The organism is Pseudomonas orientalis, assembly GCF_022807995.1.
Taxonomy (GTDB): domain Bacteria; phylum Pseudomonadota; class Gammaproteobacteria; order Pseudomonadales; family Pseudomonadaceae; genus Aquipseudomonas; species Aquipseudomonas orientalis_B.
Genome location: NZ_CP094351.1, coordinates 237,843 through 294,536, shown reverse-complemented (window position 1 = coordinate 294,536; position 56,694 = coordinate 237,843). Strand labels below are relative to the sequence as shown.

The window sequence follows — 56,694 nt, the reverse complement described above, 5'->3', positions numbered from 1 at the left end:
ACTCAGCAAAGGTAAGCCTCCTGTTGTGAGCGGGCAGCGAACCACCGGTTTAACTTGAACGAACGTTCAAGTTAAACATGAATGGGCGGTCTGGGACTAATTTCGGGGCTGAGTGGTAGACAATTCCTACACTAGCTCAGGGACTGGTATGACGGGTTACGGGGGCAAATCGTTCAGCGACGTGAAGGTGAAATGCATTCAAATGTGGGAGGGGGCTTGCTCCTCGTTGGGTCAGGCAGCCTGTGACTATCTTACTGATACCCCACAGATCCAAATGTGGGAGGGGGCTTGCCCCCGATGGCGTCCTCAGGGCCGACCAGGATGTTGGATCAGACCGAGTACATATCCGTTTCTGCGGTCACGGCTGCTAATGGTTCCGCTTTTACAGCGGCTCACTTTTGAAAAGCGCAAAAGTAAGCAAAACGCTCTTGCCCCACCACTCGGCACCTCGCCTGGGCTCGGTGTGCCCTCTCTCCGGCTTGAATCCGTGGGCCGCCGCAATGGGCCATCCATGGCCCAGTGCGGCTAACCCGGCGTCCTGCCGGGTTACCCACGGATTCAAGCCTGCGTTCGGCCAGCGTGGTTTAACGGGGCGCCTGAGATCAAAAGCAGATCAAGATCAAGAGCGGCTCGCTTCGCATCGTGGTTACGGTGGGGTGGGTGCTACGCAGTTGTGTAGATACCTATGCCCCGATAGCGGTGGGTCAGTTCCAGTTATATCAACTGACAGACTGCTATCGGGGGCAAGCCCCCTCCCACATGGGATTAGCGTGCAGACTCTTTATTTCTGCGCCCCATCATCATGCTGCAAATTCGCCTGGGTAATATTCGCCCCGGCCGGCACGCTGCGGGTCAGCCAGACATTGCCGCCGATGGTCGACCCCTTGCCGATGGTAATCCGCCCCAGGATCGTGGCGCCGGCGTAGATCACCACGTCATCCTCAACGATAGGATGGCGCGGATGGCCTTTTTGCAACTGCCCATCCTCATCCGCCGGAAAGCGCTTGGCACCCAGCGTCACCGCCTGGTAGATGCGCACCCGCTCACCAATGATCGCCGTCTCGCCAATTACCACACCGGTCCCGTGATCGATAAAGAAACTCGGGCCGATCTGCGCGCCGGGGTGGATATCGATACCGGTGGCCGAGTGGGCGATTTCCGCACTGATCCGCGCCAACAGCGGCAAACCGGCGCGGTACAGATGATGGGCCAGGCGGTGGTGAATCACCGCCAGGATGCCTGGGTAGCACAGCAAGACCTCATCCACGCTGCGCGCGGCCGGGTCGCCGTGGTAGGCGGCCAATACGTCGGTGTCGAGCAGGCTGCGCAAAGCCGGCAAGGCCAGGGCGAAATCCTGGATCAGGCGAATGGCATGGGCGTCGATGTCACTGTCATCCTGGCCACCCTGACGCGCGGCGTAGCGCAATTCCAGGCGGGCCTGGGCCAGCAAGGCGTTGAGCGCGACGTCGAGGGTATGCCCGACGTAGAAGTCTTCACTTTCTTCGCGCAGGTCAACCGGGCCCAGACGCATCGGGAACAGTGCGCCGCACAACGCTTCGAGAATCTGCGCCACCGCTTCGCGGGACGGTAACTCGCGACCACCGTGCTCGCCGCTCAAGCGACCGTTGCGCGTTCGCCACTGGTCCCGGGCGCTGCGCAGTTGGCTGACGATGGTCTGCAATTGCCAATGGCTGGAACGCTCACTCACGGTTTTTTCACTCCTGACGAAATGGCCATCACTTTACGGTATGCACCCAGGCAACCCTTAAGAACCAATGGTGTGAGGCTAAGAACCATCCGACATAAGCGATTGGCCGTTGCCCGATGAAAAGTGCCTGCCTATAGTCGTCCAATCACTCAGTCACCGTGCGCAGCCATGATCAAACAACAACTCGACCGTTTTGACCGCCTGGACCTGCTGGGCGGCGCCACCGCCCTGGAAAAACTCGAGCGGCTCTCGGCCTGGCTCGGCAGGGACATCTACGTCAAGCGCGACGACACCACCCCGCTGGCCATGGGTGGCAACAAATTGCGCAAACTTGAATACCTGGCCGCCGACGCCCTCGCCCAGGGCGCCGACACGCTGGTCACCGCCGGCGCTATCCAGTCCAATCATGTGCGCCAGACCGCCGCACTGGCCGCCAGGCTTGGCCTGGGTTGCGTCGCCCTGCTGGAAAACCCTACCGGCACCGACGACCCCAACTACCTGGGCAACGGCAACCGTTTGTTGCTCGAACTGTTCGACGCCAAGGTGGAACTGGTCGAGAACCTCGACCATGCCGACGACCAGCTCAAGGCCCTCGCCGACCGCCTGCGCAGCAACGGCAAGAAGCCCTATCTGGTGCCCATCGGCGGCTCGAATGCCCTCGGCGCGTTGGGGTATGTGCGTGCCGGCCTGGAGCTGGCGGCGCAGATCGAAGACAGCGGCCTCGACTTTGCAGCGGTGGTGCTGGCCTCCGGCAGCGCAGGCACCCACAGCGGCCTGGCGCTGGCGCTGAGCGAAGCGCTGCCGAACCTGCCCGTGGTTGGCGTTACCGTGTCGCGCACCGACGAGGCCCAGCGCCCGAAAGTACAGGGCCTGGCCGAGCGTACCGCCGAGCTGCTCGGTGTAGAGCTGCCCGAAGCCTTCAAGGTGATCCTGTGGGACGAATACTTCGGCCCGCGTTATGGCGAGCCGAACGCGGGCACGCTGTCGGCGATCAAACTTTTGGCCAGCCAGGAAGGTCTGTTGCTCGACCCGGTCTACACCGGCAAGGCGATGGCCGGATTGCTCGATGGCATCGGTCGTCAGCGGTTCGGCGACGGACCGATTATTTTCCTGCACACCGGCGGCGCGCCGGCCTTGTTTGCCTATGACTCAGTATTCAACTGAATAAACGCGGACTGAATGTGGGAGGGGCTTGCCCCCGATAGCGGTGGGTCAGTCAACTTATCTGTAGCTGAACCACTGTCATCGGGGGCAAGCCCCCTCCCACACTTTGAACCCCTTCATATTCAAAATATGAATATGAATTTGGATTTTTATTATTTTCAAGTCTTAAAAACCCGCTTTATCATCGCGCCGAAGGCGAAGACGCGCACCGCGCTTTAAGGCAGGATACGGCTACTGCGTCACCGGCTTCGCTCACCATAAAAAACCATAGGGGCTCTTCATGACTATTTCTGTATTGCGTCGCACATTGCTGGTCGGCACATTGGGCCTGGCGCTCGGCGCAGGCATGCTCGGCCAGGCGGTTGCCGGCGAGCAGTTGAACACCATCAAGAAGGCCGGCGAGATCAAGTTCGGCCTGGAAGGCACCTACCCACCGTTCAGCTTCGTCGATGAAAGCGGCAAGCTCAGCGGCTTCGAGGTGGAGCTGTCCGAAGCGCTGGCCAAGGAACTGGGCGTCAAGGTCAAACTGCAGGCCATGCCATGGGACGGCATCCTCGCCGCCCTGGACTCCAAGCGCCTGGACGCGGTGGTCAATCAGGTGACCATCTCTGAAGAGCGCAAGAAAAAGTACGATTTCTCCAAGCCTTACACCGTCTCCGGCATTCAAGCGCTGGTGCTGAAAAAGAACGTCGACACCATCAAGACCGCCAGCGACCTGGCCGGCAAGAAAGTCGGTGTAGGCCTGGGCACCAACTACGAACAATGGCTCAAGGACAACCAGCCTAAAGCCATCATCAAGACCTACAACGACGACCCGACCAAGTTCCAGGACCTGCGCATCGGCCGTATCGACGCCATCCTGATCGACCGCCTGGCCGCCCTGGAATACGCCAAGAAAGCCCCGGACACTGCCGCGGCAGGCGACGCCTTCTCTCGCCAGGAATCGGGGATTGCCCTGCGCAAAGGCGAACCCGAGCTGCTCGACGCAGTGAACAAGGCCCTCGACAAGCTGCGCGCCGACGGCACCTTGAAGACGCTGTCCGAGAAGTACTTCAACGCTGACGTCACTCAATAATGGAAGCAGGTTTGCAACTCGCGCTGGACTCCGCGCCCTTTCTGCTCAAGGGCGCGTATTACACGGTGATCCTCAGCCTGGGCGGGATGTTCTTCGGCCTGCTCCTGGGCTTTGGCCTGGCCCTGATGCGCCTGTCGCGCTTCAAGCTGCTGAGTTGGACGGCGCGGGTCTACGTGTCGTTCTTTCGCGGCACGCCGTTACTGGTGCAACTGTTCCTGATCTATTACGGCTTGCCGCAAGTGGGGATCGAGCTGGACCCGATCCCGGCCGCCATGATCGGCTTTTCGCTGAACATGGCCGCCTACGCCTGTGAAATCCTGAGGGCCGCCATCGCCTCCATCGAGCGTGGCCAGTGGGAAGCCGCCGCGAGTATCGGCATGACCCGCGCGCAGACGCTGCGCCGGGCCATCCTGCCGCAGGCAATGCGCACGGCCCTGCCGCCGTTGGGCAACAGTTTTATTTCGCTGGTCAAGGACACGGCGCTGGCCGCCACTATCCAGGTGCCCGAGCTGTTCCGGCAGGCGCAACTGGTGTCGGCGCGCACCTTTGAAATTTTCACCATGTATCTGTCCGCAGCCCTGATCTACTGGATCCTGGCGAGCATCCTGGCGCATCTGCAACATCGTCTGGAAGACCGGGTCAACCGGCATGACCTGGAGTCCTGAAACATGATCGTGGTTGAAAAACTGACCAAACAATTCAACGGTCAGGTGGTGCTCAACGGTATCGACCTTGAGGTCAAGGCCGGCGAAGTCGTGGCCATCATCGGCCCCAGCGGCTCCGGCAAGACCACCTTCCTGCGCTGCCTGAATTTTCTCGAAGAACCCACCAGCGGCCGTATCAAGGTGGGCGATATTGAGATCGACAGCAACAGGCCGCTCAACCAGCAACAGGGCCTGGTGCGGCGTCTGCGCCAGCATGTGGGTTTCGTATTCCAGAACTTCAACCTGTTCCCCCACCGCACCGCACTGGAAAACGTCATCGAAGGCCCGATCGTGGTCAAGAAGATGCCGCGCGATGCGGCGGCCGAGTTGGGTCGCAAGCTACTGACCAAGGTCGGCCTGGCGGGCAAGGAAGCGGCTTATCCACGGCGCTTGTCCGGTGGCCAGCAACAGCGTGTGGCGATCGCCCGGGCGCTGGCCATGGAGCCCGAGGTGATTCTGTTCGACGAACCCACCTCGGCCCTCGACCCGGAACTGGTCGGTGAAGTACTGGCGACCATCCGCAGCCTGGCCGAGGAAAACCGCACCATGGTGATCGTCACCCACGAGATGAGCTTTGCCCGGGATGTGGCCAACCGCGTGATCTTTTTCGACAAGGGTGTGATCGTCGAACAGGGCGAAGCCAAGGCGCTGTTCGCCAACCCCAGGGAAGAGCGCACCCGGCAGTTCCTGAGCAAATTTCTCGCCCACTGACGCCCCCTCTGTAGGAGCGAGCTTGCTCGCGAAAAACGCCCAGGCAACTCGGTCAATCTGATTCACCGCGTTATCGTTAACGTTCTTCGCGAGCAAGCTCGCTCCTACAACGGGTTACCCTCCCATCGCGTAAAACCCCCCGTCATAAGCGCCTTTAAATCCCCCGCTCCGTCAGACCCTTCTGAATATCGCCAAACCCGCCGTTTAGCCTTTTGCCTCCATTGACCCTCCTCCAACAACCCTCTTATCTAGCGCCTTGAGGATTGGATCCTATCCCGGCTACTCACTGAATCGTTCTTTCGGCCCCTTTGCGCACCCGCGCCCAAGGCCCGGAACGATTGCTGCTGGCTGCATCAAGGAGATCACTTATGACGCACACTACAATCCCAGCCATGCTGACCGCACCCACCCTGCCCCAGGCCGTTCGAAACGGCATCAGTGCCCACGCGGCCACTCAACTGCAGGTCGATATCGCCCCGTACCCCGGCATGGAGGAAGGCGACTTGATCGAGCTGTTCTGGAACAACTGCTTTGCCGCTTCGCGCCGGGTGACGGCCGGCAAAATCGGCACCCCGACCCACCTGCGTGTGCCGGAAAGCTTCGTACAAGATGGCGCGGCCCGGGTTCACTACCAGATCATGCAGATCGGTCACGGCCCGGCGCGCTCGGCCACCACCCAGGTACGGGTCAAGACCAACTACCCGGGCGGCCACCCTTCGAACCTGTACAGCGACGAAAACCAGAACCTGGCGCCTGTCAGCCTGCCCGAAACCATCCGCCGCCAGGGGGTCAACAGTCGCCAGGTGCAACGCGGCATTCCGCTGTGCATCGAGCCTTACGCGAACATGGCCAGCGGCGATGCGATCACGCTGCGCTGGGGTGACGTGCGCATGGATCTGCCAAAAATCCAGGCCAGGGACGTCGGGCTGGCGGTTCAGGTCTGGGTGCCTTCAGCGATCATTATCGAAGGCGGTGACGACTGCCGCCTGGAGGTGACGTACTGCATCCTGGATCGTGTCGGCAACAATTCACGCTGGGCGCCGGCCCGCACCTTGCGCATTGCCGCGTGGGTTCCCATGGGCCCGGACGCGGACAAGGCCGTGTATCAACCTCGCCCTTTTGGCTCTCCCTGCGAACCGGGGTGAAGCCCCTTCTATGCATATTCCTAAAAGTTAGTTTATTTAAAAAATAAACACGCTTAGGGTATATGCACCGGACCACCGGACATTCCTGATTTTTCTGTTTTATTTCATTGAATGCGAGGTCGGTATGGTCAGAATTACCCCGGTGCATAACGCCAGGGCATTACGTGCAGCCAAGGAGCGGCGCTGATGTCTAACTTGGCTCTAACACCCCCCCAGAGTGATCTGGACGCAGCCCCCCTGTTGTTGCCGGCCACCGTGCTGCGCAACGACGCCCAGGCGCTGATCGCCGCCCATGAACTGGCCGACGCCGCGCGCCTGCAAGCCGCCAGGCGCGACCAGCAACGCCAATTGCCATGGGCGCAGATCGAACAGTTCACCCGCAGCGGGTTGGGCAGTATTTCCATTCCCCGCGAATACGGCGGGCCGCAAGTTTCATTCGTGACCCTGGCCGAGGTCTTCGCCATCATCAGCGCGGCCGACCCGGCTCTGGGGCAAATCCCGCAGAACCATTTCGGCATCCTGCACCTGCTGCAGAGCACCGCCAGCGAGCGCCAGAAAAAGCAGCTGTTCCAAAGCGTGCTTGACGGTTGGCGCATCGGCAATGGCGGCCCGGAACGCGGCACGAAAAACACCCTGGAGCTCAAGGCACGCATCACTGCCGAGGGCGACGGCTATGTGGTCAGCGGCCAGAAGTTCTACTCCACCGGCGCACTGTTCGCCCACTGGGTAGCCATCAAGGCCCTCAACGATGACGGCAAGCAAGTCATGGCGTTTGTGCGCCGTGGCAGCGACGGGCTGCGCATCGTGGACGACTGGTCGGGCTTCGGCCAACGCACCACCGCCAGCGGCACCGTACTGCTTGACCGGGTGCCGGTGGACGCGGAGCTGGTGGTGGACAACTGGCGCCTGGGCGAAAGCCCAAATATCCAGGGCGCCGTCTCGCAGCTGATCCAGGCCGCCATCGACGCCGGCATCGCCCAGGGCGCCCTGGAAGACACCATCGCCTTTGTGCGGGAACGTTCACGCCCATGGATCGACGCCAACGTCGAACGGGCCAGCGACGACCTGTATGTGATCGCCGATATCGGCAAGTTGAAGATCGAGCTGCATGCCGCGCAGGCGTTGCTGCGCAAGGCCGGCCAGGTGCTGGACCAAGTCAGCGCTGCGCCGATCACCGCGCAATCCGCCGCACGCGCGTCTATTGCAGTCGCCGAGGCCAAGGTGCTCACCACCGAGGTGTCATTGCTGGTCAGCGAAAAGCTCTTCGAACTGGCCGGCAGCCGCGCCACCCTCGCCGAATTCAACCTTGACCGGCACTGGCGCAATGCGCGGGTACACACGCTGCATGACCCGGTGCGCTGGAAGTATCACGCCATCGGTGCCTACCGCTTGAACGGCACGTTGCCGGCTCGGCATTCCTGGATCTGACCGCCCAGAACACTTTTTCCACGCGCTTCTGGAGAACACATGACGCTTTCCAATCACGTCGCGGTCATTACCAGCGATGAACAAGCCCTTATTGTCGCCAGCGACCTGGCCGAAGACCTGCGCCGCGACAGCGCCCAGCGCGACCGCGAACGTCGCCTGCCGTTGCCCGAGCTGGATATATTTTCGCGCTCCGGCCTGTGGGGCATCAGCGTGCCCAAGGCCTACGGCGGCGCCGGCGTGTCCAACGTCACCCTGGCCAAGGTCATTGCGCTGATTGCCCAGGCCGATGCCTCCCTGGGCCAGATCCCGCAAAACCATTTCTATGCCCTTGAAGTGCTGCGGGTCAACGGCAGCCCCGACCAGCAGCAGCGCCTGTACGCCGAGGTACTGGCCGGCCAGCGCTTCGGCAACGCTCTGGCGGAACTGGGCACCAAGACCGCCCATGACCGCGTGACCCGCCTCATCCGCGACGGCGAAGGTTTTCGCATCAGCGGGCGCAAGTTCTACGCCACCGGCGCGCTCTACGCGCAACGCATCCCCACCTCGGTGGTGGATGAAAACGGTGTCCAGCAACTGGCCTTCGTGCCCCGCGGCAGCGCCGGCCTGACGGTGATCGACGACTGGAGCGGCTTCGGCCAGCGCACCACCGGCAGCGGCTCTGTGGTGTTCGACAACGTGTGGGTGGACGCCCGGGACGTGGTCCCGTTCCAGAGCGCCTTCGAACGCCCGACCACCGTCGGCCCGCTGGCGCAGATTCTGCACGCCGCCATCGACACCGGCATCGCCCGCGCCGCCTTCGAAGATGCGCTGCATTTTGTGCGCACCAAGACCCGTCCGTGGATCGACGCAGGCAGCGACAAGGCCACCGAGGACCCGCTGACGTTGAAAAGCTTCGGCCACCTGAGCATTCGCCTGCACGCCGCCGAGGCGCTGCTGGAACGCTCGGGCGAATTCCTCGACCGCGCCCAGGCCGACAGCAACGCCCAGACCGTCGCGGCCGCCTCCATCGCTGTCGCCGAGGTGCGCGCCTTGAGCACTGAAATCTCCCTGGCCGCCGGCAGCACGCTGTTCGAGCTGGCCGGCAGCCAGGCGACCCTGGCCGAACATGGTCTGGACCGTCACTGGCGCAACGCACGGGTTCACACCCTGCACGACCCGGTGCGCTGGAAATATCACGCGGTGGGCAATTACTACCTCAACGCCGAAAACCCGCCGCTGCGGGGGACGATCTGATGAGCAAGAAAAAGATCCTGCTCAATGCCTTCAACATGAACTGCATCGGGCATATCAACCACGGCTTGTGGACCCATCCACGGGACACGTCCTCCCGGTACAAGAGCCTCGAGTACTGGACCGAACTGGCGCAAACCCTGGAGCGCGGGCTGTTCGACGGCTTGTTTATCGCCGATATCGTCGGCGTGTATGACGTGTACCAGAAATCCATCGACGTGCCGCTCAAGGAATCGATCCAGTTGCCGGTCAACGACCCGCTGCTGCTGGTCTCGGCCATGGCGGCCGTTACCCGCAACCTCGGCTTCGGTCTTACCGCCAACCTGACCTACGAGCCGCCCTATCTGTTCGCCCGGCGCATGTCCACCCTCGACCACCTGAGCCGTGGCCGCGTGGGCTGGAACATCGTCACCGGCTACCTCGACAGCGCCGCCAAGGCCATGGGCCTGACCGAGCAAGTCGAGCATGACCGCCGCTACGACCAGGCCGATGAATACCTGCAGGTGCTGTACAAACTCTGGGAAGGCAGCTGGGAGGATGACGCGGTGGTCAACGATCCCATGGCACGGGTGTATGCGCAGCCGGGCAAGGTGCACAAGGTCGAGCATCACGGCGAGTTCTACCAGGTGGAGGGTTATCACCTGTGCGAGCCCTCGCCGCAGCGCACGCCGGTGCTGTTCCAGGCCGGCAGTTCGGAGCGAGGCCTGCAGTTTGCCGGGCGTCATGCCGAGTGCGTGTTCATCAGCGGGCAGAACAAGGCCTCGACCAGAGTCCAGGTGGACAAGGTGCGCGCCAGCGCGGTGGCGGCCGGGCGCAATCCGGATGACATCAAGGTGTTCATGGGCCTCAACGTGATCGTCGGCGCGACCGAAGAACTCGCCTGGGCCAAGCACGCCGAGTACCTGAGCTATGCCAGCGCGGAAGCCGGAGTGGCGCACTTTTCGGCGTCCACGGCGATCGATTTTTCCGAGTACGAACTCGATGAACCCATCCAATACGTGAAAAGTAATGCGATCCAGTCGGCCACCACGGCCCTGCAGAACAACGACTGGACCCGGCGCAAATTGCTCGAGCAGCACGCCCTCGGCGGGCGCTATATCACGCTGGTGGGCTCGCCTGAGCAGGTCGCGGATGAACTGGAATCGTGGATCAGCGAGACCGGGCTGGATGGCTTCAACCTCACCCGCATTGTGACGCCGGAAAGCTATGTGGATTTCATCGATCTTGTAGTGCCGGAGCTGCAAAAGCGCGGGTCGTACAAAACCGAATATGAGCAGGGCACGCTGCGCGAAAAAGTCTTCCACGGCACTGCTCGCTTACCCGAACAACACACCGGCTCTACCTACCGCCACTAACCCCTGTAGGAGCGAGCTTGCTCGCGAAGACCGTTAACGATAACGCGGTGCATCTGGTTTACCGATGCGTCCTCAAGCTTTTCGCGAGCAAGCTCGCTCCTACAATTGGAAACTCATATGAAAAAAATAGTGCTCTCCCTGGCCTTCGGACTGTTCAGCACAGCCGTATTCGCCGCCGACGCGCCGCTGAAAGTCGGCACCACCGCCGCCTTCGCCATCCCGCTGGAAGCCGCCGTGGAAGAAGCCGGCAAACAAGGCCTGAAGGTCGAACTGGTGGAATTCAGCGACTGGATCGCCCCCAACGTCAGCCTCGCCGCCGGCGATATCGACGTGAACTACTTCCAGCACATTCCCTTCCTGGAAAACGCCAAGGCCGCCGCCGGGTTTGACCTGGTGCCTTATGCGCCGGGCATCATCAACAACGTCGGGCTGTATTCGAAAAAGTACAAGAGCTTCAACGACCTGCCCGAAGGCGCCAGCGTGGCCATCGCCAACGACCCGATCAACAGCGGGCGCGGCCTGCAGTTGCTGGCCAAGGCCGGGCTGATCAGCCTCAAGCCGGGCGTGGGCTACAAGGCCACCGAAGAAGACATCGTCGCCAACCCTAAAAAGCTCAAGATCCTGCAAGTGGAAGCCGTGCAACTGGTGCGCGCCTATGACGACGCCGACCTGGTGCAGGGCTACCCCGCGTATATCCGCCTGTCCAAGACCTTCGATGCAGAATCGGCGCTGCTGTTCGACGGCCTGGACCACCCGGAATACGTGATCCAGTTCGTGATCCAGCCCAAGAGCAAGACCGACCCACGGGTGATCAAGTTCGTCGACATCTACCAGCACTCGCCGGTGGTACGCGCCGCCCTGGATAAATCCCTGGGCAAGCTCTACCAGGTTGGCTGGGAAGCTAAAAAATGACCGCAGCCAATGCCCAACTGCGCGACCTGGGGCATGCACCCAGAGACGCCGAGCAGACTGAATTGCACCCGGACCTCAATAGCGCCCACGTGCGCTTTATCAACCTGGGTAAGACCTACGACGGCACCGTGCACGCCCTGCAAGGCATCGACCTGGCGATCCAGCGTGGCGAAGTGTTCGGCATCATTGGCCGCAGCGGCGCCGGCAAGTCGTCGCTGATCCGCACCATCAATCGCCTGGAACAACCCAGCAGTGGGCGGGTGCTGATCGATCAGGTGGATATCGGCGGCTTCGACGAAGACCACCTCGTCGCGTTGCGTCGGCGCATCGGCATGATCTTCCAGCACTTCAACCTGATGTCGGCCAAGACCGTGTGGCAGAACGTCGAGTTGCCGCTCAGAGTCGCCGGCGTGCCCAAGCCGCAGCGTGAGCAAAAGGTGCGTGAGCTGCTGGAGCTGGTGGGTTTGCAGGACAAGCACAAGGCGTATCCGGCGCAGCTCTCGGGCGGGCAGAAACAGCGCGTGGGCATCGCCCGTTCGCTGGTGCACGACCCCGAGATCCTGCTCTGCGACGAGGCCACCTCGGCGCTGGACCCGGAGACCACCCAATCGATCCTCGGCCTGCTGCGCGAGATCAACCAGCGCCTGGGCCTGACCATCGTGTTGATCACCCATGAGATGGCGGTGATTCGCGACATCTGCGACCGCGTGGTGGTGCTGGAGCATGGCCGTATCGTCGAGCAAGGCCCGGTGTGGCAAGTGTTCGGCAATCCGCAGCATGAGGTCAGCAAAACCCTGCTCGCCCCGTTGCAACACGGCTTGCCGCCCGAACTGCAAAACCGTCTGCAACCCGCCCCCACGTCGGCCGACGCCGCGCTGGTGCTGCGCTTGCAGTTCACCGGCAGCGATACCGATGAGCCCGACCTGGCCGCCCTGTTCAACGCCCTCGGCGGCCGTGTGCGTTTGCTGCAAGGCGGTGTGGAGCGCATCCAGGGGCACGCCCTGGGACAATTATTGCTGGCGGTGAATGGATCGCCGCACAGCGCCGAAGAACTGCGCAACCGCGCGGCGAACTGGGCGCAACAGGTGGAGGTGCTGGGCCATGTGGTTTGATCGTTTGGTACAGGGCGCCCTCGACACCTTGTTGATGGTGGGCGTGTCGTCGTTGATCGCCCTGCTGGTGGGGATTCCGCTGGCCGTGTTTCTGGTCACCAGCGACAAGGGCGGCATCTACCAGGCACCGGCGCTGAATCGGGTGCTGGGCGCCTTCGTCAATCTGTTTCGCTCCATCCCCTTCCTGATCCTGATGGTGGCGCTGATCCCGTTCACCCGCCTGATCGTCGGCACCACCTACGGCGTGTGGGCGGCGGTGGTGCCGCTGACGATCGCCGCCACGCCGTTCTTTGCGCGCATCGCCGAAGTCAGCCTGCGCGAGGTCGACCACGGCCTGATCGAAGCGGCGCAGGCCATGGGCTGCCGCCGTTGGCACATCATCTGGCATGTGCTGTTGCCGGAAGCCCTGCCGGGAATCGTCGGCGGGTTCACCATCACCCTGGTGACCATGATCAACTCATCGGCCATGGCCGGGGCGATTGGCGCCGGTGGATTGGGTGACATTGCGTACCGCTATGGCTACCAGCGTTTTGACACGCAGATCATGCTGACGGTGATTGTGCTGCTGGTGGTGCTGGTGGCGGTGATTCAGCTGGGCGGCGATCGACTGGCGCGGATACTGAACAAGCGCTGAGGTATAGTCCGGGAATCCAAGCACCCGGTATTGCCTGCCATGACCCTCAAGCCCGACGACCTCAACCAGATCACCGCCACCACCCTCGGCCACTACAACACAGTGGCCGAAGATTTCCGCGAAGGCACCCGCGATCACGATGTGAGCCAGAACATCGATGCGCTGCTGCGGCATATCCAGGGCACTGCGCCGTTTACCGTGCTGGATTTCGGCTGCGGGCCGGGGCGGGATTTGCAGACGTTTACGCGCCTGGGGCATATCGCCGTGGGGCTCGACGGCTCCGAGCGGTTTGCGCAGATGGCGCGGGAAGACAGCGGTTGCGAGGTGTTGCAGCAAGACTTCCTGAAACTGGATCTGCCTGCCGAGCGCTTTGATGGGATCTTTGCCAATGCGGTGCTGTTTCACATACCCAAGCAGGAACTGCCACGGGTGCTCAAAGAACTGCATGGCGCGCTGAAACCTGGTGGGGTGCTGTTCAGCTCCAATCCTCGGGGTGACAACCGGGAAGGTTGGAACGGGCCGCGGTATGGGTCTTATCACGACCTGGAGGCGTGGCGGGGATTGCTGACCGAGGCAGGGTTTGAAGAGCTGGAGCATTATTATCGGCCTGCGGGTTTGCCCAGGGAGCAGCAGCCTTGGTTGGCCAGTGTGTGGCGTCGGGTTTAAGTGGTTTATTGCCTGGGCTAATGCTATCGGGGGCAAGCCCCCTCCCACAGGAGAACGCATTCCAAATGTGGGGGGGGCTTGCCCCCGATGATCTTAATGGCGCCGAGAATCCACCTGATACACCACCGGTTTTTCACCCTCCACCAGCGCCGTCACACTGCGCCCGGCATACCCTTCTTTCTGCGCATCCGAAAAATTCGCCACCAACCGCGTCCCATCGGCGAACGTCGTTTGCTGCAACAGCTTGTCCACTGTCAACCAGCGAAAATCAATCATCGCCTGAGTCCCCAGCCGCTCATGCAGCGGGCGGAAAAACCGGTCCTGGCGCTGAATCACCGGCAGTCGCTCCTTGAGCGTCGACGCACTCAAATGGTAAAGCGGCGGTACGTTGTAGAGCAGTTGGGTCAGCTCGTTTTCAGCCCGTACGTTGCTCAGCTTGAGGCTGTCGAACAGCCAGTGATGGGTGGTGATCACCGAGCCATGGAACACTGCCTGATACAACGGCAAACGCATCGTCGGATCGAAATGCACCGTGCGCAGCGTCGTCCTCAACGGCACTGGCTTGAAGAACACCGCCGGCTGCTCCGGCGGGTACCAGTTGCCGACGTAATAGGGCGACTGTGGGTCCCTGGTCATCTCCCGATCACCCCAGCCGATGACCGGTGTTTGCATGCCATGGGCAAACAGGATGCCCTGGGCGGTGATGGCGTTGCCGTCTTCAGAACCTGCGGGCAATTTGAGCGAGGTGTTGATCCAGCGCGAGGCGTCGATATTGCCCTGGGCATTCTGCGCCTGGGTCATGGGAGCGCCGTCGCGGTAGCTGTCAAACAGCATGCTGGTGGCGTAGGCATCGAGGAACCAGGCGTTGAAGCCGGCTGCGGCCTGCACCGCTTTTACCCGTGCTTCCAGCAGCGGTCGCACACAGCGCGGATCGGTGTAGTGACCGGACTGCTGGAAGCCGGTTTTCAATTTGCCGTCTTTCAACATGATTGCGCAGTCGCGGTAAGCCTTGCCGCCCAGATGGGCGGTGGACCAATCGGGGTTTTCAGTAGCCGACAGCGCCGTTTCATAGGAATCGTAGGGCGCTACCAGGTAACCGGCCTCCACGCCCGCGCGAATCGCTTCGGGATGCCACAGGCCGCCTTCCCAGCCTTCGCCCAGTGTCAGCAGCAGACGCTTGAGCCCGGCATCGCGCAAGGACTGGATGGTCGAATTGCCCCAGGTTTCGGGGCGGTCATTCAAGGCTCCGGCGAAATCCAGTGCCAGTTCGTTGCGCAACTCGCCGTAGCGAGTGGCAAGGCGATTCATATCAGGCGCTTCCACTTGCCAAGCCTGCCGAGCCTTCTTGTTGATGGCCGCATTGAAGCCGCGCAACAGCAGGGTTTGCTCATAGCGATTCAATGCGCTTGTCTGCGCGAGGACCTGCGCAGGTTCCTTGTCCATCAGCCCACTGAGCTCGTGCGTGCGCAGCCGTTTGATCAACGCGGGCCAATCACCTACATCGTCGAGCGTCAGCAAGTCGTTGCCCCAGAGGTAAACGTGACTGGCGCCGAGCAGTTTTACCGCCTCGGGGGTTTGCCGCAGCTTGTCCGCCAGTGACTCGTAACGGCCCTGCTCGACCAGCCACTGACGATAGCGCCTGGCGCCGGCCAGCGGGTCGGCCTCGCCCAGATACAGGCGCAGCGTCATCGGCTGCTGTGGCTCAAGCGAAGTGAATTCATGGGCCACGGACAGCGCCACGCCCTGGCCGTCCGCTTGCCATTGGAGGCGATTGTTATAGGGGTTGGTCAGCAGCCAGTTGAGCGTGAAACGCCCGTGATCCAGGCCCCATAACGGCAAGCTGAGGTCCTGGGTGGTATTGAGTTCGCCACGCTCGATCAAAAAATCTTTCCACACGGCATTATCGGCCGGCACGTAATGCCCCTCGGCCAACGGCCAGATCAGCCCTTGGCCCATGGCCCCGGCCGGCTGGCGCAACAGGGCCAGCTCACCCGCTTCACGGGCATTGATTGTCAGGCTCAATTCGCGCTGTTCAAGCCGGGCCGTCAGGCGATAGGCGCCGCTGTCCCACTGCCAGGAGACCTGTTTGGCGTTGGCTTGCAGCGCGTTGACCGCATGCGCAGCGACACCGCTGGACGCTTGTACCGAGGCATCGCCGGCAGGGGCAACGCGCAACGCCAGGGTGGCGGGGTCGAGATCAACGCGCCACAAGGCGTTTTCCAGCACGGTGGAGGCGAAGGCTGACGGCGCGAGAAGAAGCGTGCAGAACAGAAAAAGTGGGCGCAGGCACTGCATGGGAATCGACCTGGATAAGAAGAAGGCCGAAAGAGTAAAACAGGCTCAGGCTCGCCGGGACGGCAAGCGGCGGTTTCAGAAGCTTCCCACAGCCTCAAGCGAGATGAAATGCCAAATGTGGGAGGGGGCTTGCCCCCGATGGCGGTGGTTCAGTCACCTGATGCTTGGCTGACATACCGCTATCGGGGGCAAGCCCCCTCCCACAGTTTTTAACTGCGTTGTTCCTGTTGTTCCTGCTTGGGCTCGCGGATTTTGTACCAGGCCACATAGAGGGCCGGCAGGAACAACAGCGTCAGCAACGTGGCGATAATAATCCCGCCAATCATCGCGTAGGCCATCGGCCCCCAGAACACTTCCCGCGCAATCGGGATCATCCCCAGGCTGGCCGCCGCGGCTGTGAGCAGGATCGGCCGGCGCCGATGCTCGGTGGCTTCGACCACCGCGTCCCAAGGCGAATAGCCGGCCACTTCGTACTCATGAATCTGCGTCACCAGGATCACCGAGTTGCGGATGATGATGCCGATCAGCGCCAGGATGCCCAGGATCGCCACAAAGCCCATGGGCGTGCCGGTGGGAATCAGCGCCAGCACCACGCCGATCAGCCCCAGCGGCGCGACACTCGCCACCAGGAACATTTTCTGCACGCTGTGCAACTGGATCATCAGGAAGGTCGCCATCAGGAACAGCATCAACGGCACCACGCTGGCAATCGGACCCTGGGCCTTGCCGCTTTCTTCCACGGTACCGCCGGTGGCGACCTTGTAACCTACCGGCAGGCCGTCGCTGAACTTCTGGATGGTCGGTGCCAACTGCTTGACCAGGTCGGTGGGCTGCATCTCGTCGCGCACCGCGGCCTTGATGGTAATCGTCGGCTTGCGGTCGCGACGCCACACCAGCGGCTGCTCCAGTCCGTAGCGCACGGTGGCGAAGGCCAGCAACGGAATCGAGGTGCCGTTGGGCGTGACGATCTGCAGGTTCTGCAGGGTTTCCGGCGTACCGCGCTCGGCGTCTTCGGCGCGGCCGACCACGTTGATCAGGTAGATATCGTCATGCACCTGGGTGACCGACGCCCCGCTGACCACGCTGTTCATCAACTGCGCCACGTCTTCGGACGACAGCCCCAGTTGCCGCGCCTTGTCCTGGGCGATGTCGACGCGCAAGACTTTGCCGGGCTCGTTCCAGTCGTAGATGATTTCGCCCAGGTGGGTGTTCTGATCGAGCAAGGTCGCCAGTTCGATGGCGTGCTTGCGCACCTGGTCGGTGTCCTTGCCGGACACGCGGTACTGGATCGGCCGGCCTACCGGCGGGCCCATTTCCAGCGGCTGCACGAAGCTGCCGATACCGACGAAATCATCGCGCAGGCGCTTCTGCAGACGCGTAATCAACTCGCCGCGCTCTTCCAGGCCTTTGCTGACGATCACCAGCTGCGCGTAGTAGGGGTTCTCCAACTGCTGGTCCAGCGGCAGGTAGAAACGGATCGCGCCCTGACCGATGTAGGTGCTCCAGCGAGAAATGTCCGGGTCGTCCTTGATGATGGCTTCGAGGCGATCGACCGCCTTGCGCGTCTCGTTGATCGAGGCGTTCTGCGGCAGGTTCAGGTCAACCAGGATTTCCGGACGGTCCGACGACGGGAAGAACTGGTTCTGCACGAACTGCATGGAAAACACCGAGGCCACGAACAACGCCACGGTGATGCCAATCGCCCACCAGCGGTTGCGCATGGCCCAGAGCATGCCGCCGTTGAAGGCGCGGCCAATACGCCCAGGCTCGGCATTGTGCGGTTTCACCTTGGCGCTGAGGATATGCACGCCAATCACCGGCGCAAACAGCACCGCGACCACCCACGACACCAGCATGGCCACGGCGATCACCGCGAACAGCGTGAAGGTGTACTCGCCCGCCGAACTGGCGTTAAGACCAATCGGCACAAAACCGGCCACGGTCACCAGCGTACCGGTGAGCATCGGGAACGCCGTGGAGGTGTAGGCGTAGGTCGCGGCCTGCTCCTTGGTTTCGCCCTTTTCCAGGCGTGTGATCATCATCTCCACGGTGATCATCGCATCGTCCACCAACAGGCCGAGGGCAATGATCAAGGCGCCCAACGACACCCGCTGCATGGTGATGCCGCTGTATTCCATGAACACGAACACCAACGCCAGCACCAGCGGAATCGAGCACGCCACCACCAGCCCGGCGCGCATGCCCAGGCTGATAAAGCTCACCACCAGCACGATGATCACCGCTTCGAACAGTGCACTGGTGAAGCCGCCGACGGCCTCTTCCACCACTTCGGCCTGGTCCGAGACTTTGTGCACGCCGACGCCCACCGGCAGGTCGGCGGTCAGCTCATCCATGCGCCCGTGCAACGCTTTGCCGAACGACTGGATATTGCCGCCTTTCTGCATCGCAATCGCCAGGCCGATGGCCGGCTTGCCATTGAAACGGAACATCGGCCGCGCCGGGTCGACGTAGCCACGGCTGATCTCGGCAATGTCGGCCAGGCGATAGAAGCGGTCATTCAGGCGCAGGTTGACGTTGGCCAGGTCCTTCTCCGAAGCGAATTGCCCGGAGGTACGCACGGAAATCCGCTCCGGTCCGGCCTCGATCACCCCGGCGGGCGTGACCGCGTTCTGCGATTGCAGGCTTTGCACGACCTGGCGCTGGTCGACCCCCAGCGCCGCCAGTTTGCGCGTGGAAAAATTCAGGTAAATCACTTCGTCCTGCTGGCCGATCATCTCGACCTTGCCCAGCCCCGGCACCGAACGGATCTCGGCGCGCACCTGCTCCACGTAGTCGCGCAACTGGCGCATCGACAGGCCGTCGCCGGTAAAGGCGTATACCGAGCCGAACACATCACCGAACTCGTCGTTGAACGACGGCCCCTGCAGGCCCTGGGGGAAGGTGCCGCGAATATCGTCGATCTTCTTGCGAACCTGGTACCAGATCTCCGGGATGGCCTTGGCACTGGTGGTGTCCTTGAGGAACACGAACACCGTGGACTCGCCCGGCCGGGTGTAGCTTTTCACGTAATCGAGGGAGTCGAGCTCTTCGAGTTTTTTCTCGATGCGGTCAGTGACCTGCTTGAGGGTTTCTTCCTGGGTCGCGCCCGGCCAGCGGGTCTGGATCACCATGGTCTTGATGGTGAACGAGGGGTCTTCCTCGCGGCCCAGGTTCATGTACGAAAACACGCCCATCAGCAGCGCGACGAACATCAGGTACCACACGAAGGACTGATGCTTGAGGGCCCAGTCGGATAAGTTGAAGCTCCCTTTCATCGCGGGCTGTCCTCGTCGATTTTGACTTTCTGCCCGGGTTTCAGGCTGTTCACGCCGGCGGTAACGATGCGTTCGCCGGGTTTGACGCTGCCGTTGAGCAAGACGCTGTCGGCATCCCGGCTGACGACCGTGACGTCACGCGGCTGCACCGTCTGGCTCTGGGTGTCGAGCAGCCAGATGCGGGTCTTGCCGTCGACCTCCTGCACGGCGCTCAGGGGCACCTCGATACGCGGCGCGATGGCGCTGCTCAGGGTCACGCTGATGGCGGTGCCCAGGCGGAACGCGGCGGGGGTTTCGGTCAGGCTCAGGCGTGCGCGGCGGGTGCGCGTGGCGCTTTGGGCCTGGGGCTCGATCTCGCGCACGATGGCGGTGGTGTGCACGCTGGGGTCCAGTTGCCCGGCCACCAGGAACACCACATCCGCAGGCAGGCGCTCGGCCAGGCCGGCGGGCAGGTCGATCACCGCTTCCTTGATGTCCGGGCGGGCCAGGGTCACCACTTGTTGACCGGCGCTGACCACCTGGCCGGCCTCGGCATTCCAGGCGGTGACGATGCCGGCGTGGTCGGTGCGCAGTTCGGCGTAGTTGAGCTGGTCCCTGGCCTGGTTGACCGAAGCACGGGCCTGGTCGAGGGTGGCCTGGGTGGTTTTCAGGTCGGTCTGGGCCACGTCGAGCTGGGCCTGGGCGCCAACGCCACGGTTGAACAGTTCCTGTTGGCGGCGGGCATTGGCCTGGGCATTGATGAACTGCGCCTGCACGCGCGCCAGGTCGCTCTGGGCGGCGCGCAATTGGTTCTGCTGGTCGGTGGGGTCGAGCACGGCAAGCAAGGCGCCCTTCTCCACCTCAGCGCCCACGTCCACGGCGCGACGGGCAATACGCCCGGGGACACGGAAACCCAGGTTACTTTCGTAGCGCGCCTGAATGGTGCCGGCAAAGCGACCGAGGTTTTCCTGGTCTTCGGCCTTCACCTCCATGGACAACACCGGGCGCACCGGTTCGGGCGGCGCCTCTTCTTTGGAGCAGGCCATCAGCAACAGGCTGGCGGCGACGATTACCGTCAGTTGCCTCATGGCTGGGCTCCTTGCCGGGCGATTTCAACCGGCATGCCGGGGTGCAGCAATTGCCCACCGGCCACCACGACTTTTTCGCCGCCTTTAAGGCCATCGCCGATGATCACTTTGCCGGTGAGGTAACGCGCCACCGTGACCTTATGCAATTGCGCCTTGCCGTCACCGTCCACCAGCCACACGGCGGGTTCGCTGAGATCCTTGGTCAAGGCCGACCACGGCAACTCGATGCTGGGCTTGGCCGGGCCATTGGCGGTGGCGCTGACCACCGAACCCAGTTCCATGCCCTTGGGCAGGCTTTGCAGGGCGATCTTCACTTGCACGGTGCCGGTATTGGCGGCCACCGCCGGGGTGACTTCGCGAACCTTGCCCACGGCCTTGATGTCCGGGTTGTCCAGCAGGCTGACGGTAATCGGCGCATCCGGCGGCGGCTCCACCAGCAGGGACTCGTAGACGTTGAACACCGCGTCGCGCTCGCCATCACGGGCCAGGCTGAAGATCGGCACGGTGGCTTGCACCACCTGGCCGACTTCGGCCTGGCGCGCGGTGATAATGCCCGGCGCGTCGGCGATCAGCGCCGTGTAGCCAAGTTGCTCACGGGCGTTGGCCAACTGGGCCTGGGCGGCGGCGAGGGCGCTCTGGCTGCTGCGCAGCGCGGCCTGGGCGGAATCATATTCGCTGCGGCTGGTGTAGCCCTTGGGCAGGAGTTTTTCCTGGCGCACGAAGGCCGCGGCCGTCTGCTTGACCCGCGCCTGCTCGGCCACGACCTGGGCCTGGGCGGAGTCGACATTGGTTTGCAGGTCCTTGGGGTCGAGTTTGGCCAGCACTTGCCTGGCCGTCACCCGGTCGCCCACATCGACCATGCGCTGGATAATCTTGCCACCCACACGGAAGGACAAATCGGTTTGCACCCGCGCCTGGATATCCCCGGTCAGCGTCACCGCCGCAGCGAAATCCGCCGGCTGCACGGTTTGCACGAATACCCGGGAATGGGCTTTGGGTTCGGTCTTTTCCTGACCACAGCCGCCGAGCAGCGTCAGTAAGCCAAATCCGAGTAAAAATGTCGAAATGCGACCGCCCATGCAGGCTCCTTTTGCGTGATGCCGACTTGCCAGTGTGTATGCGACTGTGAGCTTAGTTCAGGGTTCCTTAACTGCATGGAGGATCCCATACTCCAATGGAGGCCGCCATCGGGGGCAAGCCCCCTCCCACATTTGATTGTATTCACACGCCAGAACGTGTGAACCCAATCCAGTGTGGGAGGGGGCTTGCCCCCGATAGGGCCGGTACAGTCAGCACAAAAGCCAGGCATCAGCCCTGCCACTTCCCACCTTCAACAATCACACTCTCAGGCTGGGTGTCATCGCTCAGCTCTTTACGCACATACTGGTCATACAACTTGAGCAAAAACTTCTCTTCGCCCAATTTCGCCAGTTCCGCATTCACCCAGTCGCGCAGTTCGATATTGCCTTTCTTCACCGCTGGAGCAATCGGCGCTTCATCACCGAGTTTCTGTTCCAGCACACGGTAGCCGGGGTTCTGCTTGGCCCAGCTGAACAGCACCAGGTTGTCCTGCGCGTAGGCATCGCCACGCCCGGCCGACAGTGCTTGCAGCGACTCGGAGTTTTTCTCGAACTTGAGCAGTTTCCAGTCCGGGTGGTTCTTGGTCAGCCAGATATCGGCAGTGGTGCCGGTGGTGACGATGGTGGTGCGGCTCGCCAGGTCATCCAGGCTTTTGACCGCGCTGTCGTTCGGCACCAGGGCCTGTACCGCAACTTTCAGGTTGGGGTTGGTGAAGTCCACCGCTTCCTTGCGCTCCGGCGTGACCGTCATGTTGGCCAGGATCAGGTCGACCTTGTCGCTCTGCAGGAACGGTATACGGCTGGCGGGCTCCACGGCGACAAATTCGACTTTGTTTTCATCGCCCAGCAGGTCCTTGGCGAATTGGCGGCCGATGTCGGTATCGAAGCCGACGTAGCGGCCGGCCTCGTCGACGAAACCGAACGGTGGCTTGTCGGTGAAGACGCCGACGATCAGCTTGTCCCGCGCCTTGATTTTGTCGATGTAGCTGACAGCCGCAGGTTTTAACGGTTCTTCGGCTTTCTTATCGCAGCCGGCCAGTAACGCGACGGCCAGCAGTGGCAGCAGTAACTTTTTCATATCAGTTCCGGTTCCTTGCGCTTTTTGGGCAGTGTTGAAACAAAGGAGAACTTCTCCAGGAACTGCTGCGCGCGTGCGGTCTGCGGGTTCGTAAAGAATGCCTCGGGGGTGTTGTGTTCGAGGATGCGACCGGCCTCCATGAACACCACGCGGTCGGCGACAGCGCGGGCGAAGGCCATTTCGTGGGTGACAATCAGCAGGGTCATGCCATCGCGGGCCAGGCCCTGGATGACTTCCAGCACTTCCTTGACCATCTCCGGGTCCAGGGCGGCGGTGACTTCGTCAAACAGCATGACCTGAGGGTTCATGCACAACGACCGCACGATGGCGATGCGTTGCTGCTGGCCGCCGGAGAGCTGGCGCGGGAAGGCGTCGCGCTTGTCGGCAAGGCCCACGCGTTCGAGCAGTTTTTCAGCTTGCGCGCGGGCTTCACGCGGGTCGCGTTTTTGCACTTTGAGCGGGCCCAGCAGAATATTGTCGAGCACGCTCATGTGCGGGAACAGGTGGTAGCTCTGGAACACCATGCCAATGTCCTGGCGCACCTGGCGCCAGTCGGTGCGCTTGTCCAGAAGCTCACTGCCGGCAAACCGCAGGCTGCCGCTGTGAGCGACTTCCAGCCCATTGAGGCAGCGCAGCAAGGTACTTTTGCCGCAACCGCTGGGGCCGAGGACCACCACCACTTCGCCGCTTTGCACACTCAGGTCGATGCCCTTGAGCACCTGCGCCTGGCCGAAGAATTTGTTGAAACCCTGAAACTCGATCAATGCGCTCATGCTTGGGCCCAGCGCCGTTCCAACACCTTGGAGGCGGCCGACAACGGGTAGCAGATAAAGAAGAAAAACAGGAACAGCGAGCCGTAGATCAATACCGACTCGTAGGTGCGCTCGATGATTTGCTGGCCGACCTTGATCACATCCACCACACCGATCAGCACCGCCAGCGAACTGGTCTTGATGATGCGCGTGTAGACGTTGATGGTCGGCGGGGTCATGCGCTTGAGCGCCTGGGGCAGCAGTACGTAGCCGTACAACTGCGGGTCGGACAACCCAATCGACAAGCCCGCTTCACGCTGACCGCGCGGTAGTGAATGCAACGCGCCTCGCACCACTTCACCGACCTCACTGGCCCCCCACAGCGACAACACCAATACCGCGCACCAGAAACTCGGGAGGCTCAAGCCAAAGAAGATCGGCAGGCCGAAAAACAGCAGGTACAACCACACCAGCACCGGAATCGCCCGGAACAGCTCCTGGTAAACCCGCAGCACAGCGTTGATCACCCTGTTGTTCAGCGTTCGCAGTACGCCATACAGCACGCCGCCGACCGTACTGAAGGCAATGCTCAAAAACGAAATCGACAGGGTTTGCGCAGCGCCCTTGCCCAGTTGCGGCAACGACACCCACAACAACTCAAGACCCGAACTGGCCATGCTGGAGCCTCCTTTCCAGGCGGCTGAGCAGCAGCGACAACGGCAAAAACAGCAGCACGCAGATCAGCGTCAGTACGGCGAGCATCTCGTAGGTCTTGTAGTAGAGCGCGATGTAGCTCTTGGTGGTGTAGAGAATCTCCGGCACCGCCACGGCGGAAACCACCGTGGTTTCCTTGAGCAGAAAAATGAAATTGGCGAACAGCGCCGGCAGGCTGAGAATGCCGGCCTGGGGCAGAATCACATGGCGCAGCAGTTGCCAGTCGGACAGGCCGATGGACTTGCCCGACTCGATCTGCGCCTGCGGTACCGCCTCCACGCCGGCGCGCAGCACTTCGGTGAGGTAGGCGCCGCCGAGAAAGGTCATGGTGATGATCGCCGCCCAGAACCCGGAGATATTCAGACCCAGGGCCGGCAGCGCGAAGTACACGAAGAACAGCTGAATCAGCAGCGGTGTGTTACGCGCCAGCTCCACGTACAACGCCACCAGGCGTGACAGGTACGGCGTGCGAAAGACCAACAGCGCCGCATTGATCAGCGCCACCAGCATGGAGGTGGCAATCGCGATCAAGCCGACTTGCAGGGTCACCCCCACGGCTTTCAGGAACGCCGGCAAGGTGCTGAGGATAAACGCGAAATCGAAGGTCATGTGCAGTCCATATCGCCGCATGGGTAATGCCGCGAGCGCAGTCCGTTCCGGCGTGGATAACGTCGGGTAGCGCGAACTTTAAAGGTATAAAAAGCAAAATTTAAATACCGAAAATACATATGGATATCACTCAAAAAGCTAACCCCAGATTTACCATCGAATGAAGTTCAAATGTGGGAGGGGGCTTGCCCCCGATGGCGGAGTGTCAGTGACAGATATGCTGGCTGACACACCGCTATCGGGGGCAAGCCCCCTCCCACATTCTTGGTTGCGTTAAAAATTCAGGGCCAAAAAAAACGCCGACGCTGTAATAGCCGTCGGCGTTGAAACCTTGAAGGGGGTTTTGGCTTACATCAGAACGCCGGCACGACCGCGCCGTTGTACTTTTTCTCAATGAAGGCTTTGACTTCCGGGCTGGTCAGCGCCTTGGACAGTTTCTGGATAGCGTCGCTGTCCTTGTTGTCCGGGCGAGCGACCAGGAAGTTCACGTAGGGCGACTTGGCATCTTCGATGATCAGCGCGTCCTTGGCCGGGTTCAGGCCGGCTTCCAGCGCGTAGTTGGTATTGATCACGTCCAGGTCAACCTGGTCGAGTACGCGCGGCAACAGGGCCGATTCCAGCTCCTTGAATTTGAGGTGTTTCGGGTTGTCCTTGATGTCCTTCGGCGTGGACAACGCGTTGGTCGGATCTTTCAGAGTGATCAGTCCGTTCTTTTGCAGCAGCAACAGGGCGCGGCCGCTGTTGGAGCCTTCGTTCGGGATGGCCACGGTGGCGCCATCTTTGAGCTCGGAAATATTCTTGATCTTTTTCGAGTAACCGCCGATGGGCTCGACGTGCACGCCGACCACGGTCACCAGGTTGGTGCCCTTACCTTTGTTGAAGTTTTCCAGGTACGGAAGAGTCTGGAAGTAGTTGGCATCCAGGCGTTTTTCGGCAACCTGCGTATTGGGTTGTACGTAGTCGGTAAAGACTTTGATTTCCAGGTCCACGCCCTCTTTGGCCAGGGTCGGCTTGATCAGCTCGAGGATCTCCGCATGCGGGATCGGAGTGGCGGCTACCACCAGTTTCTCGTTGGCCTGGGCGAAGCTGGCAGTCAGGGCAGCCGCCAGTGCGGTAAACAACAGAACCTTTTTCATGCAATGTCCTTCTAACGACCGTTTTTTATGTGAGGTGCCAGCGAAGTGCTATCGCGGCGTGGAGTGGACAATACCTAGATTTTTTATTCCCGAACAATATCTTTTATTCACGTTGATATTCCATTTTGCTCATACAGGAATTTTCGCAGCGTCTCCCGCTCCGCAGGGCTGGCGCTCGCGAAAATCCGCCGCACTTGCTCCAACGGCGAGCCGGCGCTGGGCAAGTTCAGGTGCTCGGGCAGAATTTCATCTCCGCTGCTCACCAACAGCGCAAAGTGAATGACGTTTTCCAGCTCGCGGGTGTTGCCCGGCCAGCTGTGATGCTCCAGCACGCGTTGGGCGGCGTCGCTGATCAGCGGCACCGGCAGGTCCAGGCGCTGGCTGTAGATGCCCAGGAAGTATTCGGCCAGGGACAGGATGTCGCCGACCCGCTCGCGCAGCGCCGGCAGGTCCAATTGACCTTCGCTCAAATAATGAAACAGGCGCTCATGAAACTTGCCTGCCGCCACCGCCTGGGCCAGGTCGATGCTGGTGGCGGCCACCAGGCGCACGTCCACCGGGCTTGGCTGCTGGGCGCCGACGCGAGTGACCTCGTGGTTTTCCAGGGCGGCGAGCAATTTGACCTGGATCGGCAACGGCAAATCGCCAATTTCATCCAGGTACAAGGTGCCGCCATTGGCCGAACCGAACCACCCGGCTCGGCTGCTCGCCGCGCCGCTGTGGCTGCCGGCGGTGTAGCCGAACAGTTCCGCGTCGGCATAGGTCGGGCTGATCGCGCCGCAGTTAACCGATACGAACAGGCCCGTGCGATCACTGCCACGGTGGATATGCCGCGCCAGCAGCTCCTTGCCGCTCCCGGTCTCGCCACGAATCAACACGGACAGCGCACGCGGCGCGAGATTTTCCAGGTCTTCGCGCAGCTGCCGCGAACGTGGGTCGACAAACACCAACGCCTTGGCGCGAATGCTCAGCGGGCTTTTTTCGGCGTCGGGAAAGGTCAGCAACGGCTGGCCGTAGGTTTCATGCAGACTAATGGCAGGCTCCCGCCCCATCCACTCAAGGGACGGGGCGTTGAAATAGGTTATGCGCGGCGCCGAGCGTGATGCTCAAGGCGATTCTGCAGGCGATAGAGGTAGGCGAAACCCTGTTCCCAGCGCTGGTGGCCGGACTTCACATTGATATGCCCGGCACCCGACAATATGCCGGCTTCGGCGCCCCACTGGCGCGCCAGTTCCAACGCCCGTGGCGCGCTGACGGCACTGTCGTTGTCGGAACTGACCACCTGGCTGGGAAACGGCAACAGGTCGGTAGGAATCGGCGCAAAGTTGCGCAGGGCGGGGGCACAGGCCGGTCGTTCGACATCCGCCGGCGCCACCAGCAAGGCGCCGCGCACCTGGCGCAGGCACTGCACAGGCGCGGTGGCCGCCCAGTGCGCCACGGTGATGCACCCCAGGCTGTGGGCGATCAGGATCACCGGCGTGCTGTCGGCGGCGATCGCCTCAGCCAACGCGGCCACCCAGTCTTCACGGCGCGGGGTCAGCCAATCGTCCTGCTCAACGCGCGCACTGTTGGGCAGGCTGTTCTGCCAGTGACTTTGCCAATGTTCTTCTGGCGATCCTTGCCAGCCCGGCACGATCAGGTAACGAATCGACTCGCTGTGCATGGGTGTGCCCTCCTGCAGCGTTTAACGTTGCTGATCAGTATAGGGACACGGTTTATATTCGTTAAGGAATAAGAAGCTATTTATTAATAACCAAAATATCAAGCCCGCCTGCAATCAAACGGTGGGAGGGGGCTTGCCCCCGATAGCATTCTGTCAGTCAGCACATCTGATACTGATACACCGCTATCGGGGGCAAGCCCCCTCCCACATTTACCTCATCGGCCATACATAAAAAAAGGCCGCACCCTGCCAAGGAAACGGCCCAAAAATCGTCGAGGCTTGTTTACAACTAACGTGCGGTTATCACCGACAGCCTGGTAATCCCCGCGCGTTCGATAGACGCCATGGCTCGCGCCACTTCGCCGTAGTTCACGCGATCGTCAGCCTGCAGTTGCACCCGCACATCGGGGTCCCTGGCCCTGGCCGCCTGCAGGTTGAATTCCAGCAGGTCCGGCTGGATTTCGTCCTTGTTGATAAACAGCTTGCCGGCACCGTCGATGCTCACCACCAGCGGGTCCTTCTGCTCGACCGGCGCCACGGCCTCGGTCTTGGGCAGGTTGATCGGGATCGAATTGGTCAGCAGCGGCGCGGTGACGATAAACACCACCAGCAGCACCAGCATCACGTCCACCAGCGGCGTGACGTTGATCTCGCTCAGCACCTCATCACTGTCTTGGGTGGAAAAGGCCATCTCAGGACGCCTCCTTCACTTTCTGCGGGTTACCGGCGCTGGCTTTGTTCAGCGCCGGGTGCAGCAGCACACGGAAGGCGTTCTTTTGCGCCAGGCTGTAGAAGTCGTGGGCAAAGTCGTCAAGGTCGGCGGCCGTCAGCTTCAGGCGGCGCAGGAAATAGTTGTAGACCAGCACCGCCGGCACCGCGACGGCAATCCCCACGCCCGTTGCAACCAGCGCCGCACCGATGGGGCCCGCCACGGTTTCCAGGCTGGCTGAACCGGCGGCGCTGATGCCCTTGAGCGCCTCCATGATGCCCCAGACGGTGCCGAACAGGCCGATAAACGGCGAGGTGCTGCCGATGCTGGCGACTACCGCCAGGCCGGTTTCCAGGGAGCGGCGCTCACGCACGATCTGCTGGCGCAAGGCACGCTCGAGGCGGTCCTGGTGATTGATGGCCTGGCTCAGGTCCGCCACGTGCTGGGTATCGCCAACCTGGATCGCGGCATACCCGGCCCGGGCCACCCGGGCCGCTGCGCCCGGTTGGGTATCGGCCAGCTCGGCGGCGGCGTCGAGGCTCGACGCGGCCCAGAACTGTTTGTGGAATTTGCGATCCTGAGCCTTGAGGCGCCCGAACTGCACGCCCTTCAACAATGCCAAGCCCCAGGTGGCGACCGAAAAGACCACCAGCAACCAGATCACCGCGCTTTCGATGGATTCAAGTGGAGATGCCAAAGCCATGATGTGTTCCCTCTGTGCAGCTGAATAATTAATGAATCTTGAAATCGATCGGTACGCTGACCCAGCCGTCCTGGGCGACTTCACCCTGCTTGGCCGGCACGAAGCTCCAACGCTTCACGGCGGCCAACGCGGCGTCATCGAGTTGCTGGCGACCGCTGCTTTTCTGCAGCTGGATCTCACCGGGTTTGCCGCTGGCCAAGACGTGTACCCGCAGCAACACGGTGCCCTCCCATCCACGCCGCTGAGCCAGTGACGGGTATTCCGGCGCCGGGTTCTTCAGGTACGCAGCATTGGCCGAAGCGGGCGTAACCGGCGCCGGCGCTGGTGGTGCAATTGCTGCCGGGGGCGCCGGTACGGGCGGTGCGGGCGGTTGTTCGACGACCTTGGGTGCCGGCTTGGGCTCAGGTTTAGGCAGCGGCTTGGGCTTGGGCTTGACCAGCGGTTTCGGCGGCGCCGGCTTGGCGGCCAACTCATCCACTACCGGCGGCGGTGGCTCGACCACGGGAGGTGGCGGCGGCACCGGCGGCGGCGGTTCAACCACCGGCGGCGCCGGCCGGGAAAACTCGATGGTCATCGGCGGAATTTCCGGCGGCACCACCGGCAGCACCGGGGTGGGCTTCTGGCTCACCCAGTAGATCACCGCACCGTGCAAGGCCAGCACCAACAAGCCCAACAGAACGCCTTCGCGTCGGCTGGAAAAACGCTTGGGGGTCTGCTGCAGGCGCAACTGCCCCAACGGCGCACGATGCGGCCGGCCAAGGTCGACCAACTCACCGCTCGGTGCAGGGCGCCCTTGCGCCTCAGTGGCACGGGCGGCGGTCTGGACATTGCCCATTGATTCACTCCCCCTACGGTCTTCAAACCCAAAAACCGACGAACCTGCGTTGCAGGCCGTCCAGGGTTGAATCATCGGGCTGGGTGCTTATCTCTTAAAGTAACCTTTAAAGTTATGCTTATGCCTAATTTGAATAAATAAAACTGACTCATACGCCAAAGCCACGGTCTGCGTGGCCTAGCGCCGAGGTGGCATTTTTCAATGCGTTTCAGGCATGCAAAATATTCAGTAGAGGCATGGCTCAACCGGGCTGTTTGCGCACAAATCGAACAATTCAGCCTGTAAGCACTGCCCTGCCGCACTCAGGCCGCTGCGGGCATACAACGCCAGGCGCACGCCTTGCACCACGGGCAAACCGCTCTCTTTGCCCAACACCACATGCCCGGCCTGCACCACCCTCAGCGGCAACAGACTCACGCCCAACCCCGCCGCCACGGCCGAACACACGCTGGCCAGGCTCGCGCTGGAATAGCCGATACGCCAGCGCCAGCCGCCCACTTCAAGGTGGTGCAGCATTTCATTGCGGTACAGACCGCCAACGGGAAACGCCACCAGTGGCAACGGGTCGCGTCCCAGGCACGGCGTGCTGCGGCTGTCCACCCAGCACAGCGGCTCGGGCCACGAGGCCAGGCAGTCATCGCTGCTGCCCATCTGCTTGACCAGCAACACGTCGAACTCACCGCTGCGGTATTGTCGTTGCAATTCGGGGCCCAGGCCGCTGGTGACCTCCAGGCGCACCCGTGGATAGGCCAGCACAAACGCCGAGAGCAACGGCATCAGCCGCTGCGCCGCAAAATCTTCCGGCACGCCCAGGCGCAGCACACCGTCACTTTGCTGGCTGATCAACACATCGGCGGCTTCCTCATGCAGGGCCAGGATGCGTCGCGCATAGGCCAGCAAGCGCTCGCCTTCGGCAGTGGCGACGACACGGCGTTGGTCGCGATCCAGCAACTGGCAAGCCACGGCAACTTCCAGGCGGCGGATCTGCTGGCTGACGGTGGATTGGGTCAAGTGCAGGCGCTCGGCGGCGCGGGTGAAATTGCCGCAATCGACCACGCAGACAAAGCTGCGCAGTAATACCGGATCGAACATGGTCATTCTCTTTGCCACTGATTGGCATGGTTATATTTAATTTCAGAATACCCGGGGCGCTGGCGATACTCACGCCACATTTAACCGGTGCATAGGCGCTGCATGACCCTCAATAAGTCCCTTGCAGGCTGGAGCCTGCTGGTGGTGCTCGGCCTCAACCTGCGGCCGATCCTCAGTTCCATCAGCCCGTTGCTCGGCGAAATTCGCCAGGCCACCGGCCTGAGCTTCCAGAGCAGCGCCCTGCTGACCAGCCTGCCGGTCATCTGCATGGGCCTGGTGGCGCTGGTGGGCGTGCGCGTGGAAGCGCGGCTCGGTGAACGGCGCGGTATCGCTCTGGGCCTGGTGATGATTCTGCTGGCGTGCCTGGCGCGCTGGCTGATGGGCCAGGCGTCGGCGCTGCTGGTCACCGCGTTGCTCGGCGGCGCGGGTGTGGCGCTGATCCAGGCGCTGGTGCCGGCGATGATCAAGCGTGAGTTTCATCAGCGCGTGCCGGTGGCGATGGGCGTGTATTCGGCCTCACTGATGGCCGGCGGCGGCCTGGCGGCGTTGCTCAGCCCGCTGGTGGCGACGCACTTCCAGCAGTGGCAGGCCGGATTGGGTGTGTGGCTGTTACCGGCGCTGGCAGCCTTGTTGCTATGGACGTGGCTGCCGCTGGGCGCCGCCAGGAATCCACACGTGGCGCCCGCCTTCAAAGGTTTGCGCAACCGTCGGGCGTGGTTGCTTGCGCTGTATTTCGGCCTGGTCAACTGCGGCTACATGAGCATGGTGGCCTGGCTGCCCGCCTACTACCAGCAACTGGGGTGGGGCGTGCTGCCCAGCGGCTCGCTGCTGGCCTTCATGACCATTTTCCAGGTGATCGCCGCGCTGCTGATGCCGGTGCTGGCGCAACGCGGCATCGACCGGCGCCCACTGCTCGGCATCAGCCTGGTGGCGCAAACCCTCGGCTACCTCGGCCTGATCATCGCGCCGCAGGCCCTACCCCACGTGTGGGTGGCCTTGTGCGGCTTCGGCCTGGGCGCGTGCTTCGCCCTGAGCCTGCTGCTGACCCTCGACCACCACCGCGACCCACGCCAGGCCGGGCAACTGGCCGCCTTTGTCCAGGGCGTAGGCTTTTTGATCAACGCCATTTCGCCGTGGCTGACCGGTTGGCTGCGCGAATTGACCGGCAACTTTGTCAGCGCCTGGATCGTGCTGACAGTGACTGCGCTGGCGATGCTGCTGGTGACACGGGTGTTCAGCCCGGCCACCTATCGCACCGGGCTAAAAGTCGTAGCGCCCAGTCACGCCTAGGGTGCGCGGCGTGCCCAGCAGGCCCTCGTAACCGCCGTTGGCGCCGGTCCACAGGGTGCTGTAGTAGGTTTTGTCGAAGGCGTTTTTCAGCCACAGCGACACGTCCCACTGGCCCTGTTGGTAATTGCCGCGCAGACCGGTGGAGAGGTTGACCAGCGCATAGGCCGGGATCTGCCCGTAGTCGGAATCTTCCACGGTGCCCACTGCCTTGGAGCGGAAGGCATAACTGGCGGTGACGTAGGGTTCAAAGCCGTTATCCAGGTTCCACTTGTACTCGCCATTGGCGTTGGCGATCCATTTCGACGCGCCCACCACCTGGTGGCCAGTGAGGTCGCAGGACGTCGGTGCGCCGGGGCGCAGGCTGACTTCCGGCGGGCATGGCGCGTCCTTGTAAGACAGGTAACTCACATCGTTGAAGGAGCCGTTGAGGTTCAGCGTCAGGCCCTTGATCGGCACCAGCGTACTTTCCACCTCTACCCCCCGCGAGCGCACGGAGCCGGCGTTGGTGAGGTACTGCACACGGTTGTCCTGGTCGTAGGCGTTGGTCTGGTAGCCATTGACCTGGGTCCAGAACAGGTTGGCGTTGAGTTGCAGGCGTCGGTCCCACAACGTGCTCTTGAAACCCAACTCAGCGTTGTTGGCGCGCTCGGTGCCGATCAACAGCGAGTCGGCCCCCGCCGTCGGCGCCGAACCCACCGCCAGGTTGACGCCGCCGGACTTCTCGCCGTGGGAAAGCGTGGCGTAGCCCAGCAAATTGTCATTGAAATGGTAACTGAGGTTGAGCAGCCCCGACGGCGTGGCGCTGTATTGCGTCAGGTCACCCGAGTCATACGCCCCGGTACGCCCGCGTCGCGCCGTGGCAGCAGCGCCGGTGACCGCAGCGCCGCCCAGCGGGGCATTGCGTGTCACCCAGGCACTTTTTTCTTCGTAGGTGCCGCGCAGGCCGGCGGTGAAATCCAGCCGTTCGGTCAGGTGCCAGGTGCCTTGGGCGAACAGCGCAAAACTGTCGGTGCGGATATGCCCGTTGCCGATGCTGCTCACGTTGCTCAACGCGCCGCTCGGCGTGCCGTTCCAGATGTCGGCCTGAGGGCCGTAATAGGCGAAGGACTTGTTATCCAGGTCAGAGCCGAAGTAGTAGGCGCCGAGCACGTAATCGAAAAACCCGCCCTGGGGTGAAGCCAGGCGAAATTCCTGGGACCACTGCTTGTCCTCCACCGATACGCCGGCGTTATACGAGGCCGGCACGTTAAGGCCGTCATCGTTGCGCGGGGTGAAATTCCACCAGCGATAGGCGCTGACCGACGTCAGGGTGAAGTCGCTCGGCAAGGTCCAGTTGGCTTCCAGCGAGGTACCGCCCTGGAACACGGTGACGCGCTGGTCGCTGTCCAGGTTGACCTTGCGGTGGGTGCCATCGACCAGGGTCGCGCCCGCAGCGTTGGCCCGGGACTGATAGAGGTTGGTGCCGCTGATGGTCGGCCCGGTGCTGTAGAGCACGCGCGTGCCGGCGCTGGAATCCTCCTCGTTGTAGTCGCCGATCCAGCGCAGGTTGAAGGCCTCATTGGGCTTGTACAGCAGTTGCCCGCGAAAGCCCTGGCGCGAACCGCCATTGAGGTCGTGGCCGTCATGTTCATTCTTGATGTCGCCGTCGCTGCGCGTGCGATAGGCCGAAAAGCGTCCGGCCAATTCATCGGTAAGCGGCCCGGAAATCGTGCCCTTGGTCTGGAAATAACCGTCCTCGCCCAACGAAGTTTCGATGCTGCGCTCCGGGGTGAAACTCGGCGCGCGGGTGCTGATATTGATCACCCCCGCCGTGGTGTTCTTGCCGAACAGGGTGCCCTGCGGGCCGCGCAATACCTCAAGCTGCTCGATATCCATCAGGTCGAACACCGCCATACCGGGGCGCCCGAGGTAGACGTTGTCGATATACAACCCCACGCTGCCCTCCAGGCCGTCGCTGGCCGGGTTGTTGCCCAGACCGCGAATCGACACGCTGGACTGGCGCGCATGCATATAGGCGACGTTGACGCTGGGCACCAGCTGCTGCAGGTCCTGAATCCGATACACCCGCTGGCTCTCCAGCGCCTGGCCGCCGATCACGCTCATGGGCGTCGGTACCGCCTGGGCGCTCTCGGTGCGCCGCCGCGCTGTGACCGTGACGGTTTCCAACTGGCCACTGGCGCTCTCGCCTGCCGGAGCCGGCTCGGCAGCATGACTGGGGGTCCAACTGGCACTGCCCGCCAGCAGCATCGCCAGGGGCAGGCGCTTGAAGGGTACAACGGGCTTGAACAGACTCATGGGCGGCTCCGGAACCCAGGAATATCCAGCAAGGCATATTCCTTAAGGTTATTTATTTATGGTTTTAAGAACATTTACTGCATAAGAGATAGCCTTTATAAGGAGTCGACCTAATGCATAGCCAATGCATTTCCCGGATATTTTTGATGTGAAAAATGCATATCGACCTGCGCCAGCTTCGCCACTTCATCGCCCTCGCCGAACACCGCAGTTTCGTCGCGGCGGCGTTGACGGTGAACCTGTCGCAATCGGCCTTCAGCCGCAGCATCCAGGCCCTGGAACACAGCGCCGGGTGCCAGTTGGTCGACCGTGGGCGCAAAGACCTGGCGCCGACCAAACAAGGCCAGGTGCTGCTCGAACATGCCCGGCGCCTGGTCAGCGGCGCGCAGCAACTGGCCAATGAGATCAGCCAATTCAACGGCCTGGAGGCCGGCGAGTTGCGCTTCGGTTGCGGCCCGGCGCCGGCCGGTGGCTTGATCCCCCGCGCCATCGGCAGTTTTATCGGGCGCTACCCCAAGGCCCGCGTGCAGTTCCAGGTGGACGACTGGGAAAGCCTGAGCAAACGCCTGCTCAGTGAAGCGTTCGAGTTTTTCGTCGCCGACACCCGCCACTTCGAAGCCAACCCCGACTACCACACCCACCGCCTGCGCCCGCGCCGCTGGTATTTCTGCTGCCGCATCGGACACCCCCTCGCCACCCACGAAAGCATCAGCCCCGTCGAACTGATGAGCTACCCGCTGGCCGTGACCATCCGCCCGCCGAACCTGCGCAAAGTCATCGTCGACCTCAGTGGCCGACCGGACTACCTGCCCAACGTCGAATGCGAAAACGGCTACAGCCTGCTGGGCGTGGTACTGCGCTCGGACGCCATCGGCATCGTCAGCGCCAACAGCGACGTGCTGCACATGGCACGGGGCGAGTTGGTGTATTTGAAGATCGAGGGGCTGGATGAAAACCTGGAGGAGCGTTACACCCGCTACGGGATTGTCAGCCGTGCGGGGTATCGGCTGTCGCCGTTGGCGGAGGCGATGATTGAGCAGATCAAGGAGGTAGATGAGTTGGATGAAGATATTTGCACGCTTGAGAATATCGCTGTGTGAACCGACGCCATCGGGGGCAAGCCTCCTCCCACATTTGGAATGCATTTCAAGTGTGGGAGGAGGCTTGCCCCCGATGACGTCGGTAGCCACACCCATGCATTCACTGCATAAAACCCAGACCTCAAATGCACTTGCCAGCATGCCCCCGAACGGCGAAAAAACGCTCCTGTCCTCCGACCGGTGAATCCCTATGTCTGAACCAAAACCCGTACGCAACGTGCTCTACATCATGTGCGACCAACTGCGCCGCGATTACCTGTCGTGCTACGGCCACGCCCATTTGCACACGCCGAATATCGACCGTCTCGCCGCAGCCGGCGTGCGTTTCAGCCGCGCCTACACCCAGGGCACCATCTGCGGCCCGTCGCGGATGTCGGCCTACACCGGGCGCTACGTCAGCAGCCATCAGGTGGCGTGGAATGCGGTGCCGCTGCCCCTGGAAGAGCTGACCATCGGCGACTACCTGCGCCGCCACGGCATCCGCACCGCGCTGGTGGGCAAGACCCACGCCACGCCGAACCTGGAGGCCTTGCAGCGCTTGAATATCGACCCTGAAAGCGCCCAGGCCGAGGCGCTGAACGAAGTGGGCTTCGACACCTATTTCCGTCACGACGGTATTTACCCCGACAGCCCGCTGTTCGAGGACAAACGCGAGTCCGCGCCCTACACCCATTACCTGCGCGAGCAGGGCTACAGCGGCAGCAACCCGTGGCATGAATGGGCCAATGCCGCACAGGGTGAAAACGGCGAAGTGCTCAGCGGCTGGCATATGCGCAACGCCGGGTTGCCGGCGCGGGTTGCCGAGCCGCACTCGGAAACCGTCTACACCACCGACCGCGCCATCGACTTTATCCAGGAGCAGGCCGAACAACCCTGGTGCCTGCACCTGTCCTATATCAAGCCGCACTGGCCCTATATCGCCCCGGCGCCGTACCACGCGCTGTATGGCGCCGAGCATATCCAGGCGCCGATTCAACCGGCGCACACCAGCGATCACCCGGTGTACCAGGCCTTTCGTCAACACCAGGAGAGCCTGAACTTCTCCCGCGACGAGGTGCGGCTCACGGTGATTCCAACCTACATGGGGCTGATCAAACAGATCGACGACCAGCTCGGGCGGCTGTTCGATTTCCTGCAAAGCAACGGGCGCTGGGATGACACGCTGATCGTGTTCACCAGCGACCATGGCGACTTCCTCGGCGATCACTTTCTCGGTGAAAAGGAATTCCTGCTGGAGCCTGCCGTGGGCATTCCCCTGATCGTGCGCGACCCGCGTGCCAGTGCCGATATCAGCCGTGGCTCGGTGGATGCGCGCCTGGTAGAGACCATCGACGCACTGCCGACCTTCCTCGACGCCCTGGGCCTGCCTGCCGCCGAGCATCGCCTGGAAGGCCGCTCGCTGATCCCGCTGCTGCACGGTGAACCGACGCCTTGGCGTGACTATGCGATTGCCGAGTACGACTACGCCTTCCAGGCCCCCGCCCGCGAGCGCCTGGGCCAGCCGATCGACCGTTGCCGCATGACCATGGTGCGCAGCGAGCGCTGGAAATACCTGGCCTATGACGGCTTCCGCCCGCAGCTGTTCGACCTGCACAACGACCCGCAGGAAGTACACGACCTGGGCGCCGACCCGGCCTATGCCGACGTGCGCGAGGTGCATGTGGGTTATCTGTTCGACTGGCTGCGCGGGTTGAAGCGGCGAACCACCATCAGCCACACCGAGATTGAGGTGCGTGGCCAATGGTTTCGCTACGGTGAGCCGGAGGCGGAGAAGGTGGTGCAGATCGGCGTCTGGTAGAACGATGCAAATCACTGTGGGAGGGGGCTTGCCCCCGATGGCGGTGTGTCAGCTACTGAAAGGTTGACTGACACTCAGCTATCGGGGGCAAGCCCCCTCCCACATTTGGATTTGTGTTTGCCTAGAGACCTTTGGTGGTTTTGCTGGCTTGCCCCTGCACACCCACCGGCACATCGCCCTTGAGCGTCACCCGGCGCACGATGCGCTCTTGGGTGCCGTAGTCGTCCACCGCGTAATGCTGGGTCGCGCGGTTGTCCCAGATCGCCACGTCGCCGCTGTTCCAGCGCCAGCGCACGGTGTTTTCCAGGCGGGTGACGTGGCTTTGCAACAGGTTGAACAGTTGCGTCGAGTCGGCCTGGGAATAGCCTTTGAGGCGTTTGACGAAGTGCCCCAGCAGCAAGGTTTTCTCACCGCTGACCGGGTGCACACGCACCACCGGATGCTCGGTTTCATACACCGTCGAGGTGAACACCTTGCGGTACTCCTCGAGCCGCTCCACCGCCACATCCGGCTTGAGCGCGGCGTAGTCGTATTCGTTGCTGTGGATGGCCCAGAGGTTATCCGCCAGGGCGCGCAGCTCGACGCTGAGGTCGTCGTAGGCCGCCGAGGTGTTGGCCCATACGGTATCGCCACCGGATGTGGGCGCCAGCACCGAACGCAGGATCGAAGCTTTGGGGTAGGCATCGACGAAGGTCACGTCGGTGTGCCAGGAATTGGCGCGCTGGCCGCGAGTACCGTCCAGCTCCATCAGGAAACGCGTGCCGGCACGCACCGGCACGGTCGGGTGGGCAATCGGCTCGCCGAGCAGATGGGCAAAGGCCTCCTGGCTCTGGTCGTCAAGGTGGGACTGTTGGCGAAAGAAGATCACCTTGTACTGCACCAGCGCGTGCTGGATGGCGTCGACAGTGGCGGCATCGAGATGCCCCGACAGTTTGATGCCACGGATCTCGGCGCCGATGCGGCCGGCGACCGGATGAATGTCCAGTGCCTGGGCGATGGGTTGAACAGCTAATGCGGCGTTGCTCATTGTGGTGACCCTCATGTGCCTGCGGATGGTGAAACGCTCGTCGGCAACGCTCTATTAATATGCTTTTTAGATCTAGCAAATTAACGAATGCTTCGTTGACGGAATAAGAGCTTGCATTTAAAACCTCAGCTGCGTCGCTCGCAAATGCCTTCGACATATTTTTCAAATGCCGGGAATGCATATGGATCTGCGTCAACTGCGCTACTTCATTGCCCTCAACGAACACCGCAGTTTCGTACGCGCGGCGGACGCCATGGGCATCACTCAACCGGCGTTCAGCCGCAGTATCCAGGGGCTGGAACAGGAGTTCGGCTGCGTGCTGATCGACCGTGGCCACAAGGACCTGCGCCCGACGCCGGAAGGCCAGGTGGTGCTGCAACACGCCCTGACCCTGGTGCACGGCGCCGCCTTGCTGAGCAGTGAAGTCACGCGCATGACCAAGCTCGATGCCGGCGAGCTGCGCTTCGGCTGCGGCCCGGCGCCGGCGGTGAAGCTGGTACCGGATGCGGTGGCGCGGTTTATCGGCGCGCACCCGAAAATCCGCACCAGTTTCCAGGTGGACAACTGGGAAAAACTCAGCCGCGCCCTGAGCCGCGAGGAGATCGAATTCTTCATTGCCGACATCCGCCAGTTCGAAGCTGACCCGAACTTCCAGACCCGTGCGCTGACCGCCAAGCGCGGCGTGTTTTTCTGCCGCCCGGGGCACCCGCTGCTGGCCAAGGACAGCCTGTCGACCAATGACATGTTCGACTACCCGCTGGCCGCGCCGCTGATCTCCCAGGGCATTCGCAAACTGCTGGCGAACCTGAGCGGGCGCATGGATTTTTCACCGAGTATCCAGACCGAACACTTCCCGGCGCTGGTGAAAATCGTGCTGCAGTCCAACGCCATTGGCGTGGGCACCGAGGAAGCGTTCGCCGAGGACGTCGCCAACGGCGCGCTGGTGCTGCTGCACTGGCGCAACCTGCCGCAGAACATGGAGACCCTGAGTGCGCGGTGCGGGATTGTCAGCCGTACCGGGTCGCGGTTGTCGCCGGCGGCCAAGGCGATGATTGAGATGGTGGTGGAGGTCGACAGGCAGGATATAAGTTTGGCGGTCTGAAGGGCCTCATCGGGGGCAAGCCCCCTCCCACACTGGATTGGGTTCACAAGTTCTGGTGTGTGAATACATTCAAATGTGGGAGGGGGCTTGCCCCCGATAGCGATCCCCCAGGCACCACTGGGCTCAAAGCCCCGCCGCCACCAACCCAGGCGCCACCCACTCACTCACCTGAAACGAGCGGCGAATCAACTTCTCCCTGGAAGCCAGATCCACCGCATCCTGCAATTTTCCCAGGAACACCGGATCCAGCGTCGCGGGGAAAATCCGGCTGAGTTGCTGGTCCTGCAAATCCTTGGTCAGGATCACCGGCGGATAGCTGGCCAGCCCCGACACCAGCTCGATGTAGGCCTGTTTGTTGTTGTCATCGGTCAACCATTGCACCGCCTGCTGCTGGGCCTTGAGCAACTTGGCCACGGCGCCTGGATGCTCGTCGACAAACTGTTTGCTGCCCACCAGCACCGCCTGGATGCTGCCGGCGCCGTTCAGGTCCTTGGTGGTCAGAGCGATCTCGGCCAGCCCCTTGGCTTGCAGCGCCGTGAGGTTCGAGCCGCCCCAGGTCGCGTCGATCTGCTTGGCGGCCAACGCCGCACCGGCCGCGTTGTAATCCAGGTTGATGACTTTCAGGTCCTTTTCACTCAGGCCCTGGCTGGCCAATGCGCTGTCGAATGACAACTGGCTGGCCGTGCCGCGAAACACCGCGACGCGCTTGCCCTTGAGGTCGTGCAGGGTCTTGATGCCCGAGCCGGGCACCACGCCCAGGTACTGCTTGATGTCCCGCGCCGTGGCGCTGAGCAAGCGGGTATCCAGGCCATTGGAACGGCCAATGATGGCCGCCAGGTCGCCGAGATAAGCGAGGTCCACCTGGCCATTGGCGAAGGCTTCGTTGATCACCGGGCCCGCGCCCTTGAAGTAATTCCACTGAATCGTGATGCCCTGGTCGGCAAAGGCTTTTTCGAAGATCTGTTGTTGGCGCAATACATCGGTAATACCGCCACCGCTGTGTTGGCTTCCGGCGCTGAGGTCGGGCACGGCGATGCGGATTTCCTTGAGCTCGGCGGCCTGCACCAGACCCGCCAGCGCGGTAGCGGCGAACAGCGTGATCAGACGTTTGAAGGGCAGTTTCATAAGGGCAGCTCCTGGTGGGCGACGGTCGCCTGGGGAGCTGAAAGTAGCCATAGGCAGATAGAAACTTTAAATACTATAAATTCACAATTTAATAACCTTTTGAACTATGCGAGACAAACCGCAGGCTGCAGCGAGCTATGCATAAACAGCATGGAAAATATTCTCCGAATGCATTGGATGCGTATCAGGTACGGGCTTTAAATGACCTTTCTTATCTCACAATCATCTTGATTACGTTTTTATAAGATCGAAATCACATAACCAAAGGGAGGTCCTCGATGGCCCGGACCGCACGGTTGAGCACGCCTCTGACAACGCCCACATTTCGCTGGCCGGCGCTCAGCCCCTGGCTGTTGCCGCTGGCGCTGTTTGCCTGGTGGTGGCTGGCCAGCCGCAATCAGTGGATGAGCGAGCAAATCCTGCCGCCGCCTGCACTGGTGTGGAGCAGCGCGGTGGAACTGGCGGGCGGCGAGCTGTGGGACCATCTGGCGATCAGTGTGCAGCGCCTGTTCTGGGGCTTGCTGGCGGGCATCGGCGCCGGGGCTTTGCTCGGCGCCTGGCTGGGCTTCAGTGCGCGCGCCGAGCGCCTGGTGTTTCCTGCCTTCAGCGCGCTGGCGCAAGTACCGACCCTGGCGTGGATTCCGTTGTTCATGGTGTTTTTCGGCATCGGCGAAACCCTGAAACTGGTGGTGCTGGTCAAGGCCATCGTGGTGCCCGTGACCCTGCATACGCTGGTCGGTGTGCGCGATGCGCAGCCGCAGTTGCGCGAAGCTGCGCGCGTGCTGCGCCTGCCCACTCACCTGCTGATCCGCCAGCTGATCCTGCCCGCCGCACTGCCGGCGTTCATGGCCGGTGTGCGCCTGGCCCTGGCGGCCGGTTGGACGTCGCTGCTGGCGGTGGAGTTGCTGGCCTCCAGTGAAGGCATCGGCTACCTGATGGTGTGGGCACGCCAGTTGTTCATGCTCGATATTGTCTTTGTGTGCATCGTGGTCATCGGCGTGCTGGGCGTGGTGATGGACCGTGGCGTCGGCTGGCTGGATCGCAAATGGGTGCGCTGGCCGCATCCGGCCACGGCGCACATCCGACGCGGCCCGCGTTACCAGGGTTGGCAGCGCCTGCAGCCGTGGCTGCTGCCGCTGGGGTTGCTGGCGTTGTGGCAGGTGGCGACGCAACACGGCTGGGTCGACGCAAATATCCTGGTGAGCCCATGGACGGTGCTGCAGACAACCGCCACGGGCGTCGTGGATGGCACGCTGTCGGGCGCGCTGGGCAAAAGCCTGGGGCGCACCCTGGGCGGCCTGGTACTGGGCGCCAGCCTGGGGTTCGCCATGGGACTGTGGCTGGGCTTGTCACCGCGCAGTGAGCGGGTGCTCGGCCCCACCCTGGCGGCGTTGCGCCAGATCGCAATCTTCGCCTGGGTGCCGCTGCTCACGGCCTGGTTTGGCCTGGGGGAATTGGCCAAGTGGGTGTTCATTGGCCTGGCGGCGTTTTTCCCGCTGTTTATCGCCACCCAGCGCAGCGTGTTGAACCTGTCACCGCAACTGAGCGAAGCCGCGCAGGTGCTGCGCCTGAACCTGTTCCAACGGCTGCGCCGCCTGATACTGCCCGGCGCGGCCGCGGGCATTTTCGCCGGCCTGCGCCTGAGCCTGATCTACGCCTGGCTGGGCACCATCGGCGCGGAATACTTCATGCCGTCCAATGGCGGCATCGGCAGCCTGATGATCGGCGCCCAACAGCTGCTGCGCATGGATTTGATCATGAGCGGCATGCTGCTGGTCGGCCTTACAGGCGCCACCCTCAACCTTATCGGCCAACGCCTTGAAACCCGCGCCACCGGCTGGAGACACGCATGAACGCACCGATTGTCAGCTTCAACCATGTGGGCAAGTCTTTCGAGGTGGATGGCTTCGAACTGGAAGCCATCCGCGAATTCAACCTGCAGATCGTCGAGGGTGAATTTGTCGCGATTGTCGGTTCGAGCGGCTGCGGCAAGTCCACGCTTTTACGCTTGCTGGTAGGGCTGGATACGCAGTTTCGCGGACAGATCCAGGTCGATGGCAAGCCCGTGAACGGCATCGGTGGCGAACGCGGCATCGTGTTCCAGGAGCACCGCTTGTTTCCGTGGCTGACGGTGGCGCAGAACATCGGGCTGGGCCTGGTCAATGAGCCCTTGAGCGAGGCCGAGCGCAGCCGACGCATTGGCGATTTTATCGAACTGGTGGGCCTTACCGACTTCACCCGCGCCTATCCCCATCAACTCTCCGGCGGCATGGCGCAACGGGTGGCGATCGCCCGCGGCCTGGTGGCCAGCCCACGGATTCTGCTGCTGGACGAGCCCTTCGGCGCACTGGATGCACTGACCCGCCAGCAGATGCAGGACGAACTGCTGGCGATTCGCGCCCGCGCCAAAATCACTACGGTGCTGGTGACCCACGACGTGGAAGAGGCGATTTTCCTCGCCGACCGTGTGGTGGTGATGGAACCCCGACCGGGGCGGATCAAGCAGGTGGTCGAGATCGCCCTGCCCCATCCGCGCCAGCGCAGCAGCTTTGAATTCCACCAATTGCGCGAAGAGCTGCTGCATGAACTGATCAGCGACGATCACTACCAGCCGCCGGGGCGCGAACAGATTCGCGACCTGCCGCTGGCGTTCATTGCTTGCTCAAAGCGAGTTCGCTGTCCGGTTGCGCTTCGCGTTCAAACCGATTGGCCCGCGCAAAGGTGCCGAAATCATTGAAGCGCACGCCCATCTCGGCCATGACCGTGTGCGCCACCCTGACCGTCATCTGGCGGATATAGAACGGCTCCTTCACCACGAAATGGTGGATGCCGTGGGTGCTGCCGAAATTGAAACAGAACGCCTGCAAGGGCCACATCCACCAGGGGTTGAGCACCTGGGTCTGCTGGATCACATTGCCCGGCTCCACATCGCCGTAGTAGTGCATGTTGGAGCTGACAAAGTGCAGGCAAAAGGTGCGCAGCACGTTGGGGCCGATGATCACCACCGCCGCGATGTCGATCACCTGCATCATTTGCAAGGTGCCGGCTGACCACTCGATGGGCATGCCCAGCAGGCCGGCGATGCCATTGGCGGCATGAAAGCCGAGAAAGACGTACCACGCGCCCCAATGCAGCAACGCCAGGGGGGCGTACACCAGCAACACGCGCTTGAGGATGCTGAACCTGTGCGGCCAGGTCCTGGCGCGCAGCAGGCGGATCACGGCGGACATCATGTTGTCACCCACCATCAGCAAGCGTGCGATGCCCCAGGGCTCGCCGTTGGTGATCGCACGCTCTTCCATATCGGCCTCGGTACCGGAGACCTTGTGATGATTGAGATGCAGGTGCCGGCGAATCCACGGGTTGATCGTGCTCGGCCGCGCCAGCCACACCAGGCCCATCATCAGGTTGTGGGGCACGCGCTGCTTGCGAAAGTACATGCTGTGGATCAGGTCGTGTTCCAGCTCATGGGTGAGTGAGGCGAAGAAAGCATTGAGCAGCAGGCACACCCACCAGGCAATGTGACCGCTGATATACAGGGCTGCCGAACCCAGCATGCCGACCAGTGCGAACGCCAGGATGCCCGCGCCCAGCGCGTCCTGATGCAGCAGCCAGGGATGCCGCCGGCGCAGGCGCGCGCCCTCGGCCAGCACCACCTCACGGATATGCGCCGAGCGCTGTTGCGCGTTCATCTGCTGGGGACTTGCACAAGTACCGTCCATGCTTCCATTCTCTTGTGGAGTGATGCCTGCATCCTGCACCCAACCCTGGCGCAGGCTGCTAGCTCCGCACGCCAACCTGTTGACCGCAAGCGCCAATCGCCATGACTGAACCGACTTCCCTCGCCAGCTGGACCCGCGCCCTGCGCAAGCAACTTGATGCCTTGGGCCTCGACAGCGCCGCGCTGTGCCTTGAGGCGGGCCTTGACCCGCTGCTGATGGACGACCCGAACGCGCGCTACCCGTTGTCGGCCACTACGCGCCTGTGGGCACTGGCGGTGCAGGCCAGTGGCGATCCGGCGATTGGCTTGCGCGTGTCGCGGTTTGTCAGCCCCACGACCTTTCATGCATTGGGTTACGCGCTGGTGGCCAGCGGCAGTTTGCGCGAGGTGTTCGAGCGCATCGTGCGCTATCACCAGGTGGTCAGTGATGCCCTGACCCTTGAGTTGAGCCGTCATGGCGACGGCTACCGTTTTCGCCTGCTGCAACCCGACGGCAGCCCGGCGCCGGCGCCGGAAGCCATCGATGCGTTTGCAGCGATCTATGTGCGTACCTGCCGCAATCGCCTGGGGCGCGACTACGCACCGCTGGCGGTTTACCTGCGGCGCCCGGAACCGGTCGACCCCGCGCCCTGGCACAGGGTGTTTCGCGCGCCGGTGTTCTTTGGCGCCGAGGAAGACCGCCTGGAGTTCGCCGCCCACGACTTCGACAGCCACCTGGACGACGCCAACCCGGAGTTGGCCGAACACAATGAAACCGTGCTCAAGCGCACCCTGGCGCAACTGCAGCCGCTGACCTGGGAGCGCAGGGTGCGCGCCGCCATCGAGGCACAACTGCCCGACGGCGAACCCGGCGCGGAGCGGATCGCCCAGGCGCTGCACCTGAGCTTGCGCAGCCTGCAGCGGCACCTGGCGGATGAAGGCTGCCGGTTTGACGCGTTGCTCAATGAATGCCGACAGAACCTGGCGCTGTTGCACCTGCGCGACCCGCAGTGCTCATTGGCCGAGATCAGTCATTTGCTGGGGTTTGCCGATACCAGCAGTTTCAACCGGGCGTTCAAGCGCTGGACGGGGATGACGCCGGGGCAGTTCAGGGAGGGGTTGGGGTAGGTGAATGGGGGTGTTTTTGAGGGCCTCATCGGGGGCAAGCCCCCTCCCACATTTGAATTGTGAATACTTTCAAAGTGTGGGAGGGGGCTTGCCCCCGATAGCGGTGCCACTGGCAATCACCGCCCCCGATCACGCCGCAACAACTTCCTCACCCGCGCCACCAACGCCTTGGCATCAAACGGCTTGAGCAAGTAATCATCCTCATGCAATTCCAGCCCACGCAGCCGATCTTCAATGCCATCAGGCGTGGTCAGGAACAGCACCGGCGTATCTCCGCGCTGGCGAATCGCCTGCTGCAACTTCCAGGCATTCAGGCCCGGCAGCATCACATCCAGGATCACCAGGTCGTACTCGGTGCTTTCCACAAAGCGCTGCGCCGCCATGCCGTTGGCCGCCACTTCCACGCCGAAACCGGCTTCGCTCAGGCCCTGGGCCATGCGTTGCGCCAGTTGGGGCTGGTCTTCCACTAACAACACCTGCATGCCTTACCTCTGGGTTTGATTACAAACCTGTCATCAAATTGTGCGGCTTTTGACCACGTCCACTGGCTACCGTGACGGCCTGCCTTCTGGAGCCCTCACCATGTTTCGCACTGCCTTGTTCCTGAGCCTCGCCGTGGCGACTGCCGCCCAGGCCACACCGCAACTGCCACGTCACGCCGAGCTGGACCTGCGCACCGCACGCCAACTGGCCGATGCCGGCCTGGCGCACTGCACCGCCGCGCTGACCGTGCTCGACCGTGGCGGCAACCTGTTGCTGGGCCTGCGCGCCGACGGCGTCGGCCCCCACAACAGCCTCGCCAGCCAGCGCAAGGCCTACACGGCGCTGTCGAGCAAAACCCCGACCCGGCTGTTCGCCGAGCGCGCGCGCAACAACCCCGAGGCCGCCAACCTTAACAGCTTGCCCGAGTTGCTGTTGCTCGGCGGTGGCGTGCCGCTGTTCGCCGACGCCGAGCTGGTCGGCGCGCTGGGCATCGCCGGTGCCGGCGGCGCCGCGCAGGACGAAGCCTGCGCCGTACAAGCCGCCGAGCAACTGGGCCTGAAAATCACCCCCTGATTACCCCTGTCAAAAAGGACGTCTCGATGAAAACCCTCAGCATGACCCTCGCCGCCCTCAGCCTGAGCGGCCTGTGCACAATGGCCATGGCCGCCGGCAACCCGCTCAGCGTGCACGTGCTCAACCTGGAATACGGCCTGCCGAGCGCCGGCGTCAACGTCACCCTGGAAGAACACGTGGGCGATCAATGGCAATCGCTGTCCCAGGGCGTGACCAACCAGCAGGGGCGCATCGCCGAACTGTTTCCCGCTGATCGCAGCATGAAACCGGGCGAGTACCGCGTGGTGTTCAAGACCGGCGACTATTACAAGAAAGCCAACCGCGAAACCTTCTTCCCCGAAGTGCCGGTGATTTTCCAGGTCAAGCAGGCCGATCAGCACTACCACATCCCGCTGCTGCTCAGCCCTTACGGCTTCTCCACCTATCGCGGTTCATAGTCCGGCAGCCAGGCGCAGGCCATTGAGGTCGAGAATCTCGATGGCGCCGTAGCTCAAGCCAAGAATGCCCTGTTGCTCCAGCGCCTTGAGCAGGCTGTTGGTGGTCTGGCGCGACAGGCCGAGCATCGCCGCCAGGTCCTCCTGGGGCAGTTGCAACACCCGGCGCGCTTGCGTTCGCTCACCGTAGCCCTGAGCAATCATCAGCAGCCGATGGGCCAGGCGCGCCGACGCGGGCATCAGGCTCATCTGTTCGATATTGATCAAGGACAGGCGCAGTTTGTGGCTCATCAACAGGGCCACATCGCGCCAATACGTCGGTTGCCGCTCGAGAATGCCGAGCATCGCCGCCTGCGGCACCTGCGCCAGCGTGCAAGGGCCTGTGGCGAGCGCATCGTGGGTGCGCGGCAGCTTGTCGAACAGGCAGATCTCGCCGAACCAGTGAGGCGTCTCCACCAGGCTCAGCACCGCTTCCTTGCCCTCGGCATTCACCGCACTGATGCGCACCGCCCCTTCCAGTACCGCATACAGGCCACACGGCGGATCGCCGCGCTTGAACAGAAACTGCCCCGCCGTCAGCGTGCGCAACCGCGCCGCCGCCAGCAGGCTACGCTGCAAGTGTGCAGGCAGGTGGCCAAACCAGTGGCCGCTGGCCAAATGCGCGTGCCATGTGCCTGTGTCCATGGGAACTCCGAAGATTGTCGCCCAGTTGACAGTTAGGCGCCGACTGACAGGGCATGATCAAACATCCTACAGGAGGAACAACAATGAAAAGCCTCGTCGACCACCTCAGTCAATACGCCGCCTACCACCGCGACCCACGCAATATCGCCAGCCATTTCATCGGCATTCCCTTGATCGTGGTGGCGGTGGCCGTGCTGCTGTCACGCCCCGAATGGACGGTGGGCGCGCTGTGGATTTCCCCGGCGGTGCTGCTGGCGCTGTTTTCGGCGTGGTTTTACCTGCGCCTGGAACTGGCCCTGGGCACCTTGATGACGCTGCTGATGGGCTTGTCGGTATGGGCCGGGCACGTGCTGGCGGCGCAAAGCACGACGGTGTGGTTGAGCAGCGGTATCGGGATGTTTGTGGTGGGCTGGGTGATTCAGTTTGTCGGGCATTACTACGAAGGCAGGAAGCCGGCGTTCGTGGATGACGTGTCGGGGCTGATTGTGGGGCCGTTGTTTGTGGTGGCGGAGCTGGCGTTTTTGCTGGGGGTGCGCCAGGCGCTGAAGCAGCAGATTGAGCAACGCTCAGGCCCGGTGACACGCCGCGATCTCAAGCCCAGCAGGATCTGAATGTGGGAGGGGGCTTGCCCCCGATGGCGGTGGATCAGTCAGCATATTTGTGACTGACACACCGCTATCGGGGGCAAGCCCCCTCCCACATTGGCCCGGTTTTCAAATGGGGTTCCGGGGTGTGCTCAGGCTTTTTGCCAGACCTTGGGTTTGAAGAACAGGGTCTCGCCACGGGTCAGGCCGGTCAGGCTGTCGTGGTCCTTCACCACTTCGGCTTCGATCAGCTCGGGCTGGCCTTCGACCTTGAGGGTCACGCGAGTCGTCGCGCCCAGCGGCCGGATGTCGCGCACCTCAGCCGCGTGGTGATCCTCCAGCTCATGCCGCGACAGCGACACTTCGTGCGGGCGAAACAGCAGGTGTTTGTCCTCGCCCAGGTGCAAACGGTTGGAGTCACCCAGGAAGTGGTACACAAAATCGCTGGCCGGGTTTTCGTAGACGTCGCCCGGTGAGCCGATCTGCTCGATCACGCCCTTGTTCATCACCACGATACGGTCGGCGACTTCCATGGCTTCTTCCTGGTCGTGGGTCACGAACACCGAGGTCAGGTTGATATCTTCATGCAGGCGCGCCAGCCAGCGGCGCAGTTCCTTGCGCACCTTGGCATCGAGGGCGCCGAAGGGTTCGTCCAGCAGCAGCACCTTGGGCTCCACCGCCAGGGCGCGGGCCAGGGCGATACGCTGGCGCTGGCCGCCGGAGAGTTGTTCCGGGTAGCGATCCGACAACCAGTCGAGCTGCACCATGTTCAGCAGTTCGTGAACCTTGCTTGCGATCTGGCTCTCGGTGGGGCGCTGGTTTTTCGGCTTCATGCGCAGGCCGAAAGCGACGTTGTCGAACACGGTCATATGACGGAACAGCGCGTAGTGCTGGAACACAAAGCCCACGTTGCGATCACGCACATCGTGGCCGGAAACGTCCTCGCCGTGGAACACGATGCTGCCGGCGTCCGGGGTTTCGAGCCCCGCTATGATGCGCAGCAAGGTGGTCTTGCCGCAGCCGGACGGGCCGAGCAACGCCACCAGCTCGCCACTCTGGATATCCAGGTTGATGCTGTCCAGGGCCTTGAAGGCGTTGAAGTTCTTGCTGACATTACGGACTTCGATCGACATGACTTATTCCTCACCGGCGCTGTTGCGCAGGCGGTTGATTCGGTTCTCGCTCCACTGCTTGAGCAGCAGGATGAAGAGCGCCAGGATCAGCAACAGGCTGGCCACCGCAAAGGCGGCGACGTGGTTGTATTCGTTGTAGAGAATCTCGACATGCAGCGGCAGCGTGTTGGTGACGCCGCGAATATGGCCGGACACCACCGACACCGCGCCGAACTCACCCATGGCCCGCGCCGTACAGAGCACCACGCCGTAGATCAGGCCCCACTTGATGTTCGGCACGGTGACATGCCAGAACATCTGCCAGCCGTTGGCACCGAGCAGGCGCGCGGCTTCTTCTTCCTGGGTGCCCTGCTCCTGCATCAGCGGGATCAGCTCACGGGCCACGAACGGCACGGTGACGAAGATGGTCGCCAGCACGATGCCGGGCAAGGCGAACACAATCTGGATGTCATGGTCCTGCAACCAGGGGCCGAAGAAACCCTGGGCGCCGAACATCAGCACGTAGACCAGGCCAGCGATCACCGGGGACACCGAGAACGGCAGGTCGATCAGCGTCACCAGGATGCTTTTGCCACGGAATGAATATTTGCTCACGCACCACGCGGCGCTGACGCCAAACACCAGGTTGAGCGGCACCGAGATCACCACGGCGATCACCGTGAGTTTCAGCGCCGACAGCGCATCCGGTTCAAGGATCGCGGTAAAGAACGCGCCGAGGCCGTTCTTCAGGCCCTGGGACACCACGATCAACAGCGGCAGCAGCAGGAACAGCGCAAACACCAGCCAGCCGAGGCCGATCAGGATACGTCGCGAGGTCGCGCTGCCACGCCGGGCGGCGTTGGCCGAGGACGCGGCGGAAATAGACGATTGGGACATGTTCCGCGCCTCCTTATGGACGTTCGATGCGCCGCTGCAACAAGTTGATCAGCAGCAGCAGGACAAAGGAAACCACCAGCATCAGCACACCGATAGAGGTGGCGCCGCGGTAGTCGTACTGGTCGAGCTTGACCATGATCAGCAACGGCAGGATCTCGGTTTTCATCGGCATGTTGCCGGCGATGAAAATCACCGAGCCGTACTCACCGACGCCACGGGCGAAGGCCAGCGCGAAACCGGTCAGCCAGGCCGGCAACAGGGCCGGCACCAGGATGTGGCGGAACACTTGCAGAGGCTTGGCGCCCAGGCAGGCGGCGGCTTCTTCGACTTCCCGGGGGATGTCGGCCAGTACCGGCTGCACCGTGCGCACCACGAAGGGCAAGGTCACGAAGGTCAGCGCCAGGGTGATACCCAGCGGGGTATAGGCGATCTTGAAGCCCAGGTCGGCGGCGAACTGGCCCACCAGCCCGTTGGGCGCATACAGCGCAGTCAGCGCGATGCCGGCCACGGCGGTGGGCAAGGCGAATGGCAGGTCGATCATCGCATCGATAATCTTGCGTCCGGGGAAGGTGTAGCGCACCAGCACCCAGGCCAGCAGCGTGCCGATCACGCCGTTGATCAGCGCGGCGTACAACGCGGTGCTGAAGCTCAGCTTCAACGCCGCCAGCACGCGCGGCGCGGAGATGATGTTCCAGAACTGATCCCAGGTGAGTTGAGCGGCGTGTACAAACATCGCCGCCAGGGGGATGAGCACGATCAGGCTGAGGTACACCACGGTGTAGCCCAGCGTCAGCCCGAAGCCGGGTATGACGGGGGAGGTACGACGCGACATAAGAGTCCTTGGTTAAGGGAACAGACATGCAAAACCCGCAAACGAATGCGGGCTCTCCTGACCCCTGTAGGAGCGAGCTTGCTCGCGAAGATCGTCAACGATAACGCGGGCAGTCTGAATGCACGCGGTGCCTTGAAGTTTTTCGCGAGCAAGAGCTAGCCGCCCGCCTCGCTCCTACAGTGATCGGTGTGTTTATTGCGCCGTGTAGATCTGGTCGAACACGCCACCGTCGTTAAAGAATTTCGGTTGGGCAGTTTTCCAGCCGCCGAAGTCTTTGTCGATGGTGACCAGGTCCAGTTTAGGGAACTGCTGGGCGTATTTGGCGGCGACTTTCTCATCGCGTGGGCGGTAGAAGTTTTTCGCCGCAATCTCCTGGCCGGCCGGGCTGTACAGATGCTTGAGGTATTCGGTAGCGATTTCGGTGTTGCCCTTTTTCTCGGCGTTCTTGTCAACCACGGCCACCGGCGGCTCCGCGAGGATCGACAGGGACGGCACGACGATGTCGAACTTGTCGGCGCCGCCGTCTTCCTTGAGCGCCAGGAACGCTTCGTTTTCCCAGGCCAGCAGCACATCGCCCTGACCGTTGTTGACGAAGGTAATGGTGGAGCCGCGCGCGCCGGTGTCGAGGATCGGCACGTGCTTGAACAGCGCTTGAACGTATTCCTGCGCCTTGGCCTCGCTGCCGCCGGTCTTGAGGCCATAGGCCCAGGCGGCGAGGAAGTTCCAGCGCGCACCGCCGGAGGTTTTCGGGTTAGGCGTGATCACCGACACGTCGTTCTTGATCAGGTCGCCCCAGTCCTTGATGCCTTTGGGGTTGCCCTTGCGCACCAGGAACACGATGGTCGAGGTGTACGGGGTGCTGGCATCCGGCAGGCGGGTTTGCCAGTTTTCCGGCAGGGTCTTGCCCAGCTTGGCGATTTCGTCGATGTCGCCGGCCAGGGCCAGGGTCACCACGTCGGCGCGCAGGCCGTCGATCACCGCGCGGCCTTGCTTGCCCGAACCACCGTGGGATTGCTGGATCTTGACGTTGTCGCCCGGGTGGGACTGTTTCCAGAAGCTGGTGAACTCAGCGTTGTAGTCCTGGTACAGCTCACGGGTGGGGTCGTACGAGACGTTGAGCAACTCGTAGTCCTTGGCGACGGCGGAACCGGCAAACACGGCACTGGCCAGGGCGGCCAGGGCGTAACGGCGAATCGACGACATAGAAGCTCCTGAAATTCTTATGTTGGCGCAACCCTGTAGGAGCGAGCTTGCTCGCGAAAAACCCAAGAGCACCGCGTTAAACCTGATGCGCTGCGTTATCGTTGGCGTTTTTCGCGAGCAAGCTCGCTCCTACTGGTGGCTTATTCTTAGGCGGGTTTGTTACCCGGGTTCTGCAGACGAAATTTTTCCTTGCGTTCGATCTGTACCACTTGCGCGTTGTGTACGGTGATTTCCACCGCGCCAAACCGCAGATCGCGCAGGGCGCTCTGGATCTCACGCAAAATGGCTGCTTCGTCCTGGCCGTCGACGCTACGTAGAGATGCGCTCATGGTCTCGCTCCTGAAATGAATAGTGCCTGGCAGTGGCGGCACTGCTTGCGGCGTGAGAGCGATAGTAGATAAGCGCGGATATTCTTAAAAATACTATTTAAGAATGTTTATATAACCAGAAAGAATTTTCTGACAGGACGTGGGGTTGCGCGTGGGTTTTGAACCACAGCACTGAAATAAAGCCTTGTGCAGTTCCAATGTGGGAGGGGGCTTGCCCCCGATAGCGGTGTATCAGGTTAGTCACTCTTGGCTGACACACTGCCATCGGGGGCAAGCCCCCTCCCACATTTTGGCTGTATTTCAACTCTGGATAGGGGGTGCCCGGGTCCAATCTATCTCCTGGGCCGGCACCGGCTTGCCAAACCAGTACCCCTGCCCCATGTCACATTCCTGATCCAGCAGGAAGCGGGCCTGCTCCACCTGCTCGATCCCCTCGGCATGCACCTGCATGCCCATGCTTTTGGCCAGGGCGATGACCACCCGCACGATGGCGGCGTCGTCTTCATCCCACGGCAGGCCTGCGACAAAGCCCTGGTCGATCTTGAGTTTCTGCACCGGCAGGCGCTTGAGGCGCAGCAGCGAGGAATAGCCGGTGCCGAAGTCGTCGATGGCCAGGCGCAACCCCAGCTCACGCAGGCGGTGCAGTTGTTCGAGGGCGACTTCCGGGTCGTCCATTACCGCGCTTTCGGTGACTTCCAGCTCAAGGAAGGCCGGGTCCAGGCCTGTGTCGTGAAGCACCTGGCCCACGTGTTCGTAAAGTTCGCGCCGGGCAAACAGCCGGCTGGACACGTTGACGGCGATAAAGCCCAACGGTGCGCCCTCCGCCAGCCACTGGCACATCTGGCGGCAGGCCTGGTTCATCACCCAGGCGTCGATGTCGGCGATCAACCCGGTGCGCTCGGCGATGGGGATAAACTCACCCGGCGGTACCAGGCCGCGTTCCGGGTGCTGCCAGCGCACCAGCGCTTCGACGCCGATCAGGCGGCTGTCCTGCAGGCCGTGCACCGGCTGGTAATAGACGCGCAGTTCCTGTTGCTCAAGGGCGCGGCGCAGTTCGCTGGCGATCTCCACCCGATTCTGCGCGTGAGCGGTCAGTTCCTCGGTGTACAGGGCGTAGCCTTCACGTCCCGCATGCTTGGCCTTGAACAGGGCCGAGTCGGCGTTGCGCAACAATTGCTCGGCGCTCAGCGCATCGCTGGGAAACAGGCTGATGCCGATGCTGGCGCTGATAAACAGCTGGTTGCCGTCAAACACAAACGGCTCCTTCATGGCGTCGAGCATGCGCTGCGCCATGGCAGCTGCCTGCATCACCTGTGGACAACTCTCCACCAACACCGCGAACTCGTCGCCGCCCAGGCGCGCCAGGGTCACCCCGGGCCTGAACAGCCCCTTGAGACGCTCGGCCACCAGCTTGAGCAGCTGATCGCCCACGTTGTGGCCCAGGCTGTCATTGATGATCTTGAAGTGGTCCAGGTCCAGCAGCAGCAACGCACAGCCACGCTTGTGCACTTGCGCCGAGGCCAGGGCCTGCTCGGCGCGGTCGGTGAACAGCAGGCGGTTGGGCAGGTCGGTCAGCGGGTCGTGATTGGCCAGGTGCGCCAGTTCATGTTCGGAGTCCTTGATGGCGCTGATGTCCGAAAACACGGCGACATAGTGGCTGATGTGGCCTCTCTCATCGCGGATGACGCGGATGGTTTGCCACTGTGGATAAATTTCTCCGCTCTGGCGTCGGTTCCAGATTTCGCCGCTCCATTCGCCGTCGCGCTCAAGGGTCTGGAACATCTGCCGATAAAAATTCGACGAATGGCGGCCGGACTTGAACAGGCTGGGGGGCTTGCCCATGACGTCTTCGCGCCGGTAGCCGGTGATCTCCATGAATGCCCGATTGACGTGCACGATCACGCCCCGGGCGTCGGTGACCAGCACGCCTTCGCGGGTGCAATCAAACACCGCAGCGGCCTGTTGCAGGCGCTCATGGTTTTCTTTCAGGGGTTGTTGCAGTTGGTGGACACGGGCGAAACGCACACCCATCAGGCCGATAGCCAGCGCGCTCAGGCCCGCCCAGACATAGCCGCGCCATTGCAGCCAATGCGCCAGGGCCTCGGGTTCATCGATAAAGTTGATCAATAAGTGGTGGCTGAGCCTGAGCCATACGATGGAAATCAGCAGGTATACCAGCCCCGCACGCAGGGCTCCTCGGTATGTAAACAGCATATGGTCAGTAATCCTTACCAAAAAACAGAATCGCCCTACGAAGGCTGAGGATTATAGAATAAGAAACATCCAGTCACTCCTATCTGAAAGGGCGGCTGGTTTTCTCTGTAGGCTTAGTGATAATGCGTGAGCTGTTCTTTACTTTATCTGAGGGCCATACAGCCTATGTGGTACAACGGTTTTCTTGACCTGTCAGCCTGGCAACTGGTGGCAGTCACGCTGTTGATGACCCACGTGACCATTATTGGGGTCACGGTCTATCTGCACCGTTATTCAGCCCATCGCTCGCTCGAGCTCAATGCCGGCCTGAAACACTTCTTCCGCTTCTGGCTGTGGTTGACCACGGCGCAGAACACCCGCGAGTGGACCGCTATCCACCGCAAGCACCATGCCAAATGCGAAACCGCCGATGACCCGCACAGCCCGGTGATCAAGGGCCTGTCCACCGTGCTGCGCAAAGGTGCCGAGCTGTACCGCGCCGAGGCGGAAAACCCCGAGACCCTGCGCATCTACGGCAAGAACTGCCCGGACGACTGGATCGAACGCAACCTCTACACGCGCTTCCCGCTGCTGGGCGTGGCGCTCATGGGCGTTATCGACCTGCTGCTGTTCGGCACCATCGGCATCACCATCTGGGCGATCCAGATGATGTGGATCCCGTTCTGGGCCGCCGGCGTGATCAACGGCCTGGGCCATGCCGTGGGCTATCGCAACTTCGAATGCCGCGATGCCGCCACCAACCTGGTGCCGTGGGGCATCATCGTCGGCGGCGAAGAGCTGCACAACAACCACCACACCTACCCCAACTCAGCCAAGTTGTCGGTCAAGAAATGGGAGTTCGACCTGGGCTGGGCCTGGATCAAGGTGTTCAGCTTCCTGCGCCTGGCCAAGGTGCAGCGCGTCGCGCCGATCGCCCACCGCGTCGAAGGCAAGGGTCATCTGGACATGGACACGGCCATGGCGATCCTCAACAACCGCTTCCAGATCATGGCCCAATACCGCAAATTGGTCATCGGCCCGTTGGTCAAGCAGGAGCTGGAGAAAGTCGATCACTCGGTCCGCCACCAGTTCCACCGCGCCAAGCGTCTGCTGTCGCGGGAAACCAGCCTGCTGAACGATCGCCACCACGTGCGCATTCAAAGCATGCTGGAACACAGCCAGGCGCTGAGCGTGATCTACGAAAAGCGGCTGGCGCTGCAGCAGATCTGGCTCAAGACCAGCACCAACGGCCATGACATGCTGGCTGCGATCAAGGAATGGGTACACGAAGCCGAAGCCAGCGGCATCCAATCCCTGCGCGATTTTGCCCACCAATTGAAGACCTATTCACTGCGCCCCGCAGGGGTCTGACGCGACTGCGGGAGGGCTCGCCCTCCCGCACACTGGCTTTCTGACGCCATTTTCCGGGCACCGTCAATCGAGCCCGATCACGGAACTTCACTGCAATTCCCCTCTCTCAAAGAACACTTCGCCATCATGGTGACCCCTTGTAGTGACCGCTGTTCCATCCTGCGGCGCGCCCAGAGAGAGTTGTTCCGATGGTTCACGAAAAGCCCTGCACGCCTGATGTGTCCACTGCCCAGCCACCACGCCCGGCGGCGGCGTCGACGCTGTTGGCGCTGATGCATGCCCAGGGTGAGGTCGAGCGCCTGAGTGAGCGTGAGCAACTGCTCAGCTCGCTGCTGGTGAGCGTGAATGCCGTGTTGTGGGCCATCGATTGGGAAACCCGCCGCGTGCTCTACGTCAGCCCGGCCTATGAGCGCATATTCGGCCGCAGCGCCGGTTTGCTGCTGGCCGACCATCGGGAATGGCGCAACAGCATTCACCCCGAAGACCTCGACTACGCCGAACACAGCCTGGCCCGTGTATTGGAGCAGGGCGCCGTGGAAGACCGCGAATACCGCATCGTCACGCTCGACGGGCAGATCCGCTG

The 56,694-nt window shown here is 62.3% G+C and carries 51 protein-coding genes and 2 pseudogenes (1 of these 53 cut by a window edge); 25 read left to right on the top strand and 28 right to left on the bottom strand.

Features of this window, described 5'->3' with window-relative positions:
* Window positions 1-781: 781 nt before the first annotated feature.
* Complete coding sequence (epsC, locus tag MRY17_RS01185) at window positions 782-1,708, bottom strand: serine O-acetyltransferase EpsC (protein WP_181283888.1); 927 nt, start codon at window positions 1,706-1,708, stop codon at window positions 782-784.
* 168 nt (window positions 1,709-1,876) lie between these two features.
* Here epsC and MRY17_RS01180 point away from each other — a divergent pair, with 168 nt between their 5' ends.
* The 12 genes from MRY17_RS01180 (at window position 1,877) to MRY17_RS01120 (ending at window position 13,844) form a co-directional block, all read left to right on the top strand.
* A complete protein-coding gene (locus MRY17_RS01180) occupies window positions 1,877-2,872 on the top strand; it encodes a D-cysteine desulfhydrase (protein ID WP_181283887.1) in 996 nt (331 codons plus the stop codon).
* A 280-nt stretch (window positions 2,873-3,152) separates the two neighbouring features.
* Window positions 3,153-3,947 carry a cystine ABC transporter substrate-binding protein gene (gene tcyJ / locus MRY17_RS01175; protein WP_181283886.1) on the top strand — a complete coding sequence of 265 codons (795 nt, stop codon included), beginning with the start codon at window positions 3,153-3,155 and terminating at the stop codon, window positions 3,945-3,947.
* Window positions 3,947-4,612, top strand: coding sequence for a cystine ABC transporter permease (gene tcyL, locus MRY17_RS01170; protein WP_124431087.1), 666 nt, complete (start codon window positions 3,947-3,949; stop codon window positions 4,610-4,612). The genes tcyJ and tcyL overlap by 1 nt, the downstream gene beginning before the upstream one ends.
* Window positions 4,613-4,615: 3 nt before the next feature.
* Window positions 4,616-5,362: an L-cystine ABC transporter ATP-binding protein TcyN gene (tcyN, locus tag MRY17_RS01165; protein ID WP_181283885.1), complete on the top strand. Its 747-nt coding sequence runs from the start codon at window positions 4,616-4,618 to the stop codon at window positions 5,360-5,362.
* A 368-nt stretch (window positions 5,363-5,730) separates the two neighbouring features.
* Entirely contained in the window at window positions 5,731-6,507 is a 777-nt protein-coding gene (locus tag MRY17_RS01160; protein WP_181283884.1) for a hypothetical protein, read from the top strand.
* A gap of 186 nt (window positions 6,508-6,693) precedes the next feature.
* The gene (locus MRY17_RS01155) at window positions 6,694-7,935 is read left to right on the top strand and encodes an SfnB family sulfur acquisition oxidoreductase (RefSeq protein ID WP_243353159.1); all 1,242 of its coding nucleotides are present in this window, start codon (window positions 6,694-6,696) and stop codon (window positions 7,933-7,935) included.
* 39 nt (window positions 7,936-7,974) lie between these two features.
* Complete coding sequence (locus tag MRY17_RS01150; protein ID WP_243353158.1) at window positions 7,975-9,168, top strand: SfnB family sulfur acquisition oxidoreductase; 1,194 nt, start codon at window positions 7,975-7,977, stop codon at window positions 9,166-9,168.
* The gene (locus MRY17_RS01145) at window positions 9,168-10,520 is read left to right on the top strand and encodes an LLM class flavin-dependent oxidoreductase (protein ID WP_243353157.1); all 1,353 of its coding nucleotides are present in this window, start codon (window positions 9,168-9,170) and stop codon (window positions 10,518-10,520) included. Before MRY17_RS01150 ends, MRY17_RS01145 begins: the two co-directional genes overlap by 1 nt.
* Window positions 10,521-10,637: 117 nt before the next feature.
* Window positions 10,638-11,432, top strand: a complete 795-nt coding sequence (locus MRY17_RS01135; protein ID WP_191952644.1) for a MetQ/NlpA family ABC transporter substrate-binding protein — start codon at window positions 10,638-10,640, stop codon at window positions 11,430-11,432.
* On the top strand, window positions 11,429-12,544 hold the full coding sequence (locus MRY17_RS01130) for a methionine ABC transporter ATP-binding protein (protein WP_181283879.1): 1,116 nt from the start codon (window positions 11,429-11,431) through the stop codon (window positions 12,542-12,544). The genes MRY17_RS01135 and MRY17_RS01130 overlap by 4 nt, the downstream gene beginning before the upstream one ends.
* Window positions 12,534-13,178: a methionine ABC transporter permease gene (locus MRY17_RS01125; RefSeq protein ID WP_243353156.1), complete on the top strand. Its 645-nt coding sequence runs from the start codon at window positions 12,534-12,536 to the stop codon at window positions 13,176-13,178. Before MRY17_RS01130 ends, MRY17_RS01125 begins: the two co-directional genes overlap by 11 nt.
* 39 nt (window positions 13,179-13,217) lie before the next feature.
* Complete coding sequence (locus MRY17_RS01120) at window positions 13,218-13,844, top strand: class I SAM-dependent methyltransferase (protein WP_243353155.1); 627 nt, start codon at window positions 13,218-13,220, stop codon at window positions 13,842-13,844.
* Window positions 13,845-13,937: 93 nt separating this feature from the next.
* Here the strand turns inward: MRY17_RS01120 and MRY17_RS01115 are convergent, their stop codons facing one another.
* The 15 genes from MRY17_RS01115 to MRY17_RS01045 form a co-directional block, all read right to left on the bottom strand.
* Window positions 13,938-16,139, bottom strand: a complete 2,202-nt coding sequence (locus tag MRY17_RS01115; RefSeq protein WP_243353154.1) for a glycoside hydrolase — start codon at window positions 16,137-16,139, stop codon at window positions 13,938-13,940.
* 209 nt (window positions 16,140-16,348) lie between these two features.
* On the bottom strand, window positions 16,349-19,414 hold the full coding sequence (locus MRY17_RS01110) for an efflux RND transporter permease subunit (RefSeq protein ID WP_243353153.1): 3,066 nt from the start codon (window positions 19,412-19,414) through the stop codon (window positions 16,349-16,351).
* Window positions 19,411-20,481 (bottom strand): efflux RND transporter periplasmic adaptor subunit, encoded by a 1,071-nt coding sequence (locus tag MRY17_RS01105; protein ID WP_181283873.1) that lies wholly within the window; start codon window positions 20,479-20,481, stop codon window positions 19,411-19,413. The genes MRY17_RS01110 and MRY17_RS01105 overlap by 4 nt, the downstream gene beginning before the upstream one ends.
* Window positions 20,478-21,560 (bottom strand): efflux RND transporter periplasmic adaptor subunit, encoded by a 1,083-nt coding sequence (locus MRY17_RS01100; protein WP_243353152.1) that lies wholly within the window; start codon window positions 21,558-21,560, stop codon window positions 20,478-20,480. Before MRY17_RS01100 ends, MRY17_RS01105 begins: the two co-directional genes overlap by 4 nt.
* 229 nt (window positions 21,561-21,789) lie before the next feature.
* On the bottom strand, window positions 21,790-22,638 hold the full coding sequence (locus MRY17_RS01095; protein ID WP_181283870.1) for a transporter substrate-binding domain-containing protein: 849 nt from the start codon (window positions 22,636-22,638) through the stop codon (window positions 21,790-21,792).
* Window positions 22,635-23,411, bottom strand: coding sequence for an amino acid ABC transporter ATP-binding protein (locus MRY17_RS01090; RefSeq protein WP_243353151.1), 777 nt, complete (start codon window positions 23,409-23,411; stop codon window positions 22,635-22,637). The genes MRY17_RS01095 and MRY17_RS01090 overlap by 4 nt, the downstream gene beginning before the upstream one ends.
* Window positions 23,408-24,067: an amino acid ABC transporter permease gene (locus MRY17_RS01085; protein WP_243353150.1), complete on the bottom strand. Its 660-nt coding sequence runs from the start codon at window positions 24,065-24,067 to the stop codon at window positions 23,408-23,410. Before MRY17_RS01085 ends, MRY17_RS01090 begins: the two co-directional genes overlap by 4 nt.
* Window positions 24,048-24,713 carry an amino acid ABC transporter permease gene (locus MRY17_RS01080; RefSeq protein ID WP_122461380.1) on the bottom strand — a complete coding sequence of 222 codons (666 nt, stop codon included), beginning with the start codon at window positions 24,711-24,713 and terminating at the stop codon, window positions 24,048-24,050. The genes MRY17_RS01085 and MRY17_RS01080 overlap by 20 nt, the downstream gene beginning before the upstream one ends.
* Window positions 24,714-25,066: 353 nt before the next feature.
* A complete protein-coding gene (locus MRY17_RS01075; protein WP_181283867.1) occupies window positions 25,067-25,849 on the bottom strand; it encodes a MetQ/NlpA family ABC transporter substrate-binding protein in 783 nt (260 codons plus the stop codon).
* A 107-nt stretch (window positions 25,850-25,956) separates the two neighbouring features.
* Window positions 25,957-26,883, bottom strand: a complete 927-nt coding sequence (locus tag MRY17_RS01070) for a sigma 54-interacting transcriptional regulator (protein WP_243353905.1) — start codon at window positions 26,881-26,883, stop codon at window positions 25,957-25,959.
* A 47-nt stretch (window positions 26,884-26,930) separates the two neighbouring features.
* On the bottom strand, window positions 26,931-27,512 hold the full coding sequence (locus MRY17_RS01065) for an alpha/beta hydrolase (RefSeq protein ID WP_057725379.1): 582 nt from the start codon (window positions 27,510-27,512) through the stop codon (window positions 26,931-26,933).
* A gap of 289 nt (window positions 27,513-27,801) precedes the next feature.
* The gene (locus MRY17_RS01060; RefSeq protein ID WP_243353149.1) at window positions 27,802-28,203 is read right to left on the bottom strand and encodes an ExbD/TolR family protein; all 402 of its coding nucleotides are present in this window, start codon (window positions 28,201-28,203) and stop codon (window positions 27,802-27,804) included.
* A 1-nt stretch (window position 28,204) separates the two neighbouring features.
* On the bottom strand, window positions 28,205-28,924 hold the full coding sequence (locus tag MRY17_RS01055) for a MotA/TolQ/ExbB proton channel family protein (protein WP_199771600.1): 720 nt from the start codon (window positions 28,922-28,924) through the stop codon (window positions 28,205-28,207).
* Window positions 28,925-28,952: 28 nt separating this feature from the next.
* Window positions 28,953-29,759 (bottom strand): energy transducer TonB, encoded by an 807-nt coding sequence (locus tag MRY17_RS01050; protein WP_124421942.1) that lies wholly within the window; start codon window positions 29,757-29,759, stop codon window positions 28,953-28,955.
* Between the two features lie 225 nt (window positions 29,760-29,984).
* Window positions 29,985-30,851, bottom strand: a complete 867-nt coding sequence (locus MRY17_RS01045; protein ID WP_181283864.1) for a LysR family transcriptional regulator — start codon at window positions 30,849-30,851, stop codon at window positions 29,985-29,987.
* A 102-nt stretch (window positions 30,852-30,953) separates the two neighbouring features.
* Between MRY17_RS01045 and MRY17_RS01040 the strand changes: the two genes are divergently transcribed.
* Entirely contained in the window at window positions 30,954-32,141 is a 1,188-nt protein-coding gene (locus tag MRY17_RS01040; protein ID WP_124421940.1) for a CynX/NimT family MFS transporter, read from the top strand.
* Here the strand turns inward: MRY17_RS01040 and MRY17_RS01035 are convergent.
* Window positions 32,112-34,436 carry a TonB-dependent receptor gene (locus MRY17_RS01035; RefSeq protein WP_191952626.1) on the bottom strand — a complete coding sequence of 775 codons (2,325 nt, stop codon included), beginning with the start codon at window positions 34,434-34,436 and terminating at the stop codon, window positions 32,112-32,114. The two genes, MRY17_RS01040 and MRY17_RS01035, sit on opposite strands and share 30 nt — an antisense overlap.
* Before the next feature lie 155 nt (window positions 34,437-34,591).
* On the opposite strand from MRY17_RS01035, the gene MRY17_RS01030 reads away from it, so the two are divergent.
* On the top strand, window positions 34,592-35,536 hold the full coding sequence (locus MRY17_RS01030) for a LysR family transcriptional regulator (protein WP_243353148.1): 945 nt from the start codon (window positions 34,592-34,594) through the stop codon (window positions 35,534-35,536).
* A gap of 190 nt (window positions 35,537-35,726) precedes the next feature.
* Entirely contained in the window at window positions 35,727-37,334 is a 1,608-nt protein-coding gene (locus tag MRY17_RS01025) for an alkaline phosphatase family protein (protein WP_243353147.1), read from the top strand.
* A gap of 121 nt (window positions 37,335-37,455) precedes the next feature.
* On the opposite strand, the gene MRY17_RS01020 is transcribed toward MRY17_RS01025, so the two are convergent.
* Window positions 37,456-38,361, bottom strand: coding sequence for a TauD/TfdA dioxygenase family protein (locus tag MRY17_RS01020; protein WP_243353146.1), 906 nt, complete (start codon window positions 38,359-38,361; stop codon window positions 37,456-37,458).
* 181 nt (window positions 38,362-38,542) lie between these two features.
* Here MRY17_RS01020 and MRY17_RS01015 point away from each other — a divergent pair, with 181 nt between their 5' ends.
* The gene (locus MRY17_RS01015) at window positions 38,543-39,463 is read left to right on the top strand and encodes a LysR family transcriptional regulator (protein ID WP_243353145.1); all 921 of its coding nucleotides are present in this window, start codon (window positions 38,543-38,545) and stop codon (window positions 39,461-39,463) included.
* A gap of 123 nt (window positions 39,464-39,586) precedes the next feature.
* Here the strand turns inward: MRY17_RS01015 and MRY17_RS01010 are convergent, their stop codons facing one another.
* Window positions 39,587-40,588: an ABC transporter substrate-binding protein gene (locus MRY17_RS01010; RefSeq protein ID WP_191952621.1), complete on the bottom strand. Its 1,002-nt coding sequence runs from the start codon at window positions 40,586-40,588 to the stop codon at window positions 39,587-39,589.
* Between the two features lie 278 nt (window positions 40,589-40,866).
* Here MRY17_RS01010 and MRY17_RS01005 point away from each other — a divergent pair, with 278 nt between their 5' ends.
* Together MRY17_RS01005 and MRY17_RS01000 are read left to right on the top strand one after the other, a co-directional pair.
* A complete protein-coding gene (locus MRY17_RS01005) occupies window positions 40,867-42,441 on the top strand; it encodes an ABC transporter permease (RefSeq protein ID WP_243353144.1) in 1,575 nt (524 codons plus the stop codon).
* Window positions 42,438-43,250: pseudogene (locus MRY17_RS01000) on the top strand (ABC transporter ATP-binding protein); the annotation flags it as partial. The gene MRY17_RS01005 and the pseudogene MRY17_RS01000, both read left to right, overlap by 4 nt.
* On the opposite strand, the gene MRY17_RS00995 reads toward MRY17_RS01000, so the two are convergent.
* The gene (locus tag MRY17_RS00995) at window positions 43,240-44,310 is read right to left on the bottom strand and encodes a fatty acid desaturase (protein ID WP_243353143.1); all 1,071 of its coding nucleotides are present in this window, start codon (window positions 44,308-44,310) and stop codon (window positions 43,240-43,242) included. The pseudogene MRY17_RS01000 and the gene MRY17_RS00995 overlap by 11 nt on opposite strands.
* A gap of 101 nt (window positions 44,311-44,411) precedes the next feature.
* Here MRY17_RS00995 and MRY17_RS00990 point away from each other — a divergent pair, with 101 nt between their 5' ends.
* Window positions 44,412-45,416: an AraC family transcriptional regulator gene (locus MRY17_RS00990; protein WP_243353142.1), complete on the top strand. Its 1,005-nt coding sequence runs from the start codon at window positions 44,412-44,414 to the stop codon at window positions 45,414-45,416.
* 116 nt (window positions 45,417-45,532) lie between these two features.
* On the opposite strand, the gene MRY17_RS00985 is transcribed toward MRY17_RS00990, so the two are convergent.
* The gene (locus MRY17_RS00985; RefSeq protein ID WP_243353141.1) at window positions 45,533-45,898 is read right to left on the bottom strand and encodes a response regulator; all 366 of its coding nucleotides are present in this window, start codon (window positions 45,896-45,898) and stop codon (window positions 45,533-45,535) included.
* Window positions 45,899-45,998: 100 nt separating this feature from the next.
* On the opposite strand from MRY17_RS00985, the gene MRY17_RS00980 reads away from it, so the two are divergent.
* Window positions 45,999-46,472: a GlcG/HbpS family heme-binding protein gene (locus MRY17_RS00980; protein ID WP_122463585.1), complete on the top strand. Its 474-nt coding sequence runs from the start codon at window positions 45,999-46,001 to the stop codon at window positions 46,470-46,472.
* Between the two features lie 26 nt (window positions 46,473-46,498).
* Entirely contained in the window at window positions 46,499-46,909 is a 411-nt protein-coding gene (gene uraH / locus MRY17_RS00975; protein WP_243353140.1) for a hydroxyisourate hydrolase, read from the top strand.
* On the opposite strand, the gene MRY17_RS00970 is transcribed toward uraH, so the two are convergent.
* Window positions 46,904-47,590 (bottom strand): Crp/Fnr family transcriptional regulator, encoded by a 687-nt coding sequence (locus MRY17_RS00970; RefSeq protein WP_243353139.1) that lies wholly within the window; start codon window positions 47,588-47,590, stop codon window positions 46,904-46,906. The two genes, uraH and MRY17_RS00970, sit on opposite strands and share 6 nt — an antisense overlap.
* A gap of 83 nt (window positions 47,591-47,673) precedes the next feature.
* Between MRY17_RS00970 and MRY17_RS00965 the strand changes: the two genes are divergently transcribed.
* Window positions 47,674-48,201, top strand: a complete 528-nt coding sequence (locus MRY17_RS00965) for a DUF962 domain-containing protein (RefSeq protein WP_243353138.1) — start codon at window positions 47,674-47,676, stop codon at window positions 48,199-48,201.
* Between the two features lie 125 nt (window positions 48,202-48,326).
* On the opposite strand, the gene MRY17_RS00960 is transcribed toward MRY17_RS00965, so the two are convergent.
* From MRY17_RS00960 to cysT, 3 genes are read right to left on the bottom strand one after another with little or no spacing between them, the layout of a single operon-like run.
* A complete protein-coding gene (locus MRY17_RS00960; protein ID WP_057725349.1) occupies window positions 48,327-49,307 on the bottom strand; it encodes a sulfate/molybdate ABC transporter ATP-binding protein in 981 nt (326 codons plus the stop codon).
* Between the two features lie 3 nt (window positions 49,308-49,310).
* Entirely contained in the window at window positions 49,311-50,183 is an 873-nt protein-coding gene (gene cysW, locus MRY17_RS00955; RefSeq protein ID WP_122686303.1) for a sulfate ABC transporter permease subunit CysW, read from the bottom strand.
* A gap of 13 nt (window positions 50,184-50,196) precedes the next feature.
* Window positions 50,197-51,015 carry a sulfate ABC transporter permease subunit CysT gene (gene cysT, locus MRY17_RS00950; RefSeq protein ID WP_181283855.1) on the bottom strand — a complete coding sequence of 273 codons (819 nt, stop codon included), beginning with the start codon at window positions 51,013-51,015 and terminating at the stop codon, window positions 50,197-50,199.
* Window positions 51,016-51,060: 45 nt separating this feature from the next.
* Between cysT and MRY17_RS26465 the strand changes: the two are divergent.
* A pseudogene (locus tag MRY17_RS26465) lies at window positions 51,061-51,168 on the top strand (outer membrane lipoprotein carrier protein LolA); the annotation flags it as partial.
* A 39-nt stretch (window positions 51,169-51,207) separates the two neighbouring features.
* Here the strand turns inward: MRY17_RS26465 and MRY17_RS00945 are convergent.
* From MRY17_RS00945 to dibA, 3 genes are all read right to left on the bottom strand, one after another.
* A complete protein-coding gene (locus tag MRY17_RS00945; protein WP_124356527.1) occupies window positions 51,208-52,218 on the bottom strand; it encodes a sulfate ABC transporter substrate-binding protein in 1,011 nt (336 codons plus the stop codon).
* A gap of 146 nt (window positions 52,219-52,364) precedes the next feature.
* On the bottom strand, window positions 52,365-52,547 hold the full coding sequence (gene oscA / locus MRY17_RS00940) for a sulfur starvation response protein OscA (protein WP_010565387.1): 183 nt from the start codon (window positions 52,545-52,547) through the stop codon (window positions 52,365-52,367).
* 300 nt (window positions 52,548-52,847) lie between these two features.
* Window positions 52,848-54,761, bottom strand: coding sequence for a phosphodiesterase DibA (gene dibA / locus MRY17_RS00935; RefSeq protein WP_243353137.1), 1,914 nt, complete (start codon window positions 54,759-54,761; stop codon window positions 52,848-52,850).
* A 165-nt stretch (window positions 54,762-54,926) separates the two neighbouring features.
* Here dibA and desA point away from each other — a divergent pair, with 165 nt between their 5' ends.
* Together desA and MRY17_RS00925 are read left to right on the top strand one after the other, a co-directional pair.
* Entirely contained in the window at window positions 54,927-56,111 is a 1,185-nt protein-coding gene (gene desA, locus MRY17_RS00930) for a delta-9 fatty acid desaturase DesA (protein ID WP_181283853.1), read from the top strand.
* 188 nt (window positions 56,112-56,299) lie between these two features.
* Window positions 56,300-56,694, top strand: partial view of a sensor domain-containing diguanylate cyclase gene (locus MRY17_RS00925; RefSeq protein WP_181283852.1) — the start only. The gene runs 607 nt beyond the window's last position; the window shows 395 of its 1,002 coding nt (coding positions 1-395); it begins with the start codon at window positions 56,300-56,302; its stop codon lies off the right edge, out of view.

Coding starts and splice junctions, on each gene's coding strand:
- MRY17_RS01180 (WP_181283887.1), top strand. CDS start 1,877: ATGATCAAACAACAACTCGACCGTTTTGACCGCCTGGACCTGCTGGGC.
- tcyJ (WP_181283886.1), top strand. CDS start 3,153: ATGACTATTTCTGTATTGCGTCGCACATTGCTGGTCGGCACATTGGGC.
- tcyL (WP_124431087.1), top strand. CDS start 3,947: ATGGAAGCAGGTTTGCAACTCGCGCTGGACTCCGCGCCCTTTCTGCTC.
- tcyN (WP_181283885.1), top strand. CDS start 4,616: ATGATCGTGGTTGAAAAACTGACCAAACAATTCAACGGTCAGGTGGTG.
- MRY17_RS01160 (WP_181283884.1), top strand. CDS start 5,731: ATGACGCACACTACAATCCCAGCCATGCTGACCGCACCCACCCTGCCC.
- MRY17_RS01155 (WP_243353159.1), top strand. CDS start 6,694: ATGTCTAACTTGGCTCTAACACCCCCCCAGAGTGATCTGGACGCAGCC.
- MRY17_RS01150 (WP_243353158.1), top strand. CDS start 7,975: ATGACGCTTTCCAATCACGTCGCGGTCATTACCAGCGATGAACAAGCC.
- MRY17_RS01145 (WP_243353157.1), top strand. CDS start 9,168: ATGAGCAAGAAAAAGATCCTGCTCAATGCCTTCAACATGAACTGCATC.
- MRY17_RS01135 (WP_191952644.1), top strand. CDS start 10,638: ATGAAAAAAATAGTGCTCTCCCTGGCCTTCGGACTGTTCAGCACAGCC.
- MRY17_RS01130 (WP_181283879.1), top strand. CDS start 11,429: ATGACCGCAGCCAATGCCCAACTGCGCGACCTGGGGCATGCACCCAGA.
- MRY17_RS01125 (WP_243353156.1), top strand. CDS start 12,534: ATGTGGTTTGATCGTTTGGTACAGGGCGCCCTCGACACCTTGTTGATG.
- MRY17_RS01120 (WP_243353155.1), top strand. CDS start 13,218: ATGACCCTCAAGCCCGACGACCTCAACCAGATCACCGCCACCACCCTC.
- MRY17_RS01115 (WP_243353154.1), bottom strand. CDS start 16,139: ATGCAGTGCCTGCGCCCACTTTTTCTGTTCTGCACGCTTCTTCTCGCG.
- MRY17_RS01110 (WP_243353153.1), bottom strand. CDS start 19,414: ATGAAAGGGAGCTTCAACTTATCCGACTGGGCCCTCAAGCATCAGTCC.
- MRY17_RS01105 (WP_181283873.1), bottom strand. CDS start 20,481: ATGAGGCAACTGACGGTAATCGTCGCCGCCAGCCTGTTGCTGATGGCC.
- MRY17_RS01100 (WP_243353152.1), bottom strand. CDS start 21,560: ATGGGCGGTCGCATTTCGACATTTTTACTCGGATTTGGCTTACTGACG.
- MRY17_RS01095 (WP_181283870.1), bottom strand. CDS start 22,638: ATGAAAAAGTTACTGCTGCCACTGCTGGCCGTCGCGTTACTGGCCGGC.
- MRY17_RS01090 (WP_243353151.1), bottom strand. CDS start 23,411: ATGAGCGCATTGATCGAGTTTCAGGGTTTCAACAAATTCTTCGGCCAG.
- MRY17_RS01085 (WP_243353150.1), bottom strand. CDS start 24,067: ATGGCCAGTTCGGGTCTTGAGTTGTTGTGGGTGTCGTTGCCGCAACTG.
- MRY17_RS01080 (WP_122461380.1), bottom strand. CDS start 24,713: ATGACCTTCGATTTCGCGTTTATCCTCAGCACCTTGCCGGCGTTCCTG.
- MRY17_RS01075 (WP_181283867.1), bottom strand. CDS start 25,849: ATGAAAAAGGTTCTGTTGTTTACCGCACTGGCGGCTGCCCTGACTGCC.
- MRY17_RS01065 (WP_057725379.1), bottom strand. CDS start 27,512: ATGCACAGCGAGTCGATTCGTTACCTGATCGTGCCGGGCTGGCAAGGA.
- MRY17_RS01060 (WP_243353149.1), bottom strand. CDS start 28,203: ATGGCCTTTTCCACCCAAGACAGTGATGAGGTGCTGAGCGAGATCAAC.
- MRY17_RS01055 (WP_199771600.1), bottom strand. CDS start 28,924: ATGGCTTTGGCATCTCCACTTGAATCCATCGAAAGCGCGGTGATCTGG.
- MRY17_RS01050 (WP_124421942.1), bottom strand. CDS start 29,759: ATGGGCAATGTCCAGACCGCCGCCCGTGCCACTGAGGCGCAAGGGCGC.
- MRY17_RS01045 (WP_181283864.1), bottom strand. CDS start 30,851: ATGTTCGATCCGGTATTACTGCGCAGCTTTGTCTGCGTGGTCGATTGC.
- MRY17_RS01040 (WP_124421940.1), top strand. CDS start 30,954: ATGACCCTCAATAAGTCCCTTGCAGGCTGGAGCCTGCTGGTGGTGCTC.
- MRY17_RS01035 (WP_191952626.1), bottom strand. CDS start 34,436: ATGAGTCTGTTCAAGCCCGTTGTACCCTTCAAGCGCCTGCCCCTGGCG.
- MRY17_RS01030 (WP_243353148.1), top strand. CDS start 34,592: ATGCATATCGACCTGCGCCAGCTTCGCCACTTCATCGCCCTCGCCGAA.
- MRY17_RS01025 (WP_243353147.1), top strand. CDS start 35,727: ATGTCTGAACCAAAACCCGTACGCAACGTGCTCTACATCATGTGCGAC.
- MRY17_RS01020 (WP_243353146.1), bottom strand. CDS start 38,361: ATGAGCAACGCCGCATTAGCTGTTCAACCCATCGCCCAGGCACTGGAC.
- MRY17_RS01015 (WP_243353145.1), top strand. CDS start 38,543: ATGGATCTGCGTCAACTGCGCTACTTCATTGCCCTCAACGAACACCGC.
- MRY17_RS01010 (WP_191952621.1), bottom strand. CDS start 40,588: ATGAAACTGCCCTTCAAACGTCTGATCACGCTGTTCGCCGCTACCGCG.
- MRY17_RS01005 (WP_243353144.1), top strand. CDS start 40,867: ATGGCCCGGACCGCACGGTTGAGCACGCCTCTGACAACGCCCACATTT.
- MRY17_RS00995 (WP_243353143.1), bottom strand. CDS start 44,310: ATGGACGGTACTTGTGCAAGTCCCCAGCAGATGAACGCGCAACAGCGC.
- MRY17_RS00990 (WP_243353142.1), top strand. CDS start 44,412: ATGACTGAACCGACTTCCCTCGCCAGCTGGACCCGCGCCCTGCGCAAG.
- MRY17_RS00985 (WP_243353141.1), bottom strand. CDS start 45,898: ATGCAGGTGTTGTTAGTGGAAGACCAGCCCCAACTGGCGCAACGCATG.
- MRY17_RS00980 (WP_122463585.1), top strand. CDS start 45,999: ATGTTTCGCACTGCCTTGTTCCTGAGCCTCGCCGTGGCGACTGCCGCC.
- uraH (WP_243353140.1), top strand. CDS start 46,499: ATGAAAACCCTCAGCATGACCCTCGCCGCCCTCAGCCTGAGCGGCCTG.
- MRY17_RS00970 (WP_243353139.1), bottom strand. CDS start 47,590: ATGGACACAGGCACATGGCACGCGCATTTGGCCAGCGGCCACTGGTTT.
- MRY17_RS00965 (WP_243353138.1), top strand. CDS start 47,674: ATGAAAAGCCTCGTCGACCACCTCAGTCAATACGCCGCCTACCACCGC.
- MRY17_RS00960 (WP_057725349.1), bottom strand. CDS start 49,307: ATGTCGATCGAAGTCCGTAATGTCAGCAAGAACTTCAACGCCTTCAAG.
- cysW (WP_122686303.1), bottom strand. CDS start 50,183: ATGTCCCAATCGTCTATTTCCGCCGCGTCCTCGGCCAACGCCGCCCGG.
- cysT (WP_181283855.1), bottom strand. CDS start 51,015: ATGTCGCGTCGTACCTCCCCCGTCATACCCGGCTTCGGGCTGACGCTG.
- MRY17_RS00945 (WP_124356527.1), bottom strand. CDS start 52,218: ATGTCGTCGATTCGCCGTTACGCCCTGGCCGCCCTGGCCAGTGCCGTG.
- oscA (WP_010565387.1), bottom strand. CDS start 52,547: ATGAGCGCATCTCTACGTAGCGTCGACGGCCAGGACGAAGCAGCCATT.
- dibA (WP_243353137.1), bottom strand. CDS start 54,761: ATGCTGTTTACATACCGAGGAGCCCTGCGTGCGGGGCTGGTATACCTG.
- desA (WP_181283853.1), top strand. CDS start 54,927: ATGTGGTACAACGGTTTTCTTGACCTGTCAGCCTGGCAACTGGTGGCA.